This window comes from Streptomyces sp. NBC_01116, assembly GCF_041435495.1.
Classification (GTDB): Bacteria; Actinomycetota; Actinomycetes; order Streptomycetales; family Streptomycetaceae; genus Streptomyces.
Genome location: NZ_CP108644.1, coordinates 1,720,100 through 1,775,872, shown reverse-complemented (window position 1 = coordinate 1,775,872; position 55,773 = coordinate 1,720,100). Strand labels below are relative to the sequence as shown.

The following is a 55,773-nucleotide window of genomic DNA, read 5'->3' as shown; positions in this document are numbered from 1 at the left end:
TGGAGCGCGGTGCGCAGGGTCGAGTTCTCGCAGGGGGCGGACGCGTTCTCGTTGGGGAGCACGGTGGTGGTGCCGGGCAGGGTGTACGGGTCGGGGCTGTCGGTGCGCTCGTCGACCGAGCCGTACAGCCCGTTCTCCAGCGCGGCCGCCGCGACCACCAGCTTGAACGTGGAGCCCGGCGGCAGCGGCTGCCGCATCGCCCGGTTGACCAGCGGCTTGTCCGGGTCGTCGAGCAGGGCCTGCCAGGCGTCTTGGTCCGCCGTCCCGCTGATCGTCGAGGGGTCGTAGGAGGGGGTGGAGACCATGCCGAGGATCCGGCCGGTCCTCGGGTCGATGGCCACCGCCGCGCCCTTGGTGTCGCCGAGCGCCTCGTAGGCCGCCTTCTGGACGTCCGGGTCGATTGTCGTCAGCACGTTGCCGGGGTCGGCCTGCCCGCCGGTGAGCAGGTCCTTCGGGTTCTTCAGCCGGTCGTCCGTGCCGTCCAGGACGTCGCTGTAGATGCCTTCGAGCTGGTTCGCCCCGTACGCCTGCGAGCTGTAGCCGGTGACCGGCGCGTACAGCTCGCCCTGGGGGTAGGTGCGCTTGTACTGGAGGTCGCCGCCACTGGTCCCCTTCGATCCGGTGACCGGCGAACCGGCCACGATGATGTCCCCGAGCGGCCGCGCGTACTGCGCGATGGTGTTCCGCCGGTTGTGCTCGTCGTCTGCGAGCGCCTTGGCCTGGTAGCCCTGCACCCACGTCGCCCGCACCAGCAGGGCGAGCACCATGAGCAGACAGAAGACCGAAGCGCGCCTGATTGTCTTGTTCATCCCGCTGGAGGGACGAGCGGGCGCGTCCCGGCCGTTCCCGATCGTGCCGCTTCTCACCGATTTCTCACCCGCCGCGCGGAGCCGCGCGGCTCAGCCCGGGCTGATGAAACCGGACTCGTACGCCGCGATGACCGCCTGGGTGCGGTCCCGGGCGCCGGTCTTCGCGAGGACCGACGCCACATGGGTCTTCGCCGTCGCGGGGCCCACCGAGAGCCGCCCCGCGATCTCCGCGTTGGTCAGCCCCGCCGCCATCAGCCGCAGCACGTCCGCCTCCCGCCCGGTCAGCCTCGCCACCCACGCCGGAGCCCCGCCGGCCCGCCGCCCGACGTGCTCGGTGGCCAGCGTCCGCACCGCCGCCGGGTAGAGGAGCGAGTCGCCGTACGCCACCAGGCGCACCGCCTGCACCAGCTCCTCGGCGGCCGCCCGCTTCAGCAGGAACCCGGCGGCCCCGGCGCGCAGGGCCTCGTACACGTACGCGTCGTTCTCGAAGGTCGTCACGACGACGATCCTCGGCGGGTCCTCCAGGGTGGCGAGGATCTGCTCCGTGGCCCGGATGCCGTCGATCTCCGGCATCCGCACGTCCATCAGCACCACGTCGGGCCGCAGCGCCCGCACCACGGAGACGGCCTCCGCGCCGGTGGCGGCCTCCCCGACGACCTCGATGCCCTCCTCGGCGTCCAGGATCACGCGCAGCGCCGTACGCACCATCCGCTCGTCGTCCGCCAGCACCACCCGCACCACGGCCCCGCTCACGACCGTCCCCCCGTCCGCCCGGCCGCGCCGGGCACCGTCCCCGGCAGCACGGCGGTCAGCCGCCAGACGTCGCCCTGCGGCCCCGCCCCGGTCCGGCCGCCCAGCAGGACGGCCCGTTCCGCGACGCCGCGCAGCCCGCGACCGCCCCCGGGGCGTACCACGGCGGGCCGCTCGCCCAGCGGATTCTCCACCACGATCTCCAGCTCCCTCTCCCGTACCGCGATCAGCAGCCGCACCGGGGACGCGCCCCCGCCGTGCCGCGACGCGTTGCTCAGCCCCTCCTGGACGATCCGGTACGCCTCCCGCGAGACCGCCGGGTCCAGACGGTCCGGATCGCCCTGCCGCTCGTACGCCACCGGCACCCCGCAGTGCGCCAGCAGCCCGTCGAGCGCGTCGAGCCCCGGCCCGTACGCCGTGTCCTCGTCGTCCGGTTCCCCGTCCTGCCGCAGCAGCCCCAGCACCGAGTCCAGTTCCCCGACCGTCCGCCGCGTCGTCTCCTCGATGGCGGTCAGCGCCTCGCGGACGAACTCCGGATCGCGGTCCAGGACCCGGCGCGCCGCCCCCGCCTGAAGGGTCACCGCACTCAACGCGTGCCCCACCGAGTCGTGCAGCTCCCGGGCGAGCCGGTTGCGCACCGCCAGATCCGCCGCGCGGCGCTCGGCGGCGGCCAGCCGGTCCTCGGGCGTCGGCCCCAGCAGCACCAGGGCCCGCCGGGCCAGCACCTCCCCGGCCACCGCCGCGAACGAGGCCAGCGCCAGCAGCATCGCGAGCCCGGCGAACGGGGCGAGGGCCAGGGCCCAGGGCGCCCGCAGGACCTCGGGACCGTCGAGCAGCCAGGTGGAGCGCAGCCCCGCGGAGAACGGCAGGGCGGCCACCGCCACGGCGAACGGCGGCAGCGCCAGAGTGCTCCCGCTGACGATCCCGCCGAGCGCCAGATGCAGGGTGTACCACCCGGCGGTACGCAGCCGGGCCTGCCGGGTCCGGGCGGGACCGTCCGCCAGCAGCGCGGGCGGCACCCCGCACAGGGCGCGGGCGGCGGACACGCACAGCGGCCGGACGAGCGGGAAGAAGCCGGTGACCGCCGCGATCGGCAGGGCGATGGCGAACGCGGCGAACTGGGCGGGCACGGACGAGAAGAGAGGCCGCCCGTCCCCCGTCATGCCGACCAGGACCGTGCCGACGAGGAAGTACGGCATCAGCAGCGCGCCGCCGATGATCAGATGCAGCCAGCGCAGCCGCGCCCGCCGCCCGAACAGCGGGGCCGGCGGCCTCATGACACCCGGTCGGCGGCCGGGGTGGGGGCTCCGGCGGTCGCGGGCAGCGTGGAAGCCGCGCGCTCCGCGAAGAAGTAGGCGCCCAGCGTCACGACGAGCGCTCCGGCCAGCATCCGGACAGCGTAGGTCAACGCCGTCGCCGTCGTCGGCCGGTCCGCCGCTTCACCCGCCCCCATCAGCCCCGCGATGCTCAACCAACCGCCCCAGCAGGCCATTTCCGCCGAACCCGCCCAGGCCAGGACGAGCGGCAGCCGCAGGGAGAGGCGGCCGGAGCGCCGGAAGGCGAGCAGCAGCACACCGACGGCGGTGACCACCACGAAGAGCAGGTTGACCGCTTCCAGGACGTAGAAGTCGCTGGTGCGGTCCGCCGCCCGGCCCGCGTCGAGCCCGGCGGTCGAACCGGTGACCCACAGCAGGTGGGTGACGCCGGGGAAGAGAGCCGTCGACGCGGCGGCGACGGCGGTCGCGCGCAGGGCGGGCGTGGTCGCACCCGCCGGCAGATCCCGCAGCCGCCCCTGCCACAGATGGCCCCAGCGCTCCCTGGCGTACAGCGCGAAGAGGATGCCGAGGGCGAGGCCCTGGAGGATGAAGCCGCCGTAGACGACGCCGAAGACCCACGGTTCGAGGAACGGCTCGGGGCTCCCCTCGCCGGCCGGCCGGCCCCCGCCACCGCCGAGGAGCCCGACGGCCGGCTGGACCGGGAAGGCCGTCATGATCGGCAGCAGCAGACCGCTCGCCACCCACATCGGCAGCACCAGCAGCCAGGCGGGCACCCGCCTGCCCCAGGGCCGGGTGAGCAGCAGCACGAGGGCGATGACGGCGCTGTCCATCAGCACCGTGGCCCCGTTGCCGACGCGCAGCAGGGTGCCGCCGTCCAGCAGCGCGCTGCCCTCCGGGATGCCGAGCCGACTGCCCGCCATCCAGGCCGTCTTGAGGCCGATGTAGGGCACACAGGCCACCATGGCGACCGCCCGCAGCACGGCCCGTGCGCGCCGGACGCGGGCCGTGCTCCGGGCGGCCGCCCCGGGTGGTGCGGCGCGGTACGAGGGCGCCTCGGCCGCCCCGGCGCGGTGCGGTGGCGTCCCACGGTGCTCGGGCGCCCCGGAACGGTGGGGCGGGGCGGGCGCGGGTGCCTCGGGGGGCGGGTTCGCTGTCATGGCACCCAGGCTTCCTCGCCGGCCGGCCCCGCACGTCCTGCCCGGCGACGATCCGTCTCCGCCGCGCGGGGGAGGGGCCCGCCTCGGCCGTCGAGGGGCCCGCCTCGGCCGTCGAGGGGCCCGCCTCAGCCGCGCAGCGTGACCAGGACCTCGTCGATCTCCTCGCCCCGGGCCCGGGCGAACCCGCGATCCGTGCCGGTCACCACGAAGCCGCACTTCTCCAGCACCCGGCGCGAGCCGAGGTTGTCGGCCGCCGCCCGCGCGTGCAGCGGGCGTGTGGGCGTCTCGTCGAGGAACGCCCGCAGAGCGGCCGTGGCCAGTCCCCGGCCCCAGTACGCGCGGTCGATCCAGTACGTGACCTGGCGGTCGCCGGGCTCCCCGTACTCCCCGACATGGCCCACCACCGCACCGTCGGCCACCACCGTGCGCATCACCACGCGGGTCCCGGCCCGGATCCGCGCCCAGTGGGCGTCGAACGCGGCCCGGTCGGTGGGGTCCTCGGCGGTGAACGCGGCGACGCGGGTCGCCCCGGGGTCGCTCATCCAGGCGAAGAACAGCGGCAGGTCGCCGTCCTGGACCGGGCGCAGCGCCATCGGGCCCATCAGAGCCTGCGAGTCGCGAGAGTGAGCCGGTCCCGGGCGTCGAACAGGGCGTCCTTCACCAGCTGTTCGTGTCCGGGGGTGAGCCGGGCGACCGGCACCGAGCAGCTGATCGCGTCGCGCGCGGGCGTGCGGTAGGGAATCGCCACGCCGAAGCAGCGCAGGCCGATGGTGTTCTCCTCGCGGTCCACCGCGTAGCCCTGCTCACGGACCAGCCGCAGCTCCTCGATGAGCTTCTCGCGGTCCGTGATGGTGTGCTCCGTCAGCGCGGGCAGCGACGCGGGCAGCATCGTGCGGACCTGCTCGTCGCTGTGGGTCGCCAGCAGCGCCTTGCCGAGCGAGGTGGAGTGCGCGGGCAGCCGGCGGCCGACCCGGGTGAAGGGCCGCAGATAGTGCTGGGACTGCCGGGTGGCGAGGTAGACCACGTTCGTCCCGTCGAGGCGGGCCAGGTGGATGGTCTCCGTGGTGTCGTCGGAGAGCCGGTCCAGGGTGGGCCTGGCGGCGGCCACGACCTCGTCGCCGTCGATGTACGACGTGCCGACCAGCAGCGCGCGGACGCCGATCCCGTACCGGGTGCCTGTCGCGTCCGTCTCCACCCAGCCCAGCTCCACCAGGGTGCGCAGCAGCATGTAGAGGCTCGACTTGGGGTAGCCGACGGCCTCCTGGACGGCGGCCAGCGAGTGCATGCCCGGCCGCCCCGCGAAGTATTCGAGGAGTTCCACGGTCCGTACCGCGGACTTGACCTGCGCCCCACCGGGCTCGGCGACCGACATCGCCCACGCCCCCTTCTCCAGCTCGACGACTTCTCGCCGCGTCCGTGTCCGCGTCCCGTTCCGCGTCCGCGCCGGCGTCCGAAAAGCCGCCACACGATCCGCCGCACGATTGCCAACACCGAACGCCCGCAAATAGAGTCCCAGGACATTCACGTCCAGGAACTCCGTTCAGAATACCGAACACTTGCTGATGTGCGGCCGAAGCCGGCCGGAAGTCGGCCGGAGATCGGTCGCACCACGGGAGGTAATCACGGTGAACGCAGCACCAGTCTGGAGTGTCGACCCCCGAACCGGGAACCCGCGCGAGCAGGTCGCGGTGGAGGCCACCGCCGAGGAGGTCGACCGCGCGGTCCGGGCGGCCCACGCCGTCCGCGACGCCCTCGCCGACCGCGCGGCGCGCGCCGCGTTCCTGCGGACGGCGGCGGAGCTGCTGGAGGAGTCCGGCGAGCACATCGTCGAGGCGGCCGACGCCGAGACCGCGCTCGGCCCGGCCAGGCTCACCGGGGAACTGGCCCGCACCGCGGCCCAGTTGAGGGCCTTCGCGGAGGTCGTGGACGAAGGCGCCTACCTCGACGTCCACATCGACCACCCGGACGGCTCCCGGACCCCGCCCTGGCCCGACCTGCGCCGCTACAAGATCCCGCTCGGGGTCGTCGCCGTCTACGCGGCCAGCAACTTCCCGCTCGCCTTCTCCGTGCCCGGCGGCGACACCGCCAGCGCGCTCGCCGCCGGCTGCCCGGTCGTGGTCAAGGCGCACCCCGACCACCCGGCCACCTCCGAACTCTGCGCCTCGGTCCTCCGCCGCGCCGCCGCCCGCACCGGACTGCCCGAGGACGTCGTGACCCTGGTGCACGGCTTCGACGCGGGCGTCGAGCTGATCCGCCACCCGCTGGTGGGCGCGGCCGGCTTCACCGGCTCGGTACGCGGCGGACGCGCCCTGTTCGACGCGGCCGCCGCCCGCCCCGCGCCCATCCCCTTCCACGGCGAACTCGGCTCCCTCAACCCGGTCGTCGTCACCGGTGCGGCGGCCGCCGAGCGCGCCGGGGAGATCGGCGCCGGACTCGGCGGCTCGATGACCCTGGGCGCCGGCCAGTTCTGCACCAAGCCCGGCTTCGTCCTGGTCCCCGAGGGCGCGACGGGCGACCAGCTCCTCACGACGCTCACCGAGACGGTCAGCTCCACCGGCTCCGGCGTCCTGCTGGACCACCGCATGCGGGACGCCTTCGTCGCGGGCGTACGGGAGCGGGCCGCGCTGCCGGACGTCGGGGCGCCCGTCACCCCCGGCGCGGGCGGCGAGCACACCGTCTCCGCCGGATTCCTCACCGTCCCGGCCGCCCGGCTGACCGCCGAGGGCCCGCACGACGCGCTGCTGGAGGAGTGCTTCGGGCCGGTCACCGTGATCGCCCGGTACACCTCCGTCGACGAGGCCGCCGCCGTCCTCGCCCGGCTGCCCGGGAACCTCACCGCCACCCTCCAGGCCGCCGCCGAGGACGCCGACCCCGACGCGGCACGCCTGCTGGCCGCGCTCACCCCGCTCGCCGGGCGCGTCCTCGTCAACGGCTGGCCGACCGGCGTCGCCGTCGCCCCCGCCCAGCACCACGGCGGGCCCTACCCGGCCACCACCTCCACCTCCACCTCCGTGGGCGCGACGGCGATCGAGCGCTGGCTGCGCCCGGTCACGTACCAGTCCACGCCCGAGTCGCTCCTCCCGCCGGAGCTGCGCGAGGACAACCCGCTGGGCCTGCCCCGCCGGGTGGACGGGCGCCGCGCATGAGCCCGCACCCGGACGCCCTCCCCTTCGCCCTGGAGGCGGAGGGTCCCGACGGGGGCTGGACCCACGTCGACGGCGTGCTGACCGGCCGCGCCGGACCCGGCCAGGACCTGTTCGTCTCCCCGTCCGGCGACGCCCTCGCCCCGGCCTCCGACGCGCCGCGCCTGCTCGGAGCGGTGGGGGAGGGCGACTTCCGGCTGGTGGCCCGGGTGCGCCCGGAGCTGCTGTCGGCCGGTGACGCGGGCGCGCTGTACCTCCACGTCGGGGACCGCGCGTGGGCCAAGCTCTGCCTGGAGCACTCCGCGGACCTCCCGACCGTCTGCACGGTCGTCACCCGCGGCCACTCCGACGACGCCAACGCCTTCGTCGTGGACGGGGGCGTCTGCTGGCTCCGCCTCAGCCGCACCGGCGGCGCCTACGCCTTCCACGCCTCCACCGACGGCGAGAGGTGGACCTTCGTCCGCGTCTTCACCCTCGGCACGGCGGCGGAACGGGCGGTCGCCCGCGTCGGTTTCCTGGTGCAGTCGCCCACCGGCGAGGGCTGCGGCGCGGTCTTCGACCGGATCGCGTTCCTGGCCGGGGGAGTGGAGGACCTGCGCGACGGGCGGTGACGGCGGCGGGGGAGACGCGGCGGTCGTGGGGCGGAAGGACGGACGGGAAGGTCCGGGAATCACCCGGTACGGATTCGCGTTCGACTCACTGACCCTGTGCGGAGGACTTCTCCGCGCCCGCCGCGACCCCTGGAGAGAAGAAGAGTCATGCGCGTCGAGATCTGGAGCGACATCGCTTGTCCCTGGTGCTACATCGGCAAGGCCCGCTTCGAGAAGGGCCTCGCGGAGTTCGCCCACCGGGACGAGGTCGAGGTGGTGCACCGCTCCTTCGAGCTCGACCCCTCGCGGGCCAAGGGCGACACCGCGCTCGTGATCGACATGCTGGCCGAGAAGTACGGCCGCAGCCGCGAGGAGGCGGCCTCGATGGAGGCCAACGTCGCGGCCAACGCGCAGGCCGAGGGGCTCGGCTACCGCACCGAGGGCCGTGACCACGGCAACACCTTCGACCTCCACCGGCTGCTGCACCTCGCCAAGGCCCGAGGCCGCCAGGACGAGCTGCTGACCCTCGCCTACCGGGCGAACTTCGCCGAGGAGCGGTCGGTCTTCGACGACGAGGTGCTCCTCGCCCTCGCCGTGGAGGCCGGACTCGACGCCGACGAGGCCCGTGCGGTGCTCGCCGACCCCGAGGCGTACGCGGAGGACGTCCGCGCCGACGAGCGCGAGGCGGCCGAACTGGGCGCCAACGCCGTGCCGTTCTTCGTCCTCGACCGGCGGTACGGGATCTCCGGCGGCCAGCCCTCGGAGGTCTTCGTCCAGGCGCTGGAGCAGGCCTGGAAGGACCGCGCCGTCACCGCCCTCACCGCGGTCGGCGGGGATGCGGCGGCCTGCGACACGGACGGGTCCTGCGAGGTTCCGCGCAGCTGAGCGCCCCGCCCCCGACGCCCGCGGCTCAGCACCGGTCCGGGCAGTCCGCGGTCTCCCGGCAGAGGTTCTCCTCGACCTTCGCCAGCAGCCGGACCAGCTCCGTGCGCTCGGCCGGGTCGAGGCCCGCGAGTGTCTGCTCCTCCAGGCTGCCCCAGGCGTCCCGGACCGCGGTGTGCAGCGCGCAGCTCTCGTCCGTCGCCTCGACCAGCACGGCCCGTCGGTCGGCCGGGTCGGGGCGGCGGCGCACATGCCCGGTCTGCTCCAGTCGCTGGAGCATCTTCGTGACCGTGGACGGGTCCAGGTCCAGGGCCCTGATCAGCTCCGTCTGACGCACCGCGCCCCGGTCCCACAGATGCATCATCAGCAACTCCTGCCCCGGGTAGAGGCCCACGCCCTTGAGCGCCTTGCCCGCGGCGGTCCGGTGCAGCCGGGCCACCCGGGACACGGCGTGGCTGACGGGCCCGCTGAGCGCCGCCATCGGCAGCGCGTCCGTACAGGCGTCTTCCGCGGGGGTGGCGCGGCCGGTGGTCATGGCGGGCTCCTGGGAGGTCCTCGGGGGTGCGGGCGGAGGCTCTCGATGATGCCCGACGGTTTCCCGCAACTTTACCTTGGTCGGCCAATGAATGGGTTACAGTTGCCGCTGTCGCCGATGCTTGGCCGACCACGTACTTTCTTGGGAGCCCTCATGACCACCGCTTTCGACCCGATCGACCTGTCCGGCACCCAGCTGGCCAACCGCATCGCCCTGGCCCCGATGACCCGCAGCCGGGCCGGCGAGGGCGGCACCGCCACCGAGCTCACCGCCACCTACTACGCCCAGCGCGCCTCGGCCGGCCTCGTGATCACCGAGGGCATCCAGCCGTCCGTCGTGGGCCAGGGCTACCCCACCACGCCGGGTCTGCACAGCGCCGAACAGGTCGCCTCCTGGCGCAAGGTCACCGACGCGGTGCACGCCGAGGGCGGCCGGATCTTCGCCCAGATCATGCACGCGGGCCGCATCGGCCACCCGGTCCTGCTGCCGGACGGACTCGTCCCCGTCAGCGCCTCCCCGGTCAGGGCCGAGGGCCAGGTCTACACCCACGTCGGCCCGAAGGACTTCGTCGAGCCGCACGAGCTGACGGACGCCGAGATCCACGCGACCGTCGCCGACTTCGTCGCCGCCTCCCGCAACGCCGTGGACGCCGGCTTCGACGGGGTCGAGCTGCACGGCGCGAACGGCTACCTCATCCAGCAGTTCCTGGCCCCCAACACCAACCTGCGCACCGACGCGTGGGGCGGCTCCGACGAGGCCCGCACCCGCTTCGCCGTCGAGGTCGTCAAGGCCGTCGCCGCCGAGATCGGCCCGGAGCGCACCGCCCTGCGCATCTCGCCCGGCAACCCGTACAACGACATCGACGAGCCCGCGCCGGAGGCCACGTACACCGCGCTGGTGCGGGCGATCGAGCCGCTCGGCATCACCTACCTGCACGTCCTGGAGGCCGTCCCGATCCGGGAGCTGACCCTCGCCCTGCGCAAGGCCTTCTCCGGGACCCTCGTCATCAACGTGCACACCGAGGGCGCCACCGGGCCCGGCGACCACACGGTGATCGACGACGGCATCGCCGACCTGATCTCCTACGGATCGCTCTTCCTCGCCAACCCGGACCTCCCCGCCCGGCTGAAGGCGGGCGGCCCGTTCAACGCCCCCGACCCGTCCACCTTCTTCGGCGGCGACGCCAAGGGCTACACCGACTACCCGGCGCTCGACGCCGTCTGACCGTTCTAGCGCGGCCTTCCGTCCCACCGCCACGAGGTGCGGCGCGGGTGGTCCGGCAGCTCGGCGCGACCGGTGGCCCACAGCAGGACGGCCCACCGGTCGCCGCCCGCCGGGGCGTCCGGGAAGAGCCGGGCCAGCACCCGGTCGCAGAGCGCCGGGGACGGCGACCAGGCCAGTCCCAGGCCCTCGGCGAGGTCATGCGTGTGCACCAGGGTCTCCACCACGCCCATCGCGGCGAAGCCCTCCGGGTCGGAGATTCCGTACCCGTGGTACGAGCGCACCTCGCGCGGCGTCGTCCGCACCATCGAGGCCAGCAGCGCCCCGCTCGCCTCCAGCGTGGCCAGCAGCCCGGCGGGACCGGCGTCACGGTCGGCGAACACCGCGTTGTGGGGCCCGCCCTGCCGCTCGGGCGCCCACCGGTAGGGCACCTCGCGGTCCAGCGGAGGCGTGCGGGGTCCCAACTGCACGGCGTACGCGAACAGATCGTCGCTCAGGTGCTCCACCGTCTCCCAGCAGGTCCAGTCGAGGCTCCCCGCGGGCGCGTCCCAGCGGTCCGCCGGGGCTCCGGCCAGCACGTCCACCGCGAGCCGCACCGCCGCGGTCACATCGTCGGCGGTCACCGGCAGCCGGGTCCCGGTGAGCGCCGCCCGCTCGGCGGCGGAGCACTCCACACAGAACTCGTTGCCCTCGGGATCGGCGAGCGTCGCCCAGCCGCGTCCGTTCGGCCTGCGGTGGTCGCCCACCAGGGTCGCGCCGAGCGCGAGCAGCCGCTCCACCTCCTCGTCCCGGGAGCGGTCCTGCGGCTGGATGTCCAGATGGACGCGGTTCTTGGTCTGTTTCCGCTCGTCCACCTGGACGAAGAGGACCGCCGCGCCGGGGGCCTCGACCAGCGCCTCCGGATCGCCGGGGGCGTCCTCGTCGGAGAGCGGCGCGCCGAGCACCTGGGCCCAGAAGCCGCCGAGCGCGTAGGCGTCGGCGCAGTCGATCGTGATGTGGCGTACATGGGAAGTCATGGCGCACACCCTCGCCGCTGACCCGCTCCCGGTCCAACGAGTTACGCGCAGGGGCCGGGACGGCGTACCGTCCCGGCCCCGTTCCGCCCGTGGGTACCGCTACTTCACCGGGGTGAAGTCCCGCGCCCCGATGAACTCGGGGCGGCGGATCGGAGCCGCGAAGGGCTCCTGCGCCGCGTTCTCCACGCTGTTGAAGACGATGAAGACGTTGCTGCGCGCGTACGGGGTGATGTTGTCGCCCGAGCCGTGCATGGCGTTGCAGTCGAACCAGGTCGCCGAACCGGCCTTGCCCGTGAAGAGCCTGATGCCGTGGCGGTCGGCCATCTTCGTCAGCGCCTCGTCGGACGGGGTGCCGGCGTCCTGCATCTGGAGCGACTTCTTGTAGTTGTCCTTCGGCGTCTCGCCCGCGCAGCCGAGGAACGTCTTGTGCGAGCCGGGCATGATCATCAGCCCGCCGTTGGTGTCGAAGTTCTCGGTCAGCGCGATCGACACGGACACCGTCCGCATGTTCGGCAGACCGTCCTCCGCGTGCCAGGTCTCGAAGTCCGAGTGCCAGTAGAAGCCCGTGGCCCCGAAGCCCGGCTTCACGTTGATCCGGGACTGGTGGACGTACACGTCCGAGCCGAGGATCTGGCGGGCCCTGCCCACCACCCGCTCGTCGCGGACCAGACCAGCGAAGACCTCGCTGATCCGGTGGACCTCGAAGACGGACCGTACGTTCTGCGACTGCTTCTCGACGATCGAGCGCTCGTCGGCGCGGACCGCCGGGTCGGAGATCAGCCGGTTCAGCTCCGCCTGGTAGACGGCGACCTCGTCCGGGGTGATGAGCTGGTCGACGGTGAGGAAGCCGTCGTGCTCGTACCCCTGGAGGTCCTTTGCGGCGACCGGGCCCGGTGCGCCCGGCGCGGACCAGATGACCGGGTCCTGGCGGGGAGTGGTCATCTCGGCGGCGCCGCGCGAGGGGTACAGATCGGCGCGTACTTCGGTGGTCATGGTGGTTCAGGCCTCCTCGGTCAGCAGTGGGTAGACACCGTTCTCATCATGGTCCTCCCGTCCGGTGACGGGGGGATTGAAGACACACACGCAGCGGAAGTCGGTCTTGGGCCGCATGGTGTGCCGCTCATGCCCGTCCAGCAGATACATGGTGCCGGGAGTGATCCAGTGCGTCTCGCCGGTCTCGTCGTTGGTGAGCTCGGCCTCGCCCTCGGTGCAGAGCACCGCCTCGATGTGGTTCGCGTACCACATCGAGGTCTCCGTGCCCGCGTAGAGCACGGTCTCGTGGAGCGAGAAGCCCACCTTCTCCTTGGCGAGCACGATGCGCTTGCTCTCCCAGGTGCCGGACGCTGCCTTCACATGCCGGTCGGTGTTCTCGATGTCACTGAACGATCGGACGATCACGGTGAGCGGTTGCCTTTCTCTCTGGAACCGCGTCCCGGGCCTCGCGGCCCGGGACGCTCTTCTCCGCCTGCCCCGGCAGTGCCGGGTCAGGCCGTTTCGCGGACGCAGCGGGCCAGCGTGCGCAGGCCCTCGTCCAGCTCTTCGGGGGTGATGGTCAGCGACGGCAGCAGCTTGACGACCTCGCTCTGCGGGCCCGAGGTCTCCAGCAGGAGCCCCAGCTCGAAGGCGCGGGCGCAGACCGCCGAGGCCCGCGCGGGGTCCTCGAACTCCATGCCCCACACCAGGCCCCGGCCGCGGAACTGCGCGGTCGGCTCCTCGGCGCAGATGGCCAGCAGCGTCTGCTCGACCTGCTCGCCGCGGGCCAGGGTCTGCTTCTCCATCTGGCCGTCGGCCCAGTAGGCGTCCAGCACGGCGGCGGCCGTGACGAAGGCCGGGTTGTTGCCGCGGAAGGTGCCGTTGTGCTCGCCCGGCTCCCAGATGTCCAGCTCCGGCTTGAACAGGCAGAGCGACATCGGCATGCCGTAGCCGCTGATGGACTTGGAGAGCGTGACGATGTCCGGGACGATGCCGGCTTCCTCGAAGGAGAAGAAGCCGCCGGTACGGCCGCAGCCCATCTGGATGTCGTCGACGATCAGCAGCATGTCCTGGCGGTGGCACAGGTCCTGGAGCGCGCGCAGCCACTCGGCGCGGGCGACGTTGATGCCGCCCTCGCCCTGGACCGTCTCCACGATCACCGCGGCGGGCTTGTTGAGGCCGGAGCCCTGGTCCTCCAGCAGTCGCTCGAACCAGAGGAAGTCGGGGACCGTGCCGTCGAAGTAGTTGTCGAACGGCATCGGGGTGCCGTGCACCAGCGGGATGCCGGCCCCGGCCCGCTTGAACGCGTTGCCGGTCACGGCGAGCGAGCCCAGCGACATGCCGTGGAAGGCGTTGGTGAACGAGACGACGGACTCGCGGCCCTTGACCTTACGGGCCAGCTTCAGCGCCGCCTCGACGGCGTTGGTGCCGGTCGGGCCGGGGAACATCACCTTGTACGGCAGGTCGCGCGGTCGCAGGATCACGTTCTGGAACGTCTCCAGGAACGCGCGCTTGGCGGTGGTCGCCATGTCCAGGCCGTGGGTGATGCCGTCGCGCTCGATGTAGTCGATCAGCGCTCGTTTCAGCACCGGGTTGTTGTGGCCGTAGTTGAGCGAGCCGGCCCCGGCGAAGAAGTCCAGGTAGGAGTGGCCGTCCTCGTCGGTCAGCCGGGCGCCCTGCGCGCGGTCGAAGACGGCGGGCCAGCCGCGGCAGTAGCTCCGTACCTCGGACTCCAGGGTCTCGAAGACGCTCAGGGCGGGCGGGGTGATGGTCACAGCGGATCTCCTGCGTGAGGGGGGTGTGACGGGCAGTGGTCTGGTGCTCCCGGCCGCACCGGTGCGGCCGGGACCGCGCCGAGTGGTCGAACGGCGCGAAAAGTCGGTGGGTCCGGGCGTACGGGTCGGGTACGCCGGAGTGCGGTGGCCGGGGCGGCTCAGCTTGCGAACGGCCCTATCCGGTAGAGCACCTCGGGCAGGTGCGTCTCCTCGGGGAACAGCGCGCCGTCGAAGAGCACTTCCTTCTCCAGCGCGATGTCGTGGCGCTGGGCGTAGGACGTGAACAGCCGCTCGGAGGCGGTGTTGTCCGGCGTGATCGTCGTCTCCACGGACGACAGGCCCTGGTCGGCGGCGACCCGGGCGGTCAGCGCGTCCAGCAGAGTGGCGGCCAGCCCCTTGCCGCGGTGGGCCCGGTCGACGGCCACCTGCCAGACGACGAGGGTCTGGGGGCGGTCGGGCCGGAGGTAGCCCGTCACGAAGGCGATGGGCACGCCGTTCTCGCCACGGGCGACTGCGGAGGTCGCGGCGAAGTCACGGCACCACAGCAGGTAGCTGTACGAGGAGTTCAGGTCCAGGACCTTGGAGTCGCGGGCTATGCGCCAGATCGCGGCTCCGTCCTCCAGTCGTGGCGCATCGATGCTGAGGAATTCGCTTCGGGCACGGGCAAAATCTGCTGGTGCGGCGGTCATGCGAATTGAATTTACCCAGCAAATTCCGAAATTGCATCGACGTAGAGGGTTGGGTGAAGGGCCTTCATGTGCTATCAGGCGTGCGCGAAGCCCCCCTCGATTCGGACATAATTTCATGCACTTTGTCCTGAATTAATCGGGCATAATGCCGCCCCTGTGGAGTCGGTCACAGGGTTGTAACTCTCGTGAGATGTGTCCGAATCATGAAGTTCGAGGCCGGAAAAAACTGGCCCGTTTAGGTGACGGAAAAGCGGGCAGAAGAATGTGGGAAGCTGCTTTTAATAAAGCAGCTTCCCACATTAGGAATATCAGAGGCTCGGCCAGGTTTCCGAAACAGCCCTACGGGCAGCCTCGATATCGACCGGCAGGCCGGCGTCGGCCAGCACCGCACCCAGAGCCGCGAGCGAGGACAGCACCGCGCCCCGCGTCGCGTCCGCCCCGTAATGGTTGACCCGGACCATCTCCTTGGACAGCGCCCCGCCGCCCGCGACGAGCGGCAGCGCGGGGTCCGCCGCCAGCGCCCCCGCGACCAGCACGGCCGCGTCCGTCCCCGCCGGGGCGCGCAGCGTCGTCGCCACCGGGGCGGCGTCCCGCGCCTCGTGGACGTACGGCTCCAGCCCGCCGCCCAGGGCCACCGCTCCGGCCCGGGTCGCCGCCGCGGCCGAGGCGTGGCGGGCCATCACCGTGTCCAGGCCCTCCTCCTCGATCCGCGCCACGCAGGCCTCCAGTCCCAGCATCTCCAGCTGCGCCGGGGCATGCGGCAGCGCCCGGCGGCCGGCGTCGATCCAGCGCTCCTTCCAGTCCAGGAGGGAGAGGTAGGAGCGGCGCGGGGCGGCCGGGTTGGCGGCGATCCGCTCCCAGGCCCGCTCGCTCACCGACACCGCCGACACCCCGGCGGGCCCGCCCATGGCCTTCTGCGCGCCGATCACGCACAGGTCGACGCCCCAGGCGTCCGGCAGCAGCGGCTCGGCGCCCACCGAGGCGACCGCGTCCAGCATGAACAGCGCGCCGTGCGCCCGGACCACCTCGCCGATCTCCGCGACGGGGTTGGTGTTGCCGGTCGCCGCCTCGGCGTGCACCAGCGAGACGAAGTCGATCTCCGGGTGCTCGGCGAGCGCCTCGGCGACCTGGCCGGCGGTGACCGCGGCGTGGAAGGGCACCGTGAGGTCGACGACCTCCGCTCCGCAGTCCCGCAGCCAGTTGCCGAAGGTCTGCCCGTACGGTCCGGTGACCACGTTCAGGGCGGTCGAGCCGGGCCGCGCGCCGCCGCGGATGCAGCCCTCCAGCGGCAGCAGCGCCTCGCCCTGGGTGATGACGACGTCCTGCTCCGTGGCGAGGAGCCGGGCCACGCGCCGCTCGATCGCCGCGAAGCGGTCGGCGGTCAGCGGGGGGAGATCGAGGAAGGGGTGCGTCACGGCGGTGCTCTCTTCGGGTTCGTTCGACGGTCGGAATCGCACTGGCAGCCTACCGACGGCCTCGTACAGTGCCGCGTATGAGTGATCAGGAGGAGCAGCGGGTGCTGCGGGTGAGGGGCCGGGTGCTCGTCGGCCCGGACGAGGTGCGGGACGAGCTGTGGGCCGTGGGCGGGCGGATCACCTACGAGCGGCCGCCCGGCGCCGGCGACGCGGTGACGGTCACCGGCTGGGCGCTGCCCGGGCTGGTCGACGCGCACTGCCATGTGGGTCTGGACCGCCACGGCCCGGTCGACGCGGCGACCGCCGAGAAGCAGGCGCTCACCGACCGGGAGGCCGGGACCCTGCTGATCCGGGACGCGGGATCGCCCTCCGACACCCGGTGGATCGACGACCGCGAGGACCTGCCGAAGATCATCAGGGCCGGCCGTCACATCGCCAGGACCCGCCGCTACATCCGCAACTACGCCCATGAGATCGAGCCCGGCGACCTCGTCGCGTACGTGGCCCGGGAGGCCCGGCGCGGGGACGGCTGGGTCAAGCTGGTGGGGGACTGGATCGACCGCGACGCCGGGGACCTGACCGCCTGCTGGCCGCGCGGCGAGGTCGAGGCGGCCATCGCCGAGGCGCACCGGCTCGGCGCCCGCGTCACCGCGCACTGCTTCGCCGAGGAGTCGCTCACCGACCTGGTGGAGGCGGGCATCGACTGCGTCGAGCACGCCACCGGCCTCACCGAGGACACCATCCCGCTCTTCGCCGAACGGGGCGTCGCGATCGTCCCGACGCTGGTCAACATCGCCACCTTCCCCGACCTCGCGGCGGGCGGCGAGGCCAAGTTCCCGCGCTGGTCGGCCCATATGCGGCAGCTGTACGACCGCCGCTACGACACCGTGCGCGCCGCGTACGACGCCGGGATCCCCGTCTACGTCGGCACCGACGCGGGCGGCTCCCTGGCGCACGGACTGGTCGCGGGCGAGGTCGCCGAGCTGGTCAAGGCGGGCATCCCGCCCCTGGAGGCGCTCTCCGCCACCGCGTGGGGAGCCAGGCGCTGGCTGGGACGGCCCGTGCTGGAGGAGGGCGCTCCGGCGGACCTGGTCGTGTACGACGAGGACCCGCGCGCGGACGTCCGGGTGCTGGCGGCCCCCCGGCACGTCGTGCTGAACGGACGGGTGATCGGATGAGTCGTCCCCGGGTCGTCCCTGGGCCGTTTCTCTGCCGTCCCTGAGCCCTCGCTGGGTTGACGGGCAGTGACGGATCTTGCCCCCGGATCGTTGAAGCACCTCTGCGCACGCTCCGGCGCGAGCGCACTCCGTACGGCCCGCGCCGGGTGAAACGAGTGACACCGGCGAACGCGCGTGCCGAAAGATTCGAATATGCGCGCGGAAACCCCCCTTTGGGGTGAACTCACGCCAGGTGTCCGCCAGTTCACCCTCAGTGCGTAAAGATTCACGGAGTCGAGGCCACCGGCACAGGCGATGTCCCCCATTGGACTGTGCCGGTGGCTCCATGTCTCTTGTGGGGGTTCCACCATCTTGAACAGCAACACCTTCCGTCTCGCCGCCCTGGCGGTCGCCGCCGGCCCCGTCGCCCTGCTTGCCGCCGTCCCCGCGCACGCAGCCCCGGCGACGCCCACCACCGGCGGTGAGGGCAGGGCGAGCGCGGTCGTGCTCCGTACCGGGCTCGACGTCTCGCTCCTCAACAAGTCCGTCCAGGTGCCCCTCAAGGTCACGCTCAACGAGGTGCAGGCCCCGGCCAGCGCCAAGAAGACCGCGCTCAGCGTGAACGTGGACGGGGTGGAGGGCGGAGCCCCGGTCAGCGTCCTGCGCGCCGACGTGGCCACCGCGAACGCCACGGCGGACGAGCACCGGGCCGAGGGCTACACCAACCTGGCGAAGGCCAGCATCCATGTGCCCGGACTGCCGGTGCTCTCGCTCATCGAGGTCGAGAAGGTCACCTCCAAGGCGGTCTGCGAGACCGGCAGGAAGCCCGTCGCCGAATCGAACGTGCTCGGCCATGTCGCGGTGCTCGGCAAGAAGGTGACGCTCTCCGCCGGCGGACCGACCCGGGTGGCGGTGCCGGGCGTCGGCGAGGTCTCCCTCGACCTGTCCAAGACGGTCACCACCGAGCGCACGGCGGCCGCGACGGCGCTCCAGCTCAAGGTGTCGGTCAACCCGCTGAATCTCAACGTCGCCGAGGTGGAGGGCGAGGTCACCCTCGCCGAGGCGACCTGCGAGACCCCGAAGGGGCCGAAGACCCCCGAGGAGCCGGGCTCCACGAACGGCGGCTCCACGGGCGGTGACAGCGGCGGCGGTTCCACGGGCGGCGACAGCGGCACGAGCGGCGGCGACGTGAAGACGCAGACCGGCTCCGACACCGGCACCGCCCCCACCGGGGCCAACCTCGCCGAGACCGGCGGCAGCTCCGCCACCCCGTACATCGCGGGCGGAGCGGCCCTGCTGCTGGCCGTCGGCGCGGGCGCGACGGTGCTGACGCGCCGACGCGCCGGCAGCCAGGGCTGATACGCGCCGGGGGCGGCGTCCGCCGTACGGACACCGCCCCCGGCAAGCCCGGCCCGGAAGGGACCTCTCAGCGCCCGGAGCCCACGGGCAGCGCCTGCACGGCCTGGTCCAGGGCCTGGAGGAAACGGTTGGTCGTGGCCCGGTCGCGGACCGCGAGCCGCAGCCACTGCGGTCCCAGACCCGGGAAGGTGTCACCGCGCCGGGCGGCGAAGCCCAGCAGCCGCAGCCGCTCCCGGACCTCCGCCGCCCGCTCCAGACGCACCAGGACGAACGGCCCACGGGCCGCCTCCACCACCTCCACCTCGCTGAACTCGGCCAGCCCGGCGAGCAGATGGGCCCGGTCCACCGTGATCCGGTCCGCCGCCTCGGCCGCCTCCACCAGCGCCCGCGGCTCCATGCACGCCTGGGCCGCCGCCAGCGCCGGGGACGACACCGGCCACAGCGGCTGCGCCTCGGAGAGCAGCGCCACGGTCTCCGGAGCGGCCAGGACGTAACCGATCCGCAGCCCGGCGAGCCCCCACGTCTTGGTGAGGCTGCGCAGCACCACGAGCCCCGGGATGTCCGTCCGGTCGCACAGCGCCTCACGCTCGCCCGGCACGACGTCCATGAACGCCTCGTCGACCACCAGCGTCCGCCCCGGCCGCGCCAACCGCTCCAGCAGCGCCGCCGGGTGCAGCACGGACGTCGGGTTCGTCGGATTGCCGATCACCACGAGGTCGGCCTCCTCGGGCACCCCCTCCGGATCGAGCCGGAAGCCGTCCTCGGCGCGCAGCAGCACCCGCCCCACCCCGTGCCCGGCCGCCCGCAGCGCCGCCTCCGGTTCCGTGAACTGAGGATGCACCACGACCGGACGACGGGCCGGAAGAGCACGGGCGATCAGGACGAACGCCTCGGCCGCGCCCGCCGTCAGCAGCACCCGCTCCACCGGCAGCCCGTGCCGGCCGGCGACCGCCGCGCGGGCCGAGGACCCGTCCGGGTAGGCGGCCAGCGAGGTGAGCGACGCGGCTATCCGCTCGCGCAGCCACTCCGGGGGAGTGTGGGTACGGACGTTCACCGCGAGATCGGTCAGATTCTCGCCGCGCACCTCCGCGTCTCCGTGGTGGCGCAGGTCGGGCCCTGCGCTCTCGATGTTCCGCGTGGGGGGTTTCATGGCAGCCATGGTGAACGGGCGGGAGCCCGCAGTCACCGGTGAGGTGGAAGTTTTCCTCCCGGAAACCTCGAAAGTCCCGGCCCCGGCCGGAAACCGGCGGGCCACCGCACAGGTCGCCATCCCTCTGCCGGCGGCCTTCGCGCCCGGGGCGCGGGTCTTCGGCACCACCAGTTCGTCCGCCTCGATCAGCGCCGCGGCCTCCGCGACCGACGGGGTCCCCACCGCGGCGCCCACCGCGCCCGAGGGGTGCGGCACGCGCACCGCGGCCAGCGCCCCGGCCGGATGCGTCCGCAGCGGCACCCCGAGCCGGGCCGCCGCGCCCACGATCCCCGGCTCGTCGCCCCTGGCGTCGACCGTCGCCACCTCCAGCACGTCCGCCGCGTCCAGCCCCGCCCCGCTCAACACCGCCTCGATCAGGGCGAACACCACGTCATCGGGGGCGCCCCGGCGCGCGCCGACCCCCACCACCAGACTGCGGGACCCGGACACAGGTCCGGTGTCGACGGATGCTCCGGTCATCGGCGGAGTCCTGCCTTTCAGGTCATATGTCTCGGTGGCGCTGGGGAGGCGGCGGGGCCGTTCCGTATACGGAAGCGGGTGGCGGGAAGGGCGCGGCGGACGCCGCCGGTAAGGACACCCTGAGATGCGGGGAGAGGGCCCGATCGACTAGCAAGGCCCCATGGCGGTGTTCGTCGCGCTCGGCGCGTTCCTGATGACTCTGGCCGGCGGCTGGGTCGCACAACGCGTCACCGACCGCCGTCACCTGGTGCTCGGCCTCGCGGGCGGGCTGATGCTCGGCGTGGTCGGACTCGACCTCCTGCCGGAGGCGATCGAGGCCGCGGGCACCCCTGTGTTCGGGGTCCCCGCCGCCCTGCTGCTGTTCGTCGGCGGCTTCCTGGCGGCCCATCTGGTCGAGCGGCTGCTCGCGGGACGCCAGGTGGCACACGGGGCGAGCGGCGGACGCGTCCCGCAGGTGGGTCTGACGGCGGCCGCCGCGATGGTCGTCCACAGTCTGATGGACGGCATCGCGCTGGGCGCCGCCTTCCAGGTCAGCGGCTCCATGGGCATGGCCGTCGCGCTGGCGGTGATCAGTCATGACTTCGCCGACGGATTCAACACGTACACCCTCACCAGTCTTTACGGGAACGCCCGCCGCAAGGCGCTCCTGATGCTGTTCGCGGCTGCCGCGGCACCGGTCGTGGGCGCCGCGACGACGCTGCTGTTCACCCTTCCGGAGGAACTGCTCGGCGGCTATCTCGGCTTCTTCGGCGGAGCGCTGCTCTACCTGGCCGCTGCGGAGATCCTTCCCGAGGCGCACCACACCCATCCCGCCCGCTCCACCCTTCTCTGCACCATCGGGGGCGTGGGCTTCATCTGGCTGGTTGTCGGCATCGCGGAGTGAGCCACGCGTACGCCCGAGCGCCCCGTCACGCCGGACGCGCCCCCCGGACGGTGGGTTCACCGCGCCCGGCAGTGCTCGACGAACCGGCGGGCCACTCCGGGCGAAGCGGCCCAGTGGGTGTGCAGATAGCTCGCGTGAACGCCCCGCTGGACGTACCCCTCGACCCGCCGCTCCGGCTGGTGCATGCCCCAGGCGGGCGTGGTCCCCGCCCCCGGTTCCAGCACCGTGCGGTGGAACTCATGACCGCGCATCCGGGTCCCCGCCACCGCCAGCGCGCTGTCCGACACGGCCACCGCCTGCCGGTACCCGAGCGTGAGGCGCTCGGACATCCGGGCCTCGGCGTCCAGCACTCCGCACATGGGCTTCCCGTCCAGCTCCCGCGCCAGATACAGCAGCCCCGCGCACTCGGCCGCCACCGGGGCGCCGCTCAGGGCCAGATCCGTGACCGCCCGCCGCAACGGCTCGTTGGCGGAGAGCTCGGGGGCGTACATCTCCGGGAACCCGCCGCCGATCACGAGCCCCGCCGTGCCCACCGGCAGCTTCTCGTCCCGCAGCGGGTCGAAGACCACGACCTCCGCACCGGCCGCCGTCAGCAGCTCGGCGTGCTCCGCGTACGCGAAGGTGAACGCCGCCCCGCCGGCCACGGCCACGACGGGCCGGGGGCCTTCCACAGGGGCGTACGCAGGCGCCCACGGCTCGTCCGGCAGCGCCGGCGCGGTCCGGGCCAGCGCCATCAGCGCGTCCAGGTCGCACCCGGCGCGCACCCGCTCGCCCATCGCCGCCACGGCGTCCACCGCTTCGGAGCCCCGCTCGGCCACCGGGACCAGCCCCAGGTGGCGCGAGGGCGTCGCCACCTGCGGAGCCCGCCGCAGCACCCCCAGGACCGGCAGCCCCGACTCGTCCAACGCGTCCCGCAGCAGCGCCTCGTGCCGGTCGGAGGCCACCTTGTTCAGGATCACCCCGCCGATCCGGACCTCGGGGTCCCAGGAGGCGAACCCGTGCACCAGGGCCGCCACCGAACGGGACTGCGAGGAGGCGTCCACCACCAGCACCACGGGGGCGCGCAACAGCTTCGCCACCTGCGCGGTGGACGCCAGCTCCCCCTGGCCCGAGGCGCCGTCGTACAGCCCCATCACACCCTCGACCACGGCGAGGTCGCACCCCGCCGACCCGTGCGCGAACAGCGGGGCGATCAGCTCCGTCCCGCACATGTACGCGTCGAGATTGCGGCCGGGGCGTCCCGTCGCCAGCGAGTGATAGCCCGGATCGATGTAGTCCGGCCCCACCTTGTGCGGCGAGACGGCGAGCCCGCGCGCGGCGAAGGCGGCCATCAGGCCGGTGGCGACGGTGGTCTTGCCGCTGTTGGAGGCCGGAGCGGCGATGACCAGACGGGGCGTACTCACCACTCGATGCCCCTCTGGCCCTTCTGCCCCGCGTCCATCGGGTGCTTGACCTTCGACATGTCGGTCACCAGGTCGGCGGCTTCGATCAGCTTGTCCGGCGCGTTCCGGCCGGTGATCACCACATGCTGGGTGCCGGGCCGGTTCCGCATCACCTCGACGACCTCGTCGGTGTCGATCCAGCCCCAGTGCATCGGATAGGCGAACTCGTCGAGCACGTACAGCTTGTACGTCTCGGCCGCCAGGTCGCGCTTGACCTGCTCCCAGCCCTCACGGGCCTTCTCCTCGTTGTCCAGCTGACCGTCGCGCTGGACCCAGGACCAGCCCTCGCCCATCTTGTGCCAGTCGACGGTGCCGCCCTCGCCGCTCGCTCCGAGGACCTTCAGCGCGTTCTCCTCGCCGACCTTCCACTTCGCGGACTTCACGAACTGGAACACCCCGATCGGCCAGCCCTGGTTCCAGGCCCGCAACGCCAGCCCGAAGGCCGCCGTCGACTTGCCCTTGCCTATGCCCGTGTGGACGAACAGGAGCGGGCGGTTGCGCCGCTGACGGGTGGTGAGCCCGTCGTCCGGCACCGATGTCGGCTGTCCCTGCGGCATTAAGCGGCCCTCCCGGCTGCGGTGACGTCCTTGACGAGCCCGGCGATCGAGTCGGCCCGCAGCTCGTCGAGCGTGACGGCGGTGCCTCCCAGTTCCCGGGCCAACTCCCCGGCGAGACCGAGGCGTACGTACCCCGACTCGCAGTCCACGACGACGGATGCCGTCCCCTCCGAGCGGTGCAGCCGCCCGGCCCGCCCCGCGAGCGCCACCGGCTCCGGCCCGCCGGTCGCCCGGCCGTCCGTGACCACGACGAGCAGCGGTCGCCGCGACGGATCGCGCAGCCGCTCGACCCGCAGCACGTCGTGCGCCTTGAGCAGCCCGGCGGCCAGCGGGGTGCGGCCCCCGGTCGGCAGCGACTCCAGACGGGAGGCCGCCGCGTCCACGGAGGAGGTCGGCGGCAGTGCCACCTCGGCGTCCTTGCCCCGGAAGGTGACCAGGCCGACCTTGTCCCGCCGCTGGTAGGCGTCGAGCAGCAGCGACAGCACGGCCCCCTTGACCGCGCTCATCCGCTGCCGGGCCGCCATCGAGCCCGACGCGTCCACGACGAACAGCACGAGGTTGCCCTCACGCCCCTCCCGGGTCGCCTGCCGCAGATCGTCCCGGCGCACCACGAGCCCGCGCCCGGAGCGCCCGCGCGCCCGCTGGTGCGGGGCGGCGGCCTGCACGGTCGCGGCCAGGTGCAGCTTGGTCAGCGACCCCCGCGGGCGGCGGGCGCCGGTGGTGCGCCCGTGCTCGGTACGGGCCCGGGAGCGCCGCCCCGCGGCGCCCTCGCCGAGCCCCGGCACGCTGAGCATCTTCGTCCGGAACGGCTCGGCGGACGCCACGGGCTGCTGCTCGGCCCCGGTGGACCGGCCGGGCGCGTCGGGAGTGCCTCCAGGGGCCTGCGACGGCGTGTCGCCACCGCTGTCGCCCTCGCCCTGCGGCTGGGTACGGTCGCCGTCGGCCTGGGGCGGTACGCCGCCACCGCCACCACCGCCGTCATCGTTCCCGCCCCCGTCGGGATCGGGATCGGGCTGGTCGTCGCCGTCGTCGTCCGCCTGCGGACCTGCCTCGTCCAGGGTCTGGTCGAGCTTGTCCTCGTCCAGGCCGGGCGCGTCGAACGGGTTGCGGCGACGCCGGTGGGGGAGCGCGAGCAGAGCGGCCTGCCGCACATCGTCGGCGGTGACCTCCTCCCGGCCCGCCCAGGCGGCCAGCGCGGTCGCGGTACGGGCCATCACGATGTCGGCCCGCATCCCGTCGACCTCGAACGCGGCGCAGGTCGCGGCGATCTGCCGCAACACGCCGTCACCGAGCACGACCCGGGTCAGCAGGGCGCGCGCGGCGGCGATCCGCTCCCGCAGCGCCTCCTCCTCTTCGGCCCAACGGCCGGCGAAGCCCTCGGGATCGTCGTCGTACGCGAGCCTGCGCCGCACGACCTCGACCCGCTCGTCGGTGTCCCGGGAGGCGGCCACCTCGACGGTCAGCCCGAACCGGTCCAGCAACTGCGGCCGCAGCTCGCCCTCTTCCGGGTTCATCGTCCCGACCAGCAGGAACCGTGCCGCATGCCGTACGGAGACGCCCTCGCGCTCGACGTACGAGGCGCCCATGGCCGCCGCGTCCAGCAGCAGGTCCACCAGGTGGTCGTGGAGCAGGTTGACCTCGTCGACGTACAGGATGCCGCGGTGCGCGTCGGCCAGCAGCCCCGGCTCGAACGCCTTCACGCCCTCCGACAGCGCGCGCTCGATGTCCAGCGCTCCCACGAGCCGGTCCTCGGACGCGCCGACGGGCAGCTCCACGGTCCGCGCGGGCCGCGACACACCGGCGGCCTCCGCGTGCGGCCCGTCGGGACACGCCGGATCGGGCGAGACGGGATCACAGGAGAACCGGCACCCCGGCACGACGGGCACCTCCGGCACGAGCGCGGCGAGCGCCCGCACGGCGGTGGACTTGGCGGTCCCCTTCTCGCCCCGCACGAGCACCCCGCCGACGGCCGGACTGACCGCGTTCAGCAACAGCCCGAGCCGCAGGTCGTCCTGCCCGACGATCGCGGTGAAGGGATACGGCGTACTCACAAGGCCTCCTCATGGATGTCAACATCAGTAGTGCCGGACCCGTGGGGCCTCGGGGCTTCTCCTCGCTTCTCCGGCGGAGCCGTTTCAAGCCCCTCCGGCGATGGAGGAGCGGGGTCCGGGGCAGCGCCCCGGCTCTCCGGAGCACCCGCACCCGCACCCGACGGTGGCGCCCCCGGCGGCACGAACGGCAACCCGGGAGGCGCCCCGCCTTCGATCAACCGCCACAACGCGTCCGTGTCCGCGTGCTCCTCCACCAGATCCCCGAGCCGGTCCAGCTGCTCCTCCCGCAACACCCCGAAACTCGTGTCCGGCGCCGGCACGAACCGCCGCCCGGCGGCCCGGGCCACCTCCACCAGGAACCGCCGCCGGAACGCGTCGCTCTCCAGCGACCCGTGCCAGTGCGTCCCCCACACGGTCCCCACCCGGCACCCGTCGAGGAACGGCTCCCCGCCCCGCACATCGGCCACCCCGTGGTGGATCTCGTACCCCTCCACCGGCTCGCCCAGCGCCGAACCCACCGGCCGCGCCAGCGTCTTGTCCCGGTCGAAGCGGATGCGCACCGGCAGCAGGCCGAGCCCGTCCACGACCCCCGCCCGCGACTCCACCTCGTCCTCGATCCGCTCACCGAGCACCTGGAACCCGCCGCAGATCCCCAGCACCGGCCGGCCCTCCGCCGCCCGCCGCGCCAGCGCGTCCGCGAGGCCCCGCTCGCGCAGCCAGGCCAGCGCCTTCACCGTGCCGCGCGTCCCGGGCACGATCACCAGGTCCGCGTCGGCCAGCTCCTCAGCCCGGTCCACGAACCGCACGACGACGCCCGGTTCGGCGGCCAGCGCGTCCACGTCCGTGAAGTTCGACATCAGCGGCACCGCGCAGACCGCCACCCGCAGCACGTCCTCGCCGTGCGGGGGAGCCACGACCGACTCCCGCACCGCACCCCGCAGGGACACCCGCAGGCCGTCCTCCTCGTCGATGCCGAGCCCGTGGGCGTACGGCAGAACTCCGTACGTCCGCCGCCCGGTCAGCTCGAACAGCATGTCCAGGCCCGGCTCCAGCAGCGAGACGTCGCCCCGGAACTTGTTCACCAGATAGCCCGCGACGAGCGACTGGTCCTCCGCGCCCAGCAGCGCCGTCGTCCCGAAGAAGGAAGCGAAGACCCCGCCCCGGTCGATGTCCCCGACCACCAGGACCGGGAACCTCGCGGCCCGCGCGATCCCCATGTTCACGATGTCCGTGCGCCGCAGATTGATCTCGGCCGGGGACCCGGCTCCTTCGCAGATGACCGCGTCGTACGTGGCCCTCAGCTGCTCCAGGCACTCTGTCACCGTCCCGAGCAGCGCCTCCTGACGGCCCCCGTGGTACCCCCGGGCGCTCATCTCGCCGACCGGCTTCCCCATCAGGACCACCTGGCTGGACCGGTCGCTGCCGGGCTTCAGCAGCACCGGGTTCATCAGCGCCGTCGGCTCCACCCGGGCGGCCTGCGCCTGCATCGCCTGGGCCCGCCCGATCTCCGCGCCCTGGCGGGTCACGAAGGAGTTCAGGGACATGTTCTGGGCCTTGAAGGGCGCGACCTTCACGCCCCGCCGCACCAGCCACCGGCAGATGCCCGCCGTGACGACGCTCTTGCCCGCGTCCGATGTGGTCCCCGCGACCAGCAGTCCGCCGCTCATGTCCGCTCCCGTTCCCGTACCGCGTTCCCCGCCGGACCGTTCACCGCGTTCCCATCCGGGCCGTTCATGACCGTTCCCGCCTCCGTCCCGCCGCCGTCCGCCCGGCGACCAGCCGGCCCGCCACGCACACGCCGAGGGCCAGCGTGCTCACCCGGCGCGACAGCCGTACCGCGCGCTCGATGTCCGCGCCCCGCACGTCCCGCCCGGACTCCCCGTTCAGCACCGGCCGGTGCTCGACGCGACCGGCGTACGCCAGCGTTCCGCCCAGCCGTACGCCGAGCGCTCCGGCGAACGCGGCTTCCACCGGTCCCGCGTTCGGGCTCGGATGACGCCCCGCGTCCGCCCGCCACGCGCGCACGGCCTCCCGCGGCCGCCCGCCCGCCGCCACGGCCAGCGCGGCCGTCAACCGGGCTCCGGGCCACCCGGCGAGGTCGTCCAGGCGGGCCGAGGCCCAGCCGTACCGGCGGTAGCGGGGCGACTTGTGGCCGACCATCGCGTCGAGCGTGTTCACCGCCCGGAAGCCGACGAGCCCCGGAACCCCGCCGATCGCCCCCCACACCAGCGCGCCGACGACGGCGTCCGAGGTGTTCTCGGCGACCGACTCGACGACCGCTCGGGCGATCCCCGGACCGTCCAGGGAGTGCGGATCGCGCCCGCACAGATGCGGCAGCCGCTCCCGTGCCACCTCCAGGTCCCCGGCGGCCAGGGCGCCGCCGATGGCGCGCGCCTCCCGCCCCAGCGACGTCATCCCGACGACGGACCAGGCGGTGGCGGCGGTCAGCGCGACGGCGAGCGCGGGGCGGCCCCGGACGGCGCGCGCGGTCAGCGCGGCGGCCCCCACGGCGCCTCCGGCGCACACGAGGGTGTGCAGGGCGCCCGCAGCCCGGTCGTCACGCCACAGACAGGACTCGGCCCGCGCGGCGGCGCGGCCGAATCCGGCGACGGGGTGGCCCCGACGGGGGTCGCCGAGCAGGGTGTCGGCGATCATCCCGGCCGTGGCGCCGTACGCGAAGACGCGGTCGGCACGCACGGCTCAGCCGGTCGCGGGGAGGGATGTTCCGGAGCTGGGGGGCAAAGGAAGCGGCGCACGGCGGCCGGGCATGGCGTATGTCCTCACTCAGGGTCCGCGCCCTGGTTCGACGTGACCGGCGACGAGAGTCTCCTGGCTTCCGGATCCGCAGTTCCCCCGGCCTTCCAGTCCGCGTGTCGCGGGCCGTGACGTTCCGGTGTGGGGGAGTGCTCCCCGGTGACAGTGGCGGGACCGCGCCGGATTCGCACCGGCTTCCTCTGCTGTCGCCGTAAATGGCTCCGGCAGTCCACCACGGCCCGCGAACAGCCGTCAACTCGCTGTTGACCTGCGAGGCTCCACTGTGCGCAGACGCACATCGGGCCGGACACACGAGGGTGTGTCCGGCCCGGAGGAGTGCGGGGTACGGGGTCAGGCGACGATCAGGTAGATCCCGTACGAGACCGCCGCGACGCACAGCGCGAAGCAGGCGTACGCGCCGGTGCGCGCCAGCGCCACCGACCCGCCGGAAGCACTGCTTCCGGCCGTGGCGGACTGCTTGGAGAGGGCGACGATGCCCAGGGTGAAGAGGCCGACCAGCGCGACGGTGACCACCAGGCTGACACCGAAGACGGAGGCGAGGGCTGCCCAGTCGATTTTCATGCGGATCTGTCCTTACACCTTGGCCGGCGGCCGGGCCGGGTCGTCGGGCGCCGAGGCGGGGGCCGGGATGGTGGATGCGAGGTCGGCGGCCGGGCCGCCGACGGGCGGCGGCTGGACCGCCGCCATGGCGGTGGTGACGATGCCCTGGGGCTCGTCGTCGCCCGTGTCGTTGACGTTGGTGTGGTCGACCGGCTGGCGGCGCGAGGCCAGCCAGATGGCGAACGAACCGCCCACCAGGATGACCGCCGTGACGGCGATGCCCCAGGGGCCCTGCTTGGTCAGGAACTCGGCGCCCGCACCGATCAGACCGGCCGCCGGGAGCGTCAGCCCCCAGGCGACGAACATCCGGGTGGCGGTGGACCAGCGGACCACGCCCCCCTTGCGGCCGAGGCCCGCGCCCATGACGGCACCGGAGCAGGACTGGGTGGTGGAGAGCGAGAAGCCGAGGTGCGAGGAGGCCAGGATGACCGTCGCCGCGCTGGTCTGGGCGGCGAAGCCCTGCGGCGGCTGGAGGTCGGTCAGTCCCTTGCCCATCGTGCGGATGATGCGCCAGCCGCCGAGGTAGGTGCCGAGCGCGATGGCCACACCGGCGGAGACGATGACCCACATGGGCGGGTTGGAGCCGGGGGCCAGGACACCGCTGGTGACCAGCGCCAGGGTGATGATGCCCATCGTCTTCTGGGCGTCGTTGGTGCCGTGGGCGAGCGAGACGAGACCGGCGGAGGCGATCTGTCCGGCCCGGTAGCCCTTGGCGGTCGACTTGAGCTGACCCTCGTCGGTGACGTTCCGGTTGATCCGGTACGTCAGCCGCGTGGCCAGCATCGCGGCGATACCGGCGACCAGGGGGGCCGCGATCGCGGGCAGCAGCACCTTGGTGACGACGGTGCCGCCGTTGATCGAGGACCAGCCGGCCGACATGACGGCGGCGCCGATCAGTCCGCCGAACAGGGCGTGGGAGGAGCTGGAGGGCAGGCCGACCAGCCAGGTAAGGAGATTCCACAGGATGGCGCCGACGAGCGCCGCGAAGATGACCTCGGTTCTGATGCCGTCTTCGTTGACGATCCCGCCGGAGATCGTCTTGGCGACCTCCACCGACAGGAACGCGCCGATCAGGTTGAGAACGGCGGACATCGCCACCGCTGTCTTGGGCTTCAGGGCGCCGGTCGAGATGGTGGTCGCCATCGCGTTGGCGGTGTCGTGGAAACCGTTCGTGAAATCGAACACGAGAGCTGTCACGACCACAATCGCAAGCAGCAGCGTGATGTGTTCCATTTACCCAGGCAATCGTTCGACGTCAGTGGCACGTGGACCGTAGGCAACCTGGATGAACGGAAGATGAACTGAGCAGGGCGCTGCGGTGACCCCAAACGGAGTGGGTCGCCTCCGCTTGTGCGCGGGAGGGGCTCCGCAGCGCCTGTGGGGCGGGGCGTGGGCTGTCCTTTGCCTCCGGTTGGCGAACATTTTGAACGGCTGTTCGGCACTCGGAAGAGACCTCCGTCACCTCCCATGTGACGTTCCGGTTGCGCCTCTTGCCCCCTACGCTCGCCCCATGAGCGAGCAGCACCCGGAATCCGTCGGCCGCATCTGGCGGGACGTCGTCGCGACCGCCCGCCGCAGCGCGGCGGACGGCCTCGTCGTCGGCACCTCGGGCAACGTGTCGGCCCGCGTCGGCGACCTGGTCCTGGTCACGCCCAGCGGGGTGCCCTACGACCGGCTCGGCCCCCACGACGCGGTCGGAGTCGATCTGGAGGGCCGCCAGGTCCTCGGAGACCTCGGGCCGACCAGCGAACTCCCCCTGCACCTGGCGGTCTACCGCTCCACCGGCGCCGCCGCCGTGGTCCACACCCACGCCGTGCACGCCACCGCCGTCTCCACCCTCGTCACCGAGGTGCCGCTCGTCCACTACGCGGCCGCCATCCTCGGCGGCCCCGTCCGCACCGCCGCCTACGCCCGCTACGGCACCCCGGAACTGGCCGAGGCCATGCTCGGGGCCCTGGAGGGCCGTACCGGCTGCCTGCTCGCCAACCACGGCACCGTCACCTACGGCGACACCCTCGACCAGGCCTACGAGCGCACCGCCCAACTGGAGTGGCTCTGCCGCCTCTGGCTCACCGCGAGCTCCGTGCCCGGCCGCACCCCGGCCCTGCTCGACGCGGCCCAGCTGGACGAGGTGACGGAAGCGCTCAAGGGATACGGCCAGCCCGGCTGACCCGGGCTTCCCGCCGCGCCCTCGGGCCGACGCCCCGCGCAGGCCTCCTCGCGAACCGCCGGAGCCCCGGTCCGGGCCGCGTCCGCCCCGGACGGCCCCGTCCACTGGCAGCCGGCCCCCGGCCCCACGACACTGAAGCGGTGCGCCCGGTAACCGCGACGGCAACGGCCGTCACCACGATCCTCGGCGTCGGTGCGACAGCGGTCGCGGCCGGCCGGTACGCCAGCGACGTCGCCCTCAAAGCGGCGCCCGGACGTCCCCTTCCCGCCGACCGCAGACTCACCGTGCACGCCACGGCGGCCGGACAGGTCACCCTGACCCGGTCCTTCTCGGCGCTCAGGCCCGGCACCTACGGCCTGTCCGGACCCGACGTCCACGCGGTCGTCGGGCCCGTCGTCGAAGGGGCCTCCCAGGCCGCCGACACCGTCGTCCGCAGGCTGGAGAGCGTCGGCCGGGGGCTCCTCGAACCGGGCGCGAAGGTGCGGCTCACCCCCGCCCTGTACGACGGCGACCCGAGCCGCGACCTCGGCCTGGACCACCAGGAGGCCGAGATCCCCGGCGAGCTGGGAACCCTGCCCGCCTGGTACGTCCCCGGCGCCCGCGACACCTGGGTCATCACCGTGCACGGCCTCGGCACCACCCGGGCCCACCCCATGAACCTCATGGGCTTCCTGCGCGAACAGCGCTTCCCCGTGCTCGACCTCGCCTACCGGGGCGACCCCGGAGCCCCCCGCCCCGCGGACGGCCTCGGCCACTTCGGCGCCTCCGAGTGGCGCGACCTCGACGCCGCCATCCGCTGGGCCCTGCGCTACGGGGCCCGCGACGTGATCGTCCACGGCTGGTCCACCGGCGCCACCATGGCCCTGTACGCCGCGGTCGAGTCCCCGCTCCGCGACCGGATCAGCGGCCTCGTCCTCGACTCCCCGGTGCTGGACTGGCCGGTTACCCTGCGCGCCCTGGCCGCGGCCCGAGGCGTCCCGGCCGCCCTGCTGCCGCTCGCCGTCCGCGCCGCCCAGGGCAGGACCGGGATGAGCCGCGCCCCGGTACTGGAGACCTCGGCCCCCGCCTCCCTGCGCACCCCGACCCTGATCCTGCACGGCCCGGACGACACGATCGCCCCCTGGGCCGCCTCCCGCGAGCTCGCCGCCCGCCGCCCGGACCTGGTCAGCCTCCACGCCGTGGCGCAGGCTCCGCATGCGTCGATGTGGAACGCCGGTCCGGCCCGCTACGAGGAGACCCTGCGACGCTTCCTCACGCCCCTGATGTGAGCCGATGGGGTGAACTCTCCCGCTTGCCGCCGCACCGGGGGAACCTTTCCCGTACCGGTGAAACGCCTTCCGTTTGGGCTTTCGGGCCGTCAGGGGCAAGACTGCTCCCGTGACGTCCCGTACTCCGCGCGACTCCAGGCTGCGACTTGTCCGCCCGCGACCCCTCGCCACCGCCCGCAAGGCCGTGACGACCCGGCGTACCAGGCCGGCTCCCCGGCCCCCCGAGGGCACCCCGCCCCGTACGGAACTGGCACGCCAGGCCAGGGCGGTACTCGCCGACGCCGTACGCATCGCCCGCTGGGCGGCCGGAGCGCCGGGGCCGGGCCCCGCCGCCCCGCTCGCGGCCCACGCCCTCGAACGGGCGGCCACCGCTCTGGAACTCTCCCCGGCGCAGGTCCGCGCGGGCTGGGACCGGGCCCGGCTGGCCGGACTGATCGAACTGCACGGCGACACCGCCCGCCCCGGCTGGCGGCTGCGCGCCTGGGACCGGGACGACTCCGCCGTCCTGCGCGGCTGGGTGGCGCTCTTCGACGCCTGGTCGCTCGTCCACGCCGCACCCGCGGACATCGAGGCGGGCGCCGTCGCCGAAGCCGTCGAGGCCGTGCCCCAGGTGCTCTCCCTCCTCCAGCTCTCCGCGGGCCCGGTCACCGTCCCCGCCCTGCTGGACCTCCTCGGCCAGCGCGTCGCCGAACTCCAGGAGGAGCGCTGCGAAGTGCCCCTGGGCCCCGGCAGAACCGCGCCCGCCGACCCGCCCGAGACCCCCGCCCGGGCAGTGGCGGTCCAGAACGGCGCCGGACCGGCCCGGAGCGCCGACCTCAACGCCCTGCTGCTCGACTGGGCCCTGGAGGGCCTCGCCGCCGTCGGTGCGCTGACGCTCGGCCGGGGGCACGCCACCCTCACCCCGCTCGGCAACTGGGCGGTCTGGGTCAAGCTGGAACAGATCTGCGTCGCGGCCCAGAGCCCGGCCGGGAACATCGAGCAGTCCGCCGCCGACATGCTCCTCGGCTGCGCCCGGCTCACCCCCGGCCCGGCCCGCGCCGAGTACCGCGCCTGGCTCGCCGCCCGCACCGTCGGCAGCGCCGTCGCCGAACTGCTGGCCGTCGCCCGGGGCGAGGACGCGCTGCTGCGCGGACTGGCCTTCGAGGCGCTGAGGGTCGTCGGCGCCCCCGCCGAACCCGAGGTCCGCGCCGTCCTCACCGAACCCTCGCTGCGGCCCTACGCGCTGCTCTGGCTCGCCGAGTACGAGGGCAAAGACCCGGACGACGCCCAGGAGGTCCTCAGCCGCGAGGAGGCCACCTGGCTCTGGGTCGACACCGCGGCGGCCGTCGCCGACCACGGCGAGACCGGGCTGCTGGTCCGCCACCTCGACTCCGCCGTCCAGGGCACCGTCCCCGCCCTGCTCGACGAGGTCAGGGCCGTCGGCCATCCGCGCACCGTCCAGGTCCTGGTCGCCCTGGCCGCGGCCCACCCGGACCCGGCCCTGGCCAAGGCGGTCCGCCGGGCCGCCTTCCAGGTGCACACCGGAGGAGCCTGAGCCGTCCGCCGCCGGGGTCCGCTCAGCCGGACCCCGGGGCGTACGTCCCGAAGCTCCACACGTTGCCCTCGGCGTCCCGCGCCATGTAGTCCCGGGAGCCGTAGTCCTGGTCGGTCGGCTCCATGAGGATCTCCACGCCGAACTCCTTGGCGCGGGCGCAGTGCTCGTCCACCTCGTCCACCACCACGTACACCCCCGCCGGACCCGCGCCCGTCATCGCCTGCGCGAACAGGCCCTCGCGTCCCTTGGAGCCGAGCATCACCCTGCCGTTGCCGCAGGACAGCTCGGCATGCAGCACGCTGCCGTTCTCCCCCTCGTAGACCGCCTCCTCGGTGAAGCCGAAGCCCTGCGTCAGCGTCCTGATCGCGGCCTTCGCGTCGTCGTACAGGATCGTCGGGTAGACCGTGGGAACGCCGCTCGCCCCGCCTGCCATCGCACTCACCTCTCCTGATGCCGCACCTGTCCGGATCACCCTGATGTGATCTGTGTCTCAGTCTTCCACCGGGCACCGACAATGCCCTCCCGGGAGGCGTTCCCGCAGGTCGGGCGGGTCCGGAGCAGTCGGGTGGATCCGGGTCGGCCGGGCAGGTCCGGGTCAGGAGAAGGTGTCGCACCGCGCCATGTCGCCCGTGCGGAACCCGGTGGAGATCCACTGCTGCCGCTGCGCGGCCGAACCGTGCGTCCACGACTCCGGGGTGACCCGGCCCTGATACCTCTCCTGGATCCGGTCGTCGCCGACCGCCGCCGCCGCGTCCAGGCCGTCCCGGACGTCCGCCCGGGTCAGCTCCGTGATCAGCGGCCGGCCCGTCGACTCGTCCGGTGTCGTCGTGGCGTGGTGCGCCCACACCCCGGCATAGCAGTCGGCCTGCAGCTCCACCTTCACCGCGTTGCTGTTCTCGCCCTGCCGCCCGTCCTGCGACCGGGCCAGCGTGCCCAGCTGGTTCTGCACGTGGTGGCCGTACTCGTGCGCCACGACGTACGCCTGGGCGAACGGCCCGCCGCTGGAGCCGAACTTCGTGCGCAGGTCGTCGAAGAACCCGAGGTCCAGATAGACCTTCCGGTCGCCGGGGCAGTAGAACGGCCCGACCGCCGAGGTGGCGGACCCGCACGCGGTGCCGACCCGCTCGTTGAACAGGACCGTCGAGGCGGCCGCGTAGTCCGCGTCGCGCCGCTCGAACTCCTGACGCCAGAAGTCCTGCACGCTGTTGACCACCGCCACCGTCCGGCAGTCCTCCCTGCTGTTCGCGTCCTGCCCCTTCAGGCAGCTCTCCTGCACCCGCCGGGCCGACGACGAGGTCGCCGCGGGGTCCGGGTCACCGGAGGAGAGGCCCAGCTGGTCGGGGCCGACGCCGAGGAGCAGGCCCAGGATCAGGGCGAGCACGCCGGCGATGCCGCCGCCCACGGTGGCCTTCCCACCCGGGATCCGGCTGCCGCGGACGTCCTGGACCTCGGAGGTGTCCAGATCGGCGTCGTCGTCGAACCGCACGGCCGCACCACCCTCGGGCTCGGGTGGGCGACAGGGTGCCGCCCTGCGCCGAGTATCAGCCGGTTCGTCCCGGCCGGCACGCGGAAAAGAAGTTGCGTACCGCCAGTAGAATGGGCCGTATGGCCTTCCTCCTTGTGCATTAGCGGCGTCGAGAGACCTCCGCCCTCGTCCCTCCGCCGTCCATACTGCCCTGGAGTTTTTCCGTGATCACCGCTTCCGGCATCGAGCTGCGCGCCGGCGCCCGCATCCTCATCGAGTCCGCTTCCTTCCGTATCGCCAAGGGCGACCGCATCGGCCTCGTCGGCCGCAACGGAGCGGGCAAGACCACCCTCACCAAGTGCCTCGCCGGCGAGGGCACCCCCGCCGGGGGCACCATCACCCGGTCCGGCGAGGTCGGCTACCTCCCGCAGGACCCGCGCACCGGCGACCTCGACATCCTCGCCCGCGACCGCATCCTCTCCGCCCGCGGCCTCGACACGATCCTGCGCAAGATGCGCGAGAACGAGGACCGGATGGCGAACGGGCAGGGCGCCACCCGCGAGAAGGCGATGAAGAAGTACGAGCGCCTGGAGACGGAGTTCCTCACCAAGGGCGGATACGCCGCCGAGGCCGAGGCCGCCACCATCGCCGCCGCGCTCAGCCTGCCCGACCGGGTCCTCGGCCAGCCGCTGCACACGCTCTCCGGCGGTCAGCGCCGCCGCGTCGAGCTGGCCCGGATCCTCTTCTCGGACGCCGACACCCTGCTCCTGGACGAGCCGACCAACCACCTCGACGCCGACTCCATCGTCTGGCTGCGCGACTACCTCAAGTCCTACCGCGGCGGCTTCGTCGTGATCTCCCACGACGTCGACCTGGTCGAGACGGTCGTCAACAAGGTGTTCTACCTCGACGCCAACCGCTCCCAGATCGACGTCTACAACATGGGCTGGAAGCTCTACCAGCAGCAGCGCGAGGCCGACGAGAAGCGCCGCAAGCGCGAGCGCCAGAACGCCGAGAAGAAGGCCGCGACCCTCAACGCGCAGGCCGACAAGATGCGCGCCAAGGCCACCAAGACCGTCGCCGCCCAGAACATGGCCAAGCGCGCCGACCGGCTGCTCTCCGGCCTGGAGGCCGTGCGGGTCTCCGACAAGGTCGCCAAGCTGCGCTTCCCCGACCCCTCGCCCTGCGGCAAGACCCCGCTGATGGCGGAGGGCCTCTCCAAGTCGTACGGCTCGCTGGAGATCTTCACCGACGTCGACCTCGCCATCGACAAGGGCTCCCGCGTCGTCATCCTCGGCCTCAACGGCGCCGGCAAGACCACGCTGCTCCGCCTGCTCGGCGGTGCCGAGAAGCCCGACACCGGCGAGGTCATCGAGGGGCACGGCCTCAAGCTCGGGTACTACGCCCAGGAGCACGAGACCCTCGACCCGGAGCGCACGGTCCTGGAGAACATGCGCTCCGCCGCACCCGACCTCGACCTCGTGGCCGTCCGCAAGACGCTCGGCTCCTTCCTCTTCTCCGGCGACGACGTCGACAAGCCCGCGGGCGTGCTCTCCGGCGGCGAGAAGACCCGGCTCGCCCTCGCGACCCTGGTCGTCTCCTCCGCCAACGTGCTCCTGCTCGACGAGCCGACGAACAACCTCGACCCCGCCAGCCGCGAGGAGATCCTCGGCGCGCTGCGCACCTACAAGGGCGCGGTCGTCCTCGTCACCCACGACGAGGGCGCCGTCGAGGCGCTCCAGCCGGAACGGATCATCCTGCTTCCGGACGGCGTCGAGGACCTCTGGGGAGCGGACTACCGCGACCTCGTCGCCCTCGCCTGATCCACCGGGGATAGATCATTCGGCCTACGCGTGATCCATCATCTGCGTGAGGACGTCTCGTACTCCGGTGGTGCGCCCGGCGCTCACCCGTCGTGCGCCCCATTTCCGGCCACCCGTCCCCGTACGGCCCTGACCTGGCTGTTCTCCTGCCGGTCCGGGCCGTGCGCCCCCGCACGCCCTGGGGAATCGCGGATTCCGCTCGTGTCGGCGTGCTTCTCGTCCGGGAAACCGCTCGCACCGACCTTGCCGAATGGGTGGCCAGGAAGCGCGGGAGGGGTGATCATGAGAGTCCAGAGCGCACTTCGCATGAGGAGGCACGGGTGGCCGAGACTCTGAAGAAGGGCAGCCGGGTAACCGGCGCCGCGCGTGACAAGCTCGCGGCAGACCTGAAGAAGAAGTACGACTCCGGTGCGAGCATTCGGGCGCTGGCCGAGGAAACCGGCCGCTCCTACGGGTTCGTCCACCGGATGCTCAGTGAGTCCGGAGTGACGCTGCGAGGACGCGGCGGCGCGACACGGGGCAAGAAGGCCGCTTCGGCCTGAGGCCCTTGAGTTCCGGCGTCCTCGGCGTCATGCGGGCTCAACGGAATTCGGGGTGACCACCCGGCTGACCGCAAGGTCGCCCGGGTGGTTACTGTTCAGTCACTTCATACCGAGTGCTGACTGCACCCCATCCGGAGGCGCCCCATGACCTCGCTCGACACTGTGCTGGACAAGGACGGCGTACGGCTCACCGTCGACGACGCCGTCGCCACGGTGACGCTCACCAACCCGGCCAAGCGCAACGCTCAGTCTCCCGCTCTGTGGCGGGCGTTGACCGAGGCCGGACGGGCGCTGCCCGGCACGGTCCGGGTCGTGGTGCTCCGCGGCGAGGGCATGTCCTTCTCCGCGGGCCTCGACCGGCAGGCCTTCACTCCCGAGGGCTTCGACGGCGAGCCGTCGTTCCTCGACATGGCGCGCGGCCCGGAGGCCGAGCTCGACGCGACCATCGCCGAGTACCAGGAGGCGTTCACCTGGTGGCGCCGCAACGACCTCGTGTCGATCGCCGCGGTCCAGGGCCACGCCATCGGCGCCGGCTTCCAGCTCGCCCTCGCCTGCGATCTGCGGATCGTCGCCGAGGACGTGCAGTTCGCCATGCGCGAGACCAGCCTCGGCCTCGTTCCCGACCTCACGGGCACCCATCCCCTGGTGGGCCTCGTGGGGTATGCCCGCGCGCTCGAAATCTGCGCCACCGGCCGCTTCGTGCACGCCGAGGAGGCAGAGCGCACCGGCCTCGCCAACCTGGTGGTCCCCGCCGACCAGCTCGACGCGGCGGCCCGCGACCTGGCGGGGGCCCTGGTGGCGGCGCCCCGCGACGCCGTCGTCGAGACGAAGGCCCTCCTGGCCGGCGCGCTCTCGCGCGACTACGAGCAGCAGCGCGTCGCCGAGCGGGCCGCCCAGGGCCGCCGGCTCCGCGACCTGGCGGGCATCACCGACTGACCACCTCCGTGACCAGCACCGACACCGGCAGCCGGTCCTCCGCGGCCGCCGCCACCGCCGTGCGCACCGACCGCGCGACATCCAGCGCCCGGTGGTCCCCGGCCGTCGCCACCTCGACCCGCACATGGTCGTGGGCGGTGTACACCGGGCCGCCCAGGACCCGGGTCAGCGAGACGACCCCCGGCACCCCGGCGGCAGCCGTCGCCACCGGTCCCTCGGGCTTCGCGCCCGGGGCCGGCGGCGCCGTCTCCCCGGCCGTCACCTGATCGGTCGCACCGGCCTCCAGCAATGCCGTGACCGTCAGGTCCACCTCGGCGATCTCCAGACCCAGCCGGGCGGCGGCCGCCGTCAGCAGCGCCGCGCGCAGGGCCGCCGCGGTGTCGGGCAGCGGCCGGTCCGGGGTGGTGGAGAACTCCGCCTCGATCCGCAGCGGCCCCGACGGCAGCGCGCTCGGCGGAGCCGGGGGCGGCGCCGGGTCCGCCGGGTTCCGTGACACGCCGTCGGGGCCGCCCCCGGCCACAGCCGCCTCAAGGGCCTTCTCCGTCGGGCCGATCCGCAGCTTCCCCAGCACCGTCCCGGGAAGAGCGGCCGCCCCGCACAGCACCGACGCGGCGGCCGTCTCCGCGATCCACGCGCCGTCCCCCGGACCGCCCAGCGGCAGCAGCCTGCCCAGACCCAGCCGTTGCCGTACCGAAGCGGTCCATCCGTCGACCCTCTGCGGGCCCCGTGCCGTCGTCATCACCCCAGACTGCCGTATCCACGGCGCGGGATGGGGAAAGCGCACTTAACGTGGGCAAGGAAGTCCAAACCAGTCCCGAAGGGAAGACCGGCGATGACTGAGAGCTCCCAGCGCAGCAACCCCGACAGCGGGTCCGGTGGCAGGACCCCGCTGAGCAAGCGTGGCGGCGGTGACCCCGGTACCCGGGGCCGTACCACGATCGCCGACGGCGTCGTCGAGAAGATCGCCGGGATGGCGGCACGCGATGTGGTCGGCGTCCACGCGATGGGCAGTGGCCTGTCGAGGACGTTCGGCGCGGTCCGCGACCGGGTCCCCGGCGGCGGCAAGTCCGTCACCCGCGGAGTCAAGGCCGAGGTCGGCGAGTCGCAGACCGCCCTCGACCTGGAGATCGTCGTCGACTACGGCGTGGCGATCTCCGACGTGGCCCGCGACGTGCGCGAGAACGTCATCGCGGCGGTGGAGCGTATGACCGGCCTTGAGGTCGTCGAGGTCAACATCGCGGTGAGCGACGTCAAGTTGCCCGACGAGGACGACGATGACGACGGCAACGACGATCAGCGTCTTCAGTGAGCCTTCCGTATCTCCGTCGTACGCCAGTTGAGGAGAGAAACACGATGAGCATGGCTGTCGCCGGTCTGTTGGCCGGCATGGCGCTCGGGTTCGCCGGGTATTTCGGCGGGTTCGGTGCCTTCGTACTGGTGGCCGCGCTGGGCGCGGTCGGCTTCATCGCCGGCCGCTTCCTGGACGGCGACCTGGAGCCCGGCGACTTCTTCCGGAGTCGCGAGCGCGGCGACCGGCGACGGTGACGGCGGTGACCGGCCGGGTCGCCGCGGCGACCCGGGGCGAGACCCGGATCGCCGACCGCGTCGTCGCCAAGATCGCCGCCCAGGCGGCGAAGGAGGCGGTCGACGAACCGCCCGCGGACGGGGCGTCGCCGCGTGCCACGGTCACCGTGCACCGCGACGCCGCCCGGGTGCGCGTCAGCCTGGAGCTCGGCTACCCCAGCGACATCGGCCGCCAGTGCGGCGCCGTACGCCGCCGGGTCGCCGAGCGGGTCAAGGCGCTGGCAGGCATGGAGGTGCCCGAGGTGGCGGTGCAGGTCGAACGGCTGCACCCCGCCGGAACGAGCGCCGCCGCACAGGGGAGGGTCCGATGACCGAACCCGGTGAACCGACCGGCTCCACGCGGCGGATGCCCACCGTAGGACAGAGCGGCGGCGACGTGAGCCCGCACGCCCCGAACACAACGGCCGACGCCCGCGAACCGGTCCCCACCCTGGAACGGGGCGACAGCACCGCGGGCCGCTTCTGGTCCGCCCGCCGCGTCCCGGCCGCCCTGCTGGCCCTCGTACTCCTGGGCGGAGCCGGCCTGCTGCTCTACGACATCGCCGCCGTACGGGCCGACCACCCGGCCATGCAGTGGCGTCGCTCCCTCGCCGACGGACTGGCCGAACGGCGGCTGGACGACGTCGCGGTGCTCATCGGGGCCGGCGTCGCGGCCCTGATCGGCCTCTGGCTGATCCTGCTGGCCCTCACCCCCGGACTGCGCGACCTGCTGCCGATGCGCCGCGACCGCGCCGACGTCCGGGCCGGACTCGACCGCACCGCCGCCGCACTGGTCCTGCGGGACCGCTCCGTGGAGGTGTCCGGCGTGCAGTCCGTGCGGGTCAGCATGGGACGGCGGAAGGCGAAGGTGCGCGCGCTCTCCCACTTCCGGGAACTCGACGACGTGCGGACCGACCTGGACGCCGTGCTGGAGAAGGCCGTCCGGGAACTGGGCCTGGCGAAGCCGCCGGCCCTCTCCGTCCAGGTGCACCGACCGGCGAAGAAGGGATGAGCCGCATGCGCTCCACCGTCAACCGGGTCCTGCTGGCCCTGGCCGGGCTGGTGCTGGTCGTCGTCGGCGGGGCCGTGCTCGCCGCCGGCCTCGGCGCGTCCGTGCCGTCCTGGTGGCCCTGGGACGGCAAGACCGACGTGCTGCTCAGCGCGGCCGACCGGCAGCGCTGGCGCGACGACGGCTGGTGGTGGCCGGCGGTGATCGCCGTCCTCGCCGTCCTCGTGGTCCTCGCCCTGTGGTGGTTCCTCGCCCAGCTCCGCCGCGGCCGGCTCGCCGACGTGCTGGTGGACAGCGGCGACGGCGAAGGGGCCCGGCTGCGGGGCCGCGCCCTGGAGGGCGTCCTCGCCTCGGAGGCGGGCGCACTCGACGGAGTGGCCCGCGCCCAGGCGATGCTGACCGGCCGCCGCACCGAGCCCCGGGCCCGGGTCCGGCTGCTCATGGAGCCGCACGCCGCGCCCCTCGGGACGCTGAACGCGGTCGCCGACGGGGCGCTGGCGCACGCACGCGACTCGGCCGGTCTGGACGCGCTTCCCGCCGAGGTGCGCCTGCGGGCCGTCAAGCACCGCGCGGAGCGGGTGTCCTGACGGCCCTGACGGCACCGGGGGACCGGCGGGGCGGGTCAGAAGCCGTGCCGTGATCCGCCGTCCACCGGGACCATGATGCCCGTGAGGTAGGAGGCGGCGGGGGAGAGCAGGAAGGCCGCGGTCTTCCCGAACTCCTCGGGCGTCCCGTAGCGCCGCAGCGGAATCCGCGCCTCGTTCGCGGTGCGGGCGGCCTCCGCGTCACCGGACAGGGCGTCCAGTTCGCGGACCCGGTCGGTGTCGATCCGGGCCGGCAGCACGCCCACCACCCGGATCCCGCGCGGGCCCAGCTCGTCGGCCAGCGACTTGGCGAAACCGGCGAGACCGGGGCGCAGCCCGTTGGAGATGGTCAGCCCCGCGATCGGCTCATGGACCGATCCGGAGAGCACGAGGCCGATCACGCCGCCCTCGCCGAGCGCGGCCGCCGCCGTCCGGGCGAGCCGTACCGCTCCCAGGAACACCGTCTCGAACGCCGTCTGCCACTGGTCGTCCGTGTTGTCCGCGAGGAAGCCGGGGGCGGGTCCGCCGACGCTGATGAGGATGCCGTCGAGCCGCCCGAAGTGTTCCCGCGCCGCGTCCACGAGGCGCTGTGCGGCGCTCGGGTCGGCGTTGTCGGCGGCGAGCCCGACCACGTCCGGGCCCAGCTCGGCGGCGGCCTCCACGACGGACTTCTCGTCCCGCCCGGTGATGATCAGCTTCGCGCCGTCGGCGGCGAGGGAGCGGGCCGTGGCGTTGCCGAGGCCCCGGGTCGCTCCGGTGACGATGTAGACGCGGTCCTTCAGTCCAAGATCCATGGCCCTATCCTGCCGGGTCCGCACCGGCGAGGTCGACAGCGGAGTTCACCAGTCCGATATGGCTGAAGGCCTGGGGGAAGTTGCCCAGCTGGCGCCCCGCCGCCACGTCGTACTCCTCGGCCAGCAGGCCCACGTCGTTGCGCAGCCCCAGCAGATGCTCGAACAGCTCCCGCGCCTCGTCCGGCCGGCCGATCCGCTGCAACGCGTCCACCAGCCAGAACGAGCAGGCGAGGAACGCGCCCTCGTCGCCCGGCAGACCGTCCACGGAGCCGCCCTGGGTGCTGTAGCGGCGGACCAGCCCGTCGCTGCCGAGCTCGGCGCGGACCGCGTCCACCGTGCCGATCACCCGGGGGTCGTCCGGCGGCAGGAACCCGGTCCGCACGATGAGCAGCGTCGAGGCGTCCAGCTCCCGTGACCCGTAGGACTGGGTGAAGGTGTTCCGCTCGGGGTCGTACCCCTTCTCGCAGACCTCGGCGTGCACGGCGTCCCGCATCGCCCGCCAGCGGTCCGCGTCGCCGGGCAGTTCGGGATTCTCCTCCAGCGAGCACACCGCCCGGTCGGCGGCCACCCAGGCCATCACCTTGGAGTGCACGAAGTGCCGCCGGGCGCCGCGGATCTCCCACAGCCCCTCGTCCGGCTCGCGCCAGGTCGACTCCAGGAAGCCGAGCAGGCTGAGCTGGAGGTTCCAGGCGTGCGGCTTGTCGTCGAGACCGGCGACGCGGGCGAGGCGGAGCGCGTCGATGACCTCGCCGTACACATCGAGCTGACGCTGGCGCACGGCCGCGTTGCCGGTGCGCACCGGCCGGGAGTGCTCGTACCCGGTGAGCCAGGGCAGCTCCGACTCGGGCAGCCGCCGCTCGCCCGCCAGCCCGTACATGATCTGGAGGTCGGCCGGGTCCCCGGCGACGGCCCGCAGCAGCCAGTCCCGCCAGGCCTCCGCCTCCTCCAGATAGCCGGCCGAGACCATCGCCCCGAGCGTCAGCGTGGCGTCCCGCAGCCAGCAGTAGCGGTAGTCCCAGTTCCGTACGCCCCCGATCTCCTCCGGCAGGGAGGTGGTCGGGGCCGCCACGATGCCGCCGGTCGGGCCGTACGTCAGCGCCTTCAGGGTGATCAGGGAGCGCAGCACGGCGTCGCGGTGGGGGCCTTCGTAGGTGCAGGCGGCGGTCCACTTCGCCCAGTCGTGGAGGGTGTGCTTCAGCGCCTTGTGCGGGTCGATGAGCTTCGGGCGCGGCGAGTGCGAGGGGTGCCAGGTCAGCACGAACGCGACGCTCTCGCCCTCGGCGACGGTGAACGAGGAGCAGGTGCTGAACTGCTGGCCCCACGTCTTGACCGGCGGCTCGCTGCGCAGCCATACGGAGTCGGGGCCGGCGACCGCCACCCGGTGGCCGTGCGAACGCCGCACCCAGGGCACCACCGAGCCGAAGTCGAAGCGCAGCCGCAGCACCGAACTCATGTCGACGGTGCCGCTGACGCCCTCGACGATCCGCATCAGGTCCGGCGACCTGTCGCGCTGCGGCATGAAGTCGATGACCTTCACCGTGCCGGTCCGCGTCTCCCAGTACGTCTCCAGGACCAGGGAGTCACCGGCGTACCCGCGCCGGGTACAGGTGTCCGAGGGGTTGGCCCCCTTGGGCGCGATGCGCCAGTGGCCGTTCTCCTCGGTGCCGAGCAGGGCGGCGAAGCAGGCGCCGGAATCGAAGCGGGGCAGGCAGAGCCAGTCGACGGAACCGTTCCTGCCGACGAGCGCGGCGGTCTGGAGATCGCCGATCAGGGCGTAGTCCTCGATGCGTGGGGTCACGCCTGGCGTTTTCCCGGACCGGGCCCATGTCAACCAGCCATCAGGCATCGAGGGTGTGCCGGAGACCTCAGGCGCTCGCCGGCGCGGGCTGCTCGGGGGCGTCGGCCGTCGCGTTCTCGGCGGCGGCCTGCTCGCGGTCGCGCTTCTCACGGCGTACGAGGACGATCCAGCCGACCGGGACGGCGGCGACGAACAGCCACCACTGGACGGCGTAGGCCATGTGCGGGCCGATCGAGCTGTCGTCGGGGGAGGCGATCTGCTCGGGCAGGGCACCGGCCGGCCGGGGGGCGGTCTGCTCGATGTACCCGCCGAGGACCGTCCGGGACAGCAGCTGGGACTGCTGGTCGCTGTTGATCAGCATCACCTGCCGGTCGGGCAGTCCCGCCAGGTCCTTGATGCCGCTGCTGCCGGTCGTCTCGTCCGCCTTGAGCCGCCCGGCGACGGTCACTTCGCCCCGGGGCGCGGGCGGCACGTCGGGGAAGGCGGTCTGGTTCGGAGCGGCCGGCACCCAGCCGCGGTTGACCAGGACGGTGCCGCCGCCCTTGAGGTCCAGCGGGGTCAGGACATGGACGCCGATGCGGTCGTCGTCCGAGGTCCGGCGGCGGACGACCACCTCGTGCTCGGTGTCGAACGTCCCCGTCGCGGTGACCGCCCGCCAGTAGTCCGAGCGCGGGACGGTGTGTCCGGGAGAGGTGAGCTCGGAGACCGGGACCGGCTCCGCGTCGAGGTTCCGCGAGATCAGCCCGTTCTGCTCGACCCGGTGTTCGTGCTTGTGGAACTGCCAGAAACCCAGCTCGATCATCGTCGGGATCAGCGCGAGGCCGAGCAGGGTGAGGATCACCCACTGCCGGGTCAACAGGAAGCGGTACACCCCATGACCGTACAACCGGGGTCATGGGGTGCGGCACTCAGGGGTGCCGCCGGAGCGGTCCGACGGCGGGGCGCTCCGTCATACTTTGTCCACGATGCCCGCCTTCCCTTCGGCGCGCGCGCAGTGGGCGCCGCAGTACCAGTGCCCGTCCACCTCGACGCCCTGCCCGATCACCTGGACCCGGCAGTGCTCGCAGATCGGCGCCATGCGGTGGATGGCGCAGGAGAAGCAGTCGAAGACGTGCACCGCGCCCTGCGCGTGCACCTCGAAGGACATGCCGTAGTCGTTTCCGCAAACCTCACAACGTGCCATGCGCCACAGGGTGGGACGCCCGGCGGTCACCGGGCGAGCGGCTGCCGGGCGAGTCGTGCCCGGTTCACTCCGATGACGGTGCGGGGGCTTGGTGCGGCAGAGTCGTCCCCGGAACGGGTTCGGCGGGGGCCACGTCGCGCAGCAGATGGGTGAAGGCGCTCTCCTCCAGGATCGGCGTCCCGAAGGTCTTCGCCTTCTGTGTCTTGGAGGTGGCCGCGTCCGGGTCGTTGGTCACCAGCAGACTGGTCAGCCGCGACACGCTGGTCGCCACGTGCAGGCCGGCCTCCACCGCCCGGTCCTCCAGCAGCTCCCGGTCGATGGAGGTGTCCCCGGAGAAGGCCACCCGCATCCCCTGCTGGAGCGGCTTCTCCTTCTCGTACCGCCCCGGATTGGGATACGGGCAGGCCGGGCGCTTGCGCGAGGGCCGCCAGCTGTTCGGCTGCCGGGAGGGCTGATAGCCGACGCGCGGGGTGACGGGGGAGTCGGACCACTCGGTCAGCGGACGGCACTCCAGCAGTGGCAGCCGCACCCCGCCCCGGGCCGCCGCGTGCAGGCTCGGCCGGAACGCCTCGGCCAGCACCCGGGCGTCGTCCAGGGCGTGGTGGGCGTGCTGCTGCACGACGCCGAAGTGCGCGGCGAGGGAGGCCAGCTTGTGGTTGGGCAGCGGCAGCCGCAGCTCCTTGGCCAGCGCGATCGTGCACAGCCGGTGCTCGACCGGGGCGACCACCGACGCTCGCGCGTACTCCCGGGCGATCATCGACCAGTCGAACGCCGCGTTGTGCGCGACGAGCACGCGGTCCGCGAGCCGCTCCGACAGCTCGGCCGCGACCTCCGGGAAGAGCGGGGCGCCTTCCAGGACATCGCTCGTCAGCCCGTGGATCCAGACGGGGCCGGGGTCCCGCTCCGGGTTGACCAGCGTGTACCAGTGGTCCTCGACGTTGCCCAGGGCGTCCAGCCGGTAGACGGCGGCGGACACTATCCGGTCGTCGCGGGCGAGTCCGGTGGTCTCCACGTCGACGACCGCGTACCCCTGGGGGTAGGCGGTCGGCCACGGTGCGGCTGTCTGGCGGTCGTCGAGCATGGTCACAGAGAATACGGGCCGCGACTGACAGTTCCCTATTCGGCCGGACGGGACCGGGTGCGGTGAGGCGTCGGGACCCCGCAACTCCGGTGCGTGCCGAACGCCTTCGGGCCGGCCGAGCGCGGCGACCGGATCGCCCGCGGCCACCCGGTCGGGACCGCGGCCGTCCACCGGTCCGGCCAGCAGCCGGTAGACCGTGCCGCTCGCCTTCTCCGGGGCCGCGTCCCCGTTCACCAGGGCGAGCGGCACCCGCTTCCCGGTCGCCGCGCGTTCCGTCGCGGCGACGCCGTCCCCGTCCTCCGTGCCGCGCGGCTCCTCCTCGTCCGGGGGGCGTGCGTGCTGCTCGTCGGGGTGCGGCGTCTCGCCGGCCCGCTTCCACCGCTCCGGGTGGCGCAGCAGGTCCTCGACCGGCCAGGAGGGGCCAACCCGTCGAGCACGGCGAGGAGTTCGCGCCGGAGCCCGCGCGGCAGGGAACGGTTGCGCGGGGTGTCCAGCAGATCCGCCCCGCCGCCCGACCGGACGGCGAGCAGCCGCCGTACGTCCGTGGCGGTGGTCAGCCGCTCGGGCAGCACGGCCCGCACCGCGTCGGGTCCCTTGGCAGAAGGTGCCAAAGACTGCTGACGCCAGGTCTCGCATACTTGTGGGTAACAACGTCTAGCCCTCGCCGACGCGCGGCCCTACGGTGCTCGCATGGAGCCGAACCTGCCCGATGTCGTGCTGTGGTCAATACCGGCCTTCGTGCTGCTCACCGTGATCGAGATGGTCAGCTACCGCCTCCATCCGGACGAGGACGCCGCCGGGTACGCGACCAAGGACACCGCCACCAGCCTCACCATGGGCATCGGCAGCCTCGGCTTCGACCTGCTGTGGAAGATCCCCATCCTGGCGATCTACATGGGCGTCTACGAACTGACGCCGCTGCGGGTGCCCGTGCTGTGGTGGACCGTCCTGCTGATGCTCCTCGCCCAGGACTTCTTCTACTACTGGTCCCACCGCGGCCACCACGTGATCCGGATCCTGTGGGCCTGCCACGTGGTCCACCACTCCAGCGAGAAGTTCAACCTCACCACCGCGCTGCGCCAGCCCTGGACCTCCGCGACGGTCTGGCCCTTCTACCTGCCGCTGATCGCCTGCGGGGTGCACCCGGCGGCGCTCGCGTTCTGCCAGTCGGCCAACCTCGTCTACCAGTTCTGGGTGCACACCGAGCGCGTCGGCAGGCTCCCGCGGCCCTTCGAGTACGTCCTCAACACGCCCTCCCACCACCGCGTCCACCACGCCTCCCAGGGCGGCTACCTGGACCGCAACTACGGCGGGATCCTGATCGTCTGGGACCGGATGTTCGGGTCCTTCGCGGCCGAGACCGAGCGGCCCGTCTACGGGCTCACCAAGAACATCACCACCCACAACCCGCTGCGCGTCGCGACCCACGAGTACGCCGCCATCGCCCGGGACGTCCGGGCCGCCGGCACCTGGGGCGAGCGGGCCGGACGGGTCTTCCGCGGGCCCGGCTGGCAGCCGGCGCCGAAGGCGGGGGCCCCGGCCGGTACCGCGGCCGGAGAACCGGTGCCCGTGTCCATGGAGACCTCCGCCCCGGAACGCGCCCTGTGAGCGCCACCGACTCCCGCCCCGCGCGCCCCCGCGGAGCCGAGCGCTTCGCCCGCCCGGTGCTCCTCGCCTTCCTCCTCGCCGCCGCGGTGGACCTGGCCGGGCTGATCGCCGGGGCCGAGACCGTCCACCTGGTCGCCAAGCCGCTGCTGATGCCGCTGCTCGCCGGGTACGCGGCACTGAGCGGCGGACCCCGGCTGCTCGTCGCGGCCCTGCTGTTCGGGTGGGGCGGTGACGTCTTCCTGCTCGCCGACGCCGACCTGGCCTTCCTCCTTGGCATGGGCTCCTTCGCCGTCGGCCATGTCTGCTACCTGACGCTGTTCGGCCGCGACCGGGCCCGTGCGCCGCTGGCCACGGGCGTCGGATACGCCCTCGTCCTGGTCCTCTTCCTCGTGCTGATCTGGCCGGACCTCCCGGCGGACCTGCGTATCCCGCTGACCGGCTACAGCCTGCTGCTCACGGCCGTGGCCTGGCGGGCCGGCGTGCTCGGCCGGTACGCGGCGGCCGGCGGGGCGCTCTTCCTGCTCTCCGACGCCCTCATCGCCACCGGCATCGCGGACTGGCCGCAGGCGCCCGCCCCCGACTTCTGGGTGATGCTCACCTACATCGCCGCCCAGGCCCTGCTGACCCTCGGGGTGCTCACGGCCGCCCCGGCCGGGAGAACCGGGCGAACCGGGGCGTACCGTGAAGCGGGTACCAGCGTCTGAGACCGGCAAGGACCCCGAACGTATGCGCGCCACCGTCATCCACGCCCCCCACGACATCCGGGTGCAGGAGGTGCCGGACCCGGGGATCCAGCAGCCCACCGATGTGGTCCTCAGGGTCCTGCGGGCCTGCATCTGCGGCAGCGACCTGTGGGCCTACCGGGGCGAGTCGGCCCGGCGGTCCGGTCAGCGCATCGGCCACGAGTTCCTCGGCGTCGTCGAGGAGGCCGGCCCCGGGGTGAACGGCTTCGCCGTCGGTGATCTGGCCGTCGCCCCGTTCGTCTGGTCCGACGGCACCTGCACCTACTGCGCCGAGGGCCTCACCACCTCCTGCCCCGAGGGCGGCTTCTGGGGCTCGGTCGGCCCGGACGGCGCGCAGTCGGACGGCGGCCAGGGCGAGGCCGTCCGCGTCCCCCACGCCGACGGCACCCTGGTCAGGCTCCCGGCCGCCGCCGCCTCCGACGACCGCCTGCTCACCGCCCTGCTGGCGCTCTCCGACGTCCTGGGCACCGGCCACCACGCCGCCGTCGGCGCGGGCGTCGGGCCGGGCAGCACCGTCGCGGTCGTCGGTGACGGCGCGGTCGGCCTGTGCGGGGTGCTCGCCGCCAAGCGGCTCGGCGCGGAGCGCGTCATCGCGCTCGGGCGCCACACCGCGCGCACCGACATCGCCCGCCGCTTCGGCGCGACCGACGTGGTCGCCGAACGCGGCGAGGCCGCCCTCGCCGCCGTCCGCGAGCTGACCCGGGGCGAGGGCGCGCACAGCGTCATCGAGGCCGTCGGCACCGAGCAGTCGATGCGCACCGCCCTCGGCATCGTCCGCGACGGCGGCTCCATCGGTTACGTCGGCGTCCCGCACGGCAGCGCCACCGGTGTGGACCTCGGCGCGATGTTCGGGCGGAACATCGCCCTGCGCGGCGGAGTCGCCCCCGTACGCACGTACATACCGGAGCTGCTCCCCGACGTGCTGGACGGCACGATCGACCCGTCGCCCGTCTTCGACCGGTCCATCGGCCTGGACGAGGTGGCCGTCGGCTACAAGGAGATGGACGAGCGGACCGCGCTGAAGGTGCTCATCACGCCGTAAGGGCCCGACACGGGGCGGGGGCCCGGGGAGAACGTCCTCCCCGGGCCCCCGCTCCTCGCTCGGTCACCCGCTACCAGCGCACCGCGTCCAGCGCGTCGACGACCCCGGCTCCGTAGAAGCCGTTGTAGCTCCTGCCGCCCTCGCAGACCGCGTCGATGACGCCGTCACCGTTGATGTCGTACGGCTCACCGCACGCCTTCGCGTCCGCCTGGAGCGTCAGCAGCGCCTTCACCGCGGTGGGCGAGGCGTAGGGGTGCTTCGACTTGATCAGCGCCACGACGCCCGCGACGTGCGGGGACGCCATCGACGTACCGGCCTTGTAGCCGAACTTGCCGCCCGGCAGCGTCGACAGGATCAGCCCGTTGACGGCCGGCGGCTCGGGGGTCTGGTAGACCGTCGAGTCACCGCCCGGGGCGGCCACGTCGATGATGCCCCTGCCGTAGTTCGAGTACGAGGACTTCAGGCCCTTCGCACCCGTCGCGGAGACCGTCACGACACCCGGCAGCATGGTCGGGATGTCCGGGCACGCGCTCGGGTCGATCGTCCGCGTGACCGTCTCGCTGTCGTTCGGGCTGCTCTTGTCCACGATCGCGTCGGAGGCCAGGTCGTTGCGGGAGTTCCCGGCCGCCGCGACGTTGACCGTGCCCTTGCGCTCCGCGTACTTCACGGCGCGGGTGAGGGCGTCGACCAGGGCGCCCTGGTCCGGGTCGTTCTTGCAGTTGAACAGCCACGGGTCGGTGTAGTAGCTGTTGTTGGTCACCTCGACGCCGCGCTCGGCGGCCCAGAGGAACCCGCAGACGACGGCCTCGGTGTAGAAGAACCCGTCCGGGTTCGACACCTTGATGCCCGACACCTTCACGCCCGGGGCGACGCCGGTGACGCCGGCGCCGTTCTTCGCCGCGGCGATGGTGCCCGCCACATGCGTGCCGTGGTCGCTCTCGCCCGCCGCCGGACGCCAGGAGCCGGCGGTGGTGTCCGGTGCGCCCGAGACACAGTTGGCCGAGGCGCCGGTGTCGAAGTTCGGGGCCAGGTCCGGGTGGGTGTCGTCGACGCCCGTGTCGATGACGGCGACCGTCACCTTCTTCGAGCCCAGCGTCTTCTGGTGCGCCTTGTCCGCCTTGATCGCGGGCAGCGACCACTGGAGGGGCTCCAGCGGGTCCTCGCCGGCCTTCGCGTCCGCGGCGGCTGCCGCCGCCTGCTCGGCGGTGAGCGGCTGCGCTATCGCGCCGACGTCCTTGGTGGCCTGCGGGACGATCGGGTTCGTGCGGGTGGCGCCCGCCGACTCCACACCGCGTACCCGGCGGATCGTTTCGCCGAACGCGGGGTTCTGCGAGTGGACGACGATGACGCCGATCTGCTCGTAGGCGATGACGACCGTGCCGCCGGCCCGGGCGATCGCCTTCTTGACGTTCTTGACGGTGCCGTGGCCGCCCCGGGTGTTGACCACGTAGGACAGCTTCGGCCCGTCGGTCCGCACGCTCGCGGAGGCCTGCTCGCCGGTGGGCGCCGCCGTGGCCGTCGCCGTCGGCATGAAGCCGAGCGAGGCGGTCAGCGCGAGTCCGACGGGCACCGCGAGTGCGCGGGTCCGTCTCGATGCCAGATGAGCCATGGGTTCTCCACATCATCCGTGCCGAACGACCGGACACCTGGCGTGCTCGGTCGCGTACATGACGAGTGAAGCTATCGCTGATCATCCCGGCGCATCAACGCTTACGGGCAAGTGAGTTCGAAGAGTGACCTATGCGGCCGCATGTGAACGGCAGGCTTCCGGGCAACCGGGCGCACCGCGACACCTCCGAGAAGGCGAAAGACACGGTGAACCGCTTCGTCGCGCCCTCCGTGCCGTTGTCCAGGAGGCACATCACCGTCCCCCGGTAACGAGGCTTCCCTTGACACCCACCGCCCCCCAGACCACCGCACCCGCGTCGCGAGGAGATTCCGTGGCTACCGATGCACCGCCGCCCGAGGGCACATCGCCCAACGGCCCCGCCCAGCCCACCACCGAGGCGTTCGTCGCGATGCAGGCGAGCCCGGACTTCGCCGACCTGCGCCGATCCCACCGCTCCTTCGCCTTCCCCCTGACCATCGCCTTCGTGACCTGGTACCTGCTCTACGTCCTGCTCTGCAACTACGCGGGCGGATTCATGGCCATCGAGGTCGTCGGCAACATCAACATGGCGCTCGTCCTCGGACTCGCCCAGTTCGCCACCACCTTCCTCATCGCCTGGCTCTACTCCCGGCACGCCGCCACCAAGCTCGACCCCAAGGCCGACGCGATCAAGTCCCGTATGGAGGCCGACGTATGAGCGCCGCCCACACCCTCTATCCCGCCGTCCAGCTCGCCGCCACCGAGGGAGCGAGCGAGCACCGGCCGCTGATCATCACGCTGTTCGGCGCCTTCGTCGTGGCGACCCTCTTCATCACCGTGTGGGCGGGCCGCCAGACCAAGAGCGCCTCCGACTTCTACGCGGGCGGCCGCCAGTTCACCGGATTCCAGAACGGACTCGCGGTCTCCGGCGACTACATGTCCGCCGCGTCCTTCCTCGGCATCGCCGGAGCCATCGCCCTCTTCGGATACGACGGCTTCCTGTACTCCATCGGCTTCCTCGTCGCCTGGCTCGTCGCCCTGCTCCTGGTCGCCGAACCGCTGCGCAACTCCGGCCGCTACACCATGGGCGACGTCCTCGCCTACCGGATGCGCCAGCGCCCCGTCCGTACCGCCGCCGGCACGTCCACGATCGTCGTCTCGATCTTCTACCTGCTGGCCCAGATGGCCGGAGCGGGCGTCCTCGTCTCGCTGCTCCTCGGCATCACCAGTGACGCCGGGAAGATCCTCATCGTCGCCCTGGTCGGCGTGCTCATGATCCTCTACGTCACCATCGGCGGCATGAAGGGCACCACCTGGGTGCAGATGGTCAAGGCCGTCCTGCTCATCGCGGGCACCCTGCTCATCACCTTCCTGATCCTGCTGAAGTTCAACTTCAACATCTCCGACCTGCTCGGCACCGCCGCCAGCAACAGCGGCAAGGGAGCGGCCTTCCTGGAGCCCGGCCTGAAGTACGGCGTCGACAACGTCTCGAAGCTGGACTTCATCTCGCTCGGCATCGCGCTGGTCCTCGGCACCGCGGGACTGCCGCACATCCTGATCCGCTTCTACACCGTGCCCACCGCCAAGGCCGCCCGTAAGTCCGTGAACTGGGCGATCGGCATCATCGGCGCCTTCTACCTGATGACGATCGTGCTCGGCTTCGGCGCCGCGGCGATCCTCAAGCCCGGCGACATCATCGCCTCCAACAAGGCGGGCAACACCGCGGCGCCGCTCGCCGCGCTGGAGATCGGCGGCGGCTCCGGATCCACCGGCGGCGCCATCCTCCTCGCGGTGATCTCCGCCGTCGCCTTCGCCACCATCCTCGCGGTCGTCGCCGGACTCACCCTCGCCTCCTCCTCGTCCTTCGCGCACGACATCTACGCCAACGTCATCCGCAGGGGGCAGGCCACCGAGAAGGAAGAGGTCCGCGCCGCACGCTGGGCCACCGTCGCGATCGGCGTCGTCTCCATCGGCCTCGGCGCACTCGCCCGCGACCTGAACGTCGCCGGGCTCGTCGCCCTGGCCTTCGCGGTCGCCGCCTCCGCCAACCTGCCGACGATCCTCTACAGCCTCTTCTGGAAGCGCTTCACCACCCAGGGGGCCCTCTGGTCCATCTACGGGGGCCTCGCCTCCTCCGTCCTGCTGGTGCTGTTCTCGCCGGTCGTCTCCTCCAAGCCGAGCTCGATGTTCCCGAGCGTCGACTTCGCCTGGTTCCCGCTGGAGAATCCTGGCCTGATCTCGATCCCGCTCGGCTTCCTGCTCGGCTGGGTCGGCTCGCTGCTCTCCAAGGAGAAGCCCGACACGGACAAGTACGCCGAACTGGAGGTCAAGTCCCTCACCGGCGTCGGAGCCCACTGAGCAGCCGACCGAGCACACCGCGAGGCCCTTCCCCGGCTCACCGCAGGCGGGTCCTTCGGCTCATCGGACACCACCGGCGGCCGGGCCGCGTCGTAGGGTCCTACGACGCGGCCCGGCCGCGCCTCGTGGCAAACGGGCCACCCCGATGTCAGCGGTCTCACGTAGGCTCGGTCCTACCGGAACCGCGAAGGGCCGACACCTCGGGCGAGGCGACGACCCGGCAGCGGCGACGGACCGACAAGAGCGACCGCACCACCGCGGACACCCCGGGGGAGGGACCCACCGTGCTCATCGACACCTATGACCGGGTCGCCACCGACCTGCGCGTGTCACTCACCGACAAGTGCAACCTGCGCTGTACCTACTGCATGCCCGAAGAGGGCCTCCAGTGGCTCGGCAAGAGCGAGCTGCTCTCCGACGACGAGATCGTGCGCCTGATCCGTATCGCCGTCACCTCGCTCGGCATCACCGAGGTCCGCTTCACCGGCGGCGAGCCCCTGCTCCGCCCCGGCCTCGTCTCCATCGTCGAGCAGTGCGCCGCGCTCACCCCGCGCCCCCGCATGTCGCTCACGACCAACGGCATCGGACTCAAGCGGACCGCCACCGCCCTCAAGGCCGCGGGGCTCGACCGGGTCAACGTCTCGCTGGACACCCTGCGCCCCGACGTCTTCAAGACCCTCACCCGCCGCGACCGCCACAGGGACGTGCTGGACGGCCTGGAGGCCGCCCGCGAGGCCGGGCTCACCCCGGTGAAGGTCAACTCCGTCCTGATGCCGGGACTCAACGACGACGAGGCCCCCGAGCTGCTCGCCTGGGCCGTCGCCCACGACTACGAGCTCCGCTTCATCGAGCAGATGCCGCTCGACGCCCAGCACGGCTGGAAGCGCGACGGCATGATCACCGCCGGGGACATCCTCGCCTCGCTGCGCACCCGCTTCACCCTCACCGCCGAGAGCGACGAGTCCCGCGGCTCCGCCCCCGCCGAGCGCTGGACCGTCGACGGCGGCCCGCACCGCGTCGGCGTGATCGCCTCCGTCACCCGCCCGTTCTGCCGCGCCTGCGACCGCACCCGGCTCACCGCCGACGGCCAGGTCCGCACCTGCCTCTTCGCGCGCGAGGAGACGGACCTGCGCGGGGCACTGCGCGGGGACGCGCCCGACGAGGAGATCGCCCAGCTCTGGAAGACGGCCATGTGGGGCAAGAAGGCGGGCTCCGGACTGGACGACCCGTCCTTCCTGCAGCCGGACCGCCCGATGTCGGCGATCGGCGGCTGAGGCCCGGACCGACGAGCCTCAAAGGACAGAGGGCCAAGGCCCGAGTCCTCGAGGCGCGAGTCCCTCAAGGCTCCGAGGACCAGGGCCCCCGGGCTCAGGGCCCGGTCTCCTTCCCGTCCCCGGCTTCCCAGTCCCGCAGTGCCACGACGTCCTTGAGGAAGCCCCGTACACCGAGGAACGAGGACAGATGCTCCCGGTGCTCGTCGCAGGCCAGCCAGGTCTTGCGCCGCTCGGGCGTGTGCAGTTTGGGGTTGTTCCAGGCGAGCACCCACACGGCGGCGGCCCGGCAGCCCTTGGCGGAGCAGAGCGGGGCACCGGTGGGACTCTCGGCGGACGTCTCGGGGAAAATCACGAGGCCCAGCCTAAGTCAGGTGTTCCACGAGCCGAGTCGGGTGCGCCAGAGGCCGAGTCGGGTGCTCCACGAGCCTTCTGACGCATCCCCGGCCGGAGAAAGGGCGACGCCGAGCAGCCACGGGGGGAGCTGCCCGGCGTCGGTCCGTCGCTCCGACGGGGGATGCGGAGCGCTTTCGAAGTATGTCACGGCGACCGGGGTGCGGTGCACCGGAACGTCATGATTGATCTGAGCATTTCTTGAGCTTCGCGGGGCGCCCGGGATCAGGTGTGCTCGTGCGGCGGCCGGACCCTGCCGGACGCCCCCTCGGAGTCCCCGGACGCGGCCGGACCGG

At 72.9% G+C, this 55,773-nt stretch carries 56 protein-coding genes and 1 riboswitch (2 of these 57 only partly in view); of the genes, 24 read left to right on the top strand and 32 right to left on the bottom strand.

Translation table 11 applies throughout. From position 1 onward, the window contains the following. From OG245_RS07680 to OG245_RS07655, 6 genes are all read right to left on the bottom strand, one after another. Nucleotides 1-809 carry the 5' portion of a peptidoglycan D,D-transpeptidase FtsI family protein gene (locus tag OG245_RS07680; protein ID WP_371622779.1) on the bottom strand. 643 nt of this gene lie to the left of the window's left edge, so only the first 809 of its 1,452 coding nucleotides appear in the window; it begins with the start codon at nucleotides 807-809; its stop codon lies beyond the left edge, outside the window. Between the two features lie 90 nt (nucleotides 810-899). Then, complete coding sequence (locus OG245_RS07675) at nucleotides 900-1,562, bottom strand: response regulator (protein WP_371622778.1); 663 nt, start codon at nucleotides 1,560-1,562, stop codon at nucleotides 900-902. Next, entirely contained in the window at nucleotides 1,559-2,836 is a 1,278-nt protein-coding gene (locus tag OG245_RS07670) for a sensor histidine kinase (protein WP_371622777.1), read from the bottom strand. Before OG245_RS07670 ends, OG245_RS07675 begins: the two co-directional genes overlap by 4 nt. Continuing rightward, on the bottom strand, nucleotides 2,833-3,798 hold the full coding sequence (locus OG245_RS07665; protein ID WP_371627834.1) for a hypothetical protein: 966 nt from the start codon (nucleotides 3,796-3,798) through the stop codon (nucleotides 2,833-2,835). The genes OG245_RS07670 and OG245_RS07665 overlap by 4 nt, the downstream gene beginning before the upstream one ends. 320 nt (nucleotides 3,799-4,118) lie before the next feature. Beyond that, nucleotides 4,119-4,595: a GNAT family N-acetyltransferase gene (locus OG245_RS07660; protein ID WP_371622776.1), complete on the bottom strand. Its 477-nt coding sequence runs from the start codon at nucleotides 4,593-4,595 to the stop codon at nucleotides 4,119-4,121. Continuing rightward, nucleotides 4,595-5,365 (bottom strand): IclR family transcriptional regulator, encoded by a 771-nt coding sequence (locus OG245_RS07655; protein WP_371622775.1) that lies wholly within the window; start codon nucleotides 5,363-5,365, stop codon nucleotides 4,595-4,597. The genes OG245_RS07660 and OG245_RS07655 overlap by 1 nt, the downstream gene beginning before the upstream one ends. 253 nt (nucleotides 5,366-5,618) lie before the next feature. On the opposite strand from OG245_RS07655, the gene OG245_RS07650 reads away from it, so the two are divergent. The 3 genes from OG245_RS07650 (at nucleotide 5,619) to OG245_RS07640 (ending at nucleotide 8,611) form a co-directional block, all read left to right on the top strand. Then, entirely contained in the window at nucleotides 5,619-7,139 is a 1,521-nt protein-coding gene (locus OG245_RS07650; RefSeq protein WP_371622774.1) for an aldehyde dehydrogenase family protein, read from the top strand. Beyond that, nucleotides 7,136-7,747, top strand: a complete 612-nt coding sequence (locus OG245_RS07645; protein ID WP_371622773.1) for a DUF1349 domain-containing protein — start codon at nucleotides 7,136-7,138, stop codon at nucleotides 7,745-7,747. Before OG245_RS07650 ends, OG245_RS07645 begins: the two co-directional genes overlap by 4 nt. Before the next feature lie 147 nt (nucleotides 7,748-7,894). Further along, the gene (locus tag OG245_RS07640; RefSeq protein ID WP_371622772.1) at nucleotides 7,895-8,611 is read left to right on the top strand and encodes a DsbA family oxidoreductase; all 717 of its coding nucleotides are present in this window, start codon (nucleotides 7,895-7,897) and stop codon (nucleotides 8,609-8,611) included. A gap of 25 nt (nucleotides 8,612-8,636) precedes the next feature. Here the strand turns inward: OG245_RS07640 and OG245_RS07635 are convergent, their stop codons facing one another. Further along, nucleotides 8,637-9,143: a MarR family winged helix-turn-helix transcriptional regulator gene (locus tag OG245_RS07635; protein WP_371622771.1), complete on the bottom strand. Its 507-nt coding sequence runs from the start codon at nucleotides 9,141-9,143 to the stop codon at nucleotides 8,637-8,639. A gap of 153 nt (nucleotides 9,144-9,296) precedes the next feature. On the opposite strand from OG245_RS07635, the gene OG245_RS07630 reads away from it, so the two are divergent. Further along, nucleotides 9,297-10,367 (top strand): alkene reductase, encoded by a 1,071-nt coding sequence (locus OG245_RS07630; RefSeq protein WP_371622770.1) that lies wholly within the window; start codon nucleotides 9,297-9,299, stop codon nucleotides 10,365-10,367. 5 nt (nucleotides 10,368-10,372) lie between these two features. Here OG245_RS07630 and OG245_RS07625 read toward each other — a convergent pair whose 3' ends face one another. From OG245_RS07625 to OG245_RS07600, 6 genes are all read right to left on the bottom strand, one after another. After that, nucleotides 10,373-11,380: a VOC family protein gene (locus OG245_RS07625; protein ID WP_371622769.1), complete on the bottom strand. Its 1,008-nt coding sequence runs from the start codon at nucleotides 11,378-11,380 to the stop codon at nucleotides 10,373-10,375. A gap of 99 nt (nucleotides 11,381-11,479) precedes the next feature. After that, nucleotides 11,480-12,373 carry an ectoine hydroxylase gene (thpD, locus tag OG245_RS07620; protein WP_329153981.1) on the bottom strand — a complete coding sequence of 298 codons (894 nt, stop codon included), beginning with the start codon at nucleotides 12,371-12,373 and terminating at the stop codon, nucleotides 11,480-11,482. Nucleotides 12,374-12,379: 6 nt separating this feature from the next. Beyond that, complete coding sequence (locus OG245_RS07615; protein WP_007450483.1) at nucleotides 12,380-12,778, bottom strand: ectoine synthase; 399 nt, start codon at nucleotides 12,776-12,778, stop codon at nucleotides 12,380-12,382. 86 nt (nucleotides 12,779-12,864) lie between these two features. Continuing rightward, nucleotides 12,865-14,127 (bottom strand): diaminobutyrate--2-oxoglutarate transaminase, encoded by a 1,263-nt coding sequence (ectB, locus tag OG245_RS07610; RefSeq protein ID WP_097965695.1) that lies wholly within the window; start codon nucleotides 14,125-14,127, stop codon nucleotides 12,865-12,867. A gap of 158 nt (nucleotides 14,128-14,285) precedes the next feature. Further along, on the bottom strand, nucleotides 14,286-14,816 hold the full coding sequence (ectA, locus tag OG245_RS07605; protein WP_371622768.1) for a diaminobutyrate acetyltransferase: 531 nt from the start codon (nucleotides 14,814-14,816) through the stop codon (nucleotides 14,286-14,288). A 308-nt stretch (nucleotides 14,817-15,124) separates the two neighbouring features. Continuing rightward, nucleotides 15,125-16,231, bottom strand: a complete 1,107-nt coding sequence (locus tag OG245_RS07600; RefSeq protein WP_371622767.1) for an alanine--glyoxylate aminotransferase family protein — start codon at nucleotides 16,229-16,231, stop codon at nucleotides 15,125-15,127. Between the two features lie 77 nt (nucleotides 16,232-16,308). Here OG245_RS07600 and OG245_RS07595 point away from each other — a divergent pair, with 77 nt between their 5' ends. Together OG245_RS07595 and OG245_RS07590 are read left to right on the top strand one after the other, a co-directional pair. Then, a complete protein-coding gene (locus tag OG245_RS07595) occupies nucleotides 16,309-17,409 on the top strand; it encodes an amidohydrolase family protein (RefSeq protein ID WP_371622766.1) in 1,101 nt (366 codons plus the stop codon). A 351-nt stretch (nucleotides 17,410-17,760) separates the two neighbouring features. After that, on the top strand, nucleotides 17,761-18,747 hold the full coding sequence (locus tag OG245_RS07590; protein ID WP_371622765.1) for an SCO1860 family LAETG-anchored protein: 987 nt from the start codon (nucleotides 17,761-17,763) through the stop codon (nucleotides 18,745-18,747). Between the two features lie 67 nt (nucleotides 18,748-18,814). Here the strand turns inward: OG245_RS07590 and cobC are convergent, their stop codons facing one another. After that, entirely contained in the window at nucleotides 18,815-20,416 is a 1,602-nt protein-coding gene (gene cobC, locus OG245_RS07585; RefSeq protein WP_371622764.1) for an Rv2231c family pyridoxal phosphate-dependent protein CobC, read from the bottom strand. A gap of 160 nt (nucleotides 20,417-20,576) precedes the next feature. Here cobC and OG245_RS07580 point away from each other — a divergent pair, with 160 nt between their 5' ends. Continuing rightward, a complete protein-coding gene (locus OG245_RS07580) occupies nucleotides 20,577-21,299 on the top strand; it encodes a ZIP family metal transporter (RefSeq protein ID WP_371622763.1) in 723 nt (240 codons plus the stop codon). A 56-nt stretch (nucleotides 21,300-21,355) separates the two neighbouring features. On the opposite strand, the gene OG245_RS07575 is transcribed toward OG245_RS07580, so the two are convergent. The 7 genes from OG245_RS07575 to OG245_RS07545 all read right to left on the bottom strand — a co-directional run bounded on the left by OG245_RS07575 (nucleotide 21,356) and on the right by OG245_RS07545 (nucleotide 29,957). After that, on the bottom strand, nucleotides 21,356-22,705 hold the full coding sequence (locus tag OG245_RS07575; protein WP_371622762.1) for a cobyrinate a,c-diamide synthase: 1,350 nt from the start codon (nucleotides 22,703-22,705) through the stop codon (nucleotides 21,356-21,358). Then, nucleotides 22,699-23,298 (bottom strand): cob(I)yrinic acid a,c-diamide adenosyltransferase, encoded by a 600-nt coding sequence (gene cobO, locus OG245_RS07570; RefSeq protein ID WP_015607771.1) that lies wholly within the window; start codon nucleotides 23,296-23,298, stop codon nucleotides 22,699-22,701. The genes OG245_RS07575 and cobO overlap by 7 nt, the downstream gene beginning before the upstream one ends. After that, the gene (locus tag OG245_RS07565; RefSeq protein ID WP_371622761.1) at nucleotides 23,298-25,349 is read right to left on the bottom strand and encodes a putative cobaltochelatase; all 2,052 of its coding nucleotides are present in this window, start codon (nucleotides 25,347-25,349) and stop codon (nucleotides 23,298-23,300) included. The genes cobO and OG245_RS07565 overlap by 1 nt, the downstream gene beginning before the upstream one ends. Further along, a complete protein-coding gene (locus tag OG245_RS07560) occupies nucleotides 25,346-27,016 on the bottom strand; it encodes a cobyric acid synthase (RefSeq protein ID WP_371622760.1) in 1,671 nt (556 codons plus the stop codon). Before OG245_RS07560 ends, OG245_RS07565 begins: the two co-directional genes overlap by 4 nt. A gap of 64 nt (nucleotides 27,017-27,080) precedes the next feature. Next, entirely contained in the window at nucleotides 27,081-28,046 is a 966-nt protein-coding gene (locus OG245_RS07555; RefSeq protein WP_371622759.1) for a cobalamin biosynthesis protein, read from the bottom strand. A 125-nt stretch (nucleotides 28,047-28,171) separates the two neighbouring features. Continuing rightward, nucleotides 28,172-28,305, bottom strand: a riboswitch (cobalamin riboswitch). Between the two features lie 149 nt (nucleotides 28,306-28,454). After that, nucleotides 28,455-28,685: a hypothetical protein gene (locus OG245_RS07550; RefSeq protein ID WP_137233883.1), complete on the bottom strand. Its 231-nt coding sequence runs from the start codon at nucleotides 28,683-28,685 to the stop codon at nucleotides 28,455-28,457. A 12-nt stretch (nucleotides 28,686-28,697) separates the two neighbouring features. After that, nucleotides 28,698-29,957: an anion permease gene (locus OG245_RS07545; protein ID WP_371622758.1), complete on the bottom strand. Its 1,260-nt coding sequence runs from the start codon at nucleotides 29,955-29,957 to the stop codon at nucleotides 28,698-28,700. Nucleotides 29,958-30,234: 277 nt separating this feature from the next. On the opposite strand from OG245_RS07545, the gene OG245_RS07540 reads away from it, so the two are divergent. The 3 genes from OG245_RS07540 (at nucleotide 30,235) to OG245_RS07530 (ending at nucleotide 33,696) form a co-directional block, all read left to right on the top strand. Further along, complete coding sequence (locus tag OG245_RS07540; protein ID WP_371622757.1) at nucleotides 30,235-30,894, top strand: class II aldolase/adducin family protein; 660 nt, start codon at nucleotides 30,235-30,237, stop codon at nucleotides 30,892-30,894. A 140-nt stretch (nucleotides 30,895-31,034) separates the two neighbouring features. Continuing rightward, nucleotides 31,035-32,162 carry an alpha/beta hydrolase gene (locus OG245_RS07535; protein WP_371622756.1) on the top strand — a complete coding sequence of 376 codons (1,128 nt, stop codon included), beginning with the start codon at nucleotides 31,035-31,037 and terminating at the stop codon, nucleotides 32,160-32,162. Nucleotides 32,163-32,346: 184 nt separating this feature from the next. Then, nucleotides 32,347-33,696, top strand: a complete 1,350-nt coding sequence (locus OG245_RS07530; protein WP_371627833.1) for a hypothetical protein — start codon at nucleotides 32,347-32,349, stop codon at nucleotides 33,694-33,696. 22 nt (nucleotides 33,697-33,718) lie between these two features. On the opposite strand, the gene OG245_RS07525 is transcribed toward OG245_RS07530, so the two are convergent. Beyond that, nucleotides 33,719-34,129, bottom strand: a complete 411-nt coding sequence (locus OG245_RS07525) for a VOC family protein (RefSeq protein WP_371627832.1) — start codon at nucleotides 34,127-34,129, stop codon at nucleotides 33,719-33,721. Between the two features lie 162 nt (nucleotides 34,130-34,291). Then, the gene (locus OG245_RS07520; RefSeq protein WP_371622755.1) at nucleotides 34,292-35,182 is read right to left on the bottom strand and encodes a neutral zinc metallopeptidase; all 891 of its coding nucleotides are present in this window, start codon (nucleotides 35,180-35,182) and stop codon (nucleotides 34,292-34,294) included. A 203-nt stretch (nucleotides 35,183-35,385) separates the two neighbouring features. Between OG245_RS07520 and OG245_RS07515 the strand changes: the two genes are divergently transcribed. The 3 genes from OG245_RS07515 to OG245_RS07505 all read left to right on the top strand — a co-directional run bounded on the left by OG245_RS07515 (nucleotide 35,386) and on the right by OG245_RS07505 (nucleotide 38,462). Beyond that, nucleotides 35,386-36,984 (top strand): ABC-F family ATP-binding cassette domain-containing protein, encoded by a 1,599-nt coding sequence (locus OG245_RS07515; protein ID WP_371622754.1) that lies wholly within the window; start codon nucleotides 35,386-35,388, stop codon nucleotides 36,982-36,984. A gap of 320 nt (nucleotides 36,985-37,304) precedes the next feature. Then, nucleotides 37,305-37,526: a helix-turn-helix domain-containing protein gene (locus OG245_RS07510; protein ID WP_006123601.1), complete on the top strand. Its 222-nt coding sequence runs from the start codon at nucleotides 37,305-37,307 to the stop codon at nucleotides 37,524-37,526. 144 nt (nucleotides 37,527-37,670) lie between these two features. Further along, entirely contained in the window at nucleotides 37,671-38,462 is a 792-nt protein-coding gene (locus tag OG245_RS07505; RefSeq protein ID WP_371622753.1) for an enoyl-CoA hydratase/isomerase family protein, read from the top strand. Here the strand turns inward: OG245_RS07505 and OG245_RS07500 are convergent. Then, entirely contained in the window at nucleotides 38,452-39,201 is a 750-nt protein-coding gene (locus tag OG245_RS07500) for a hypothetical protein (RefSeq protein ID WP_371622752.1), read from the bottom strand. The two genes, OG245_RS07505 and OG245_RS07500, sit on opposite strands and share 11 nt — an antisense overlap. A gap of 93 nt (nucleotides 39,202-39,294) precedes the next feature. Here OG245_RS07500 and OG245_RS07495 point away from each other — a divergent pair, with 93 nt between their 5' ends. Genes OG245_RS07495 through amaP form a run of 5 tightly spaced genes read left to right on the top strand, consistent with a single transcriptional unit; the run spans nucleotide 39,295 to nucleotide 41,621 of the window. Further along, nucleotides 39,295-39,771, top strand: coding sequence for an Asp23/Gls24 family envelope stress response protein (locus OG245_RS07495; protein ID WP_371622751.1), 477 nt, complete (start codon nucleotides 39,295-39,297; stop codon nucleotides 39,769-39,771). 44 nt (nucleotides 39,772-39,815) lie between these two features. After that, entirely contained in the window at nucleotides 39,816-40,007 is a 192-nt protein-coding gene (locus OG245_RS07490; protein WP_012381448.1) for a hypothetical protein, read from the top strand. Beyond that, complete coding sequence (locus OG245_RS07485) at nucleotides 40,004-40,357, top strand: hypothetical protein (protein ID WP_371622750.1); 354 nt, start codon at nucleotides 40,004-40,006, stop codon at nucleotides 40,355-40,357. Before OG245_RS07490 ends, OG245_RS07485 begins: the two co-directional genes overlap by 4 nt. After that, nucleotides 40,354-41,037 (top strand): DUF6286 domain-containing protein, encoded by a 684-nt coding sequence (locus tag OG245_RS07480; protein ID WP_371622749.1) that lies wholly within the window; start codon nucleotides 40,354-40,356, stop codon nucleotides 41,035-41,037. Before OG245_RS07485 ends, OG245_RS07480 begins: the two co-directional genes overlap by 4 nt. 5 nt (nucleotides 41,038-41,042) lie before the next feature. After that, on the top strand, nucleotides 41,043-41,621 hold the full coding sequence (gene amaP, locus OG245_RS07475) for an alkaline shock response membrane anchor protein AmaP (protein ID WP_371622748.1): 579 nt from the start codon (nucleotides 41,043-41,045) through the stop codon (nucleotides 41,619-41,621). Between the two features lie 35 nt (nucleotides 41,622-41,656). Here the strand turns inward: amaP and OG245_RS07470 are convergent, their stop codons facing one another. From OG245_RS07470 to OG245_RS07450, 5 genes are all read right to left on the bottom strand, one after another. After that, complete coding sequence (locus tag OG245_RS07470; RefSeq protein WP_371622747.1) at nucleotides 41,657-42,412, bottom strand: SDR family oxidoreductase; 756 nt, start codon at nucleotides 42,410-42,412, stop codon at nucleotides 41,657-41,659. A 4-nt stretch (nucleotides 42,413-42,416) separates the two neighbouring features. After that, a complete protein-coding gene (locus OG245_RS07465) occupies nucleotides 42,417-44,210 on the bottom strand; it encodes a glycoside hydrolase family 15 protein (protein ID WP_371622746.1) in 1,794 nt (597 codons plus the stop codon). Nucleotides 44,211-44,277: 67 nt separating this feature from the next. Further along, entirely contained in the window at nucleotides 44,278-45,081 is an 804-nt protein-coding gene (locus tag OG245_RS07460; RefSeq protein WP_371622745.1) for an SURF1 family protein, read from the bottom strand. A 78-nt stretch (nucleotides 45,082-45,159) separates the two neighbouring features. Continuing rightward, nucleotides 45,160-45,393, bottom strand: coding sequence for a hypothetical protein (locus tag OG245_RS07455; protein WP_007459448.1), 234 nt, complete (start codon nucleotides 45,391-45,393; stop codon nucleotides 45,160-45,162). 64 nt (nucleotides 45,394-45,457) lie between these two features. Next, entirely contained in the window at nucleotides 45,458-46,480 is a 1,023-nt protein-coding gene (locus OG245_RS07450; protein ID WP_371627831.1) for a DEDDh family exonuclease, read from the bottom strand. A gap of 684 nt (nucleotides 46,481-47,164) precedes the next feature. Here OG245_RS07450 and OG245_RS07445 point away from each other — a divergent pair. Genes OG245_RS07445 through OG245_RS07435 form a run of 3 tightly spaced genes read left to right on the top strand, consistent with a single transcriptional unit; the run spans nucleotide 47,165 to nucleotide 49,867 of the window. Then, nucleotides 47,165-48,082: a sterol desaturase family protein gene (locus OG245_RS07445; RefSeq protein ID WP_371622744.1), complete on the top strand. Its 918-nt coding sequence runs from the start codon at nucleotides 47,165-47,167 to the stop codon at nucleotides 48,080-48,082. Then, complete coding sequence (locus OG245_RS07440) at nucleotides 48,079-48,786, top strand: lysoplasmalogenase (protein ID WP_371622743.1); 708 nt, start codon at nucleotides 48,079-48,081, stop codon at nucleotides 48,784-48,786. The genes OG245_RS07445 and OG245_RS07440 overlap by 4 nt, the downstream gene beginning before the upstream one ends. A gap of 22 nt (nucleotides 48,787-48,808) precedes the next feature. Beyond that, nucleotides 48,809-49,867, top strand: a complete 1,059-nt coding sequence (locus tag OG245_RS07435; protein WP_371622742.1) for a zinc-dependent alcohol dehydrogenase family protein — start codon at nucleotides 48,809-48,811, stop codon at nucleotides 49,865-49,867. A 70-nt stretch (nucleotides 49,868-49,937) separates the two neighbouring features. Here OG245_RS07435 and OG245_RS07430 read toward each other — a convergent pair whose 3' ends face one another. Continuing rightward, entirely contained in the window at nucleotides 49,938-51,476 is a 1,539-nt protein-coding gene (locus tag OG245_RS07430) for a S8 family serine peptidase (protein WP_371622741.1), read from the bottom strand. 331 nt (nucleotides 51,477-51,807) lie between these two features. On the opposite strand from OG245_RS07430, the gene OG245_RS07425 reads away from it, so the two are divergent. The 3 genes from OG245_RS07425 (at nucleotide 51,808) to moaA (ending at nucleotide 55,087) form a co-directional block, all read left to right on the top strand. After that, nucleotides 51,808-52,173, top strand: a complete 366-nt coding sequence (locus tag OG245_RS07425; RefSeq protein WP_371622740.1) for a DUF485 domain-containing protein — start codon at nucleotides 51,808-51,810, stop codon at nucleotides 52,171-52,173. After that, nucleotides 52,170-53,813: a cation acetate symporter gene (locus OG245_RS07420; RefSeq protein ID WP_371622739.1), complete on the top strand. Its 1,644-nt coding sequence runs from the start codon at nucleotides 52,170-52,172 to the stop codon at nucleotides 53,811-53,813. Before OG245_RS07425 ends, OG245_RS07420 begins: the two co-directional genes overlap by 4 nt. A 284-nt stretch (nucleotides 53,814-54,097) precedes the next feature. Next, complete coding sequence (moaA, locus tag OG245_RS07415; RefSeq protein ID WP_050358245.1) at nucleotides 54,098-55,087, top strand: GTP 3',8-cyclase MoaA; 990 nt, start codon at nucleotides 54,098-54,100, stop codon at nucleotides 55,085-55,087. 94 nt (nucleotides 55,088-55,181) lie between these two features. Here moaA and OG245_RS07410 read toward each other — a convergent pair whose 3' ends face one another. Both OG245_RS07410 and OG245_RS07405 read right to left on the bottom strand, forming a co-directional pair. After that, the gene (locus OG245_RS07410; RefSeq protein ID WP_371622738.1) at nucleotides 55,182-55,439 is read right to left on the bottom strand and encodes a hypothetical protein; all 258 of its coding nucleotides are present in this window, start codon (nucleotides 55,437-55,439) and stop codon (nucleotides 55,182-55,184) included. Nucleotides 55,440-55,702: 263 nt separating this feature from the next. After that, nucleotides 55,703-55,773, bottom strand: partial view of a DUF3099 domain-containing protein gene (locus OG245_RS07405; protein WP_371622737.1) — the end only. It continues 307 nt past the right edge of the window; the window shows 71 of its 378 coding nt (coding positions 308-378); its start codon lies beyond the right edge, outside the window; it ends in the stop codon at nucleotides 55,703-55,705.

Coding starts and splice junctions, on each gene's coding strand:
- OG245_RS07640 (WP_371622772.1), top strand. CDS start 7,895: ATGCGCGTCGAGATCTGGAGCGACATCGCTTGTCCCTGGTGCTACATC.
- OG245_RS07500 (WP_371622752.1), bottom strand. CDS start 39,201: ATGACGACGGCACGGGGCCCGCAGAGGGTCGACGGATGGACCGCTTCG.
- OG245_RS07525 (WP_371627832.1), bottom strand. CDS start 34,129: ATGGCAGGCGGGGCGAGCGGCGTTCCCACGGTCTACCCGACGATCCTG.
- OG245_RS07670 (WP_371622777.1), bottom strand. CDS start 2,836: ATGAGGCCGCCGGCCCCGCTGTTCGGGCGGCGGGCGCGGCTGCGCTGG.
- OG245_RS07655 (WP_371622775.1), bottom strand. CDS start 5,365: ATGTCGGTCGCCGAGCCCGGTGGGGCGCAGGTCAAGTCCGCGGTACGG.
- OG245_RS07560 (WP_371622760.1), bottom strand. CDS start 27,016: ATGAGCGGCGGACTGCTGGTCGCGGGGACCACATCGGACGCGGGCAAG.
- OG245_RS07455 (WP_007459448.1), bottom strand. CDS start 45,393: ATGGCACGTTGTGAGGTTTGCGGAAACGACTACGGCATGTCCTTCGAG.
- OG245_RS07595 (WP_371622766.1), top strand. CDS start 16,309: ATGAGTGATCAGGAGGAGCAGCGGGTGCTGCGGGTGAGGGGCCGGGTG.
- cobO (WP_015607771.1), bottom strand. CDS start 23,298: ATGCCGCAGGGACAGCCGACATCGGTGCCGGACGACGGGCTCACCACC.
- OG245_RS07430 (WP_371622741.1), bottom strand. CDS start 51,476: ATGGCTCATCTGGCATCGAGACGGACCCGCGCACTCGCGGTGCCCGTC.
- OG245_RS07630 (WP_371622770.1), top strand. CDS start 9,297: ATGACCACCGCTTTCGACCCGATCGACCTGTCCGGCACCCAGCTGGCC.
- OG245_RS07550 (WP_137233883.1), bottom strand. CDS start 28,685: ATGAAAATCGACTGGGCAGCCCTCGCCTCCGTCTTCGGTGTCAGCCTG.
- OG245_RS07435 (WP_371622742.1), top strand. CDS start 48,809: ATGCGCGCCACCGTCATCCACGCCCCCCACGACATCCGGGTGCAGGAG.
- OG245_RS07480 (WP_371622749.1), top strand. CDS start 40,354: ATGACCGAACCCGGTGAACCGACCGGCTCCACGCGGCGGATGCCCACC.
- OG245_RS07540 (WP_371622757.1), top strand. CDS start 30,235: ATGAGCGAGCAGCACCCGGAATCCGTCGGCCGCATCTGGCGGGACGTC.
- amaP (WP_371622748.1), top strand. CDS start 41,043: ATGCGCTCCACCGTCAACCGGGTCCTGCTGGCCCTGGCCGGGCTGGTG.
- OG245_RS07495 (WP_371622751.1), top strand. CDS start 39,295: ATGACTGAGAGCTCCCAGCGCAGCAACCCCGACAGCGGGTCCGGTGGC.
- OG245_RS07665 (WP_371627834.1), bottom strand. CDS start 3,798: ATGGTGGCCTGTGTGCCCTACATCGGCCTCAAGACGGCCTGGATGGCG.
- OG245_RS07635 (WP_371622771.1), bottom strand. CDS start 9,143: ATGACCACCGGCCGCGCCACCCCCGCGGAAGACGCCTGTACGGACGCG.
- OG245_RS07660 (WP_371622776.1), bottom strand. CDS start 4,595: ATGGGCCCGATGGCGCTGCGCCCGGTCCAGGACGGCGACCTGCCGCTG.
- OG245_RS07490 (WP_012381448.1), top strand. CDS start 39,816: ATGAGCATGGCTGTCGCCGGTCTGTTGGCCGGCATGGCGCTCGGGTTC.
- thpD (WP_329153981.1), bottom strand. CDS start 12,373: ATGACCACCGAAGTACGCGCCGATCTGTACCCCTCGCGCGGCGCCGCC.
- OG245_RS07580 (WP_371622763.1), top strand. CDS start 20,577: ATGGCGGTGTTCGTCGCGCTCGGCGCGTTCCTGATGACTCTGGCCGGC.
- ectA (WP_371622768.1), bottom strand. CDS start 14,816: ATGACCGCCGCACCAGCAGATTTTGCCCGTGCCCGAAGCGAATTCCTC.
- OG245_RS07645 (WP_371622773.1), top strand. CDS start 7,136: ATGAGCCCGCACCCGGACGCCCTCCCCTTCGCCCTGGAGGCGGAGGGT.
- OG245_RS07505 (WP_371622753.1), top strand. CDS start 37,671: ATGACCTCGCTCGACACTGTGCTGGACAAGGACGGCGTACGGCTCACC.
- OG245_RS07545 (WP_371622758.1), bottom strand. CDS start 29,957: ATGGAACACATCACGCTGCTGCTTGCGATTGTGGTCGTGACAGCTCTC.
- cobC (WP_371622764.1), bottom strand. CDS start 20,416: ATGACCGGAGCATCCGTCGACACCGGACCTGTGTCCGGGTCCCGCAGT.
- OG245_RS07420 (WP_371622739.1), top strand. CDS start 52,170: ATGAGCGCCGCCCACACCCTCTATCCCGCCGTCCAGCTCGCCGCCACC.
- OG245_RS07625 (WP_371622769.1), bottom strand. CDS start 11,380: ATGACTTCCCATGTACGCCACATCACGATCGACTGCGCCGACGCCTAC.
- OG245_RS07445 (WP_371622744.1), top strand. CDS start 47,165: ATGGAGCCGAACCTGCCCGATGTCGTGCTGTGGTCAATACCGGCCTTC.
- OG245_RS07470 (WP_371622747.1), bottom strand. CDS start 42,412: ATGGATCTTGGACTGAAGGACCGCGTCTACATCGTCACCGGAGCGACC.